General features: G+C 65.8%; 56 protein-coding genes and 1 tRNA gene (1 of these 57 only partly in view). 31 read left to right on the top strand and 26 right to left on the bottom strand.

What is annotated here, in order from left to right:
* Window positions 1-342 carry the beginning of a lauroyl acyltransferase gene (locus tag ACGFZ3_RS07655; protein ID WP_392918674.1) on the bottom strand. Its footprint begins 576 nt before the window's first position, so only the first 342 of its 918 coding nucleotides appear in the window; it begins with the start codon at window positions 340-342; its stop codon lies off the left edge, out of view.
* 71 nt (window positions 343-413) lie between these two features.
* On the opposite strand from ACGFZ3_RS07655, the gene dtd reads away from it, so the two are divergent.
* From dtd to ACGFZ3_RS07640, 3 genes are all read left to right on the top strand, one after another.
* Entirely contained in the window at window positions 414-854 is a 441-nt protein-coding gene (dtd, locus tag ACGFZ3_RS07650; protein WP_392918671.1) for a D-aminoacyl-tRNA deacylase, read from the top strand.
* An 89-nt stretch (window positions 855-943) separates the two neighbouring features.
* Window positions 944-2,794, top strand: coding sequence for an RNA polymerase sigma factor RpoD (rpoD, locus tag ACGFZ3_RS07645; RefSeq protein WP_392918668.1), 1,851 nt, complete (start codon window positions 944-946; stop codon window positions 2,792-2,794).
* Between the two features lie 395 nt (window positions 2,795-3,189).
* Window positions 3,190-3,265: transfer RNA gene (locus tag ACGFZ3_RS07640), tRNA-Ile, on the top strand.
* A 39-nt stretch (window positions 3,266-3,304) separates the two neighbouring features.
* Here ACGFZ3_RS07640 and ACGFZ3_RS07635 read toward each other — a convergent pair.
* The 8 genes from ACGFZ3_RS07635 to ACGFZ3_RS07600 all read right to left on the bottom strand — a co-directional run bounded on the left by ACGFZ3_RS07635 (window position 3,305) and on the right by ACGFZ3_RS07600 (window position 10,516).
* A complete protein-coding gene (locus ACGFZ3_RS07635) occupies window positions 3,305-4,000 on the bottom strand; it encodes a VIT family protein (RefSeq protein ID WP_392918900.1) in 696 nt (231 codons plus the stop codon).
* Between the two features lie 96 nt (window positions 4,001-4,096).
* Window positions 4,097-5,476: an ATP-binding protein gene (locus tag ACGFZ3_RS07630; protein WP_392918897.1), complete on the bottom strand. Its 1,380-nt coding sequence runs from the start codon at window positions 5,474-5,476 to the stop codon at window positions 4,097-4,099.
* A gap of 17 nt (window positions 5,477-5,493) precedes the next feature.
* Complete coding sequence (locus tag ACGFZ3_RS07625) at window positions 5,494-6,168, bottom strand: response regulator (RefSeq protein WP_392918666.1); 675 nt, start codon at window positions 6,166-6,168, stop codon at window positions 5,494-5,496.
* Window positions 6,169-6,192: 24 nt separating this feature from the next.
* The gene (locus ACGFZ3_RS07620; RefSeq protein ID WP_392918663.1) at window positions 6,193-6,837 is read right to left on the bottom strand and encodes a hypothetical protein; all 645 of its coding nucleotides are present in this window, start codon (window positions 6,835-6,837) and stop codon (window positions 6,193-6,195) included.
* Window positions 6,838-6,841: 4 nt separating this feature from the next.
* Window positions 6,842-7,678 (bottom strand): SDR family oxidoreductase, encoded by an 837-nt coding sequence (locus tag ACGFZ3_RS07615; RefSeq protein WP_392918660.1) that lies wholly within the window; start codon window positions 7,676-7,678, stop codon window positions 6,842-6,844.
* Window positions 7,678-8,352 (bottom strand): TenA family transcriptional regulator, encoded by a 675-nt coding sequence (locus ACGFZ3_RS07610; protein ID WP_392918657.1) that lies wholly within the window; start codon window positions 8,350-8,352, stop codon window positions 7,678-7,680. The genes ACGFZ3_RS07615 and ACGFZ3_RS07610 overlap by 1 nt, the downstream gene beginning before the upstream one ends.
* Entirely contained in the window at window positions 8,349-9,845 is a 1,497-nt protein-coding gene (locus ACGFZ3_RS07605; protein WP_392918655.1) for an AMP-binding protein, read from the bottom strand. Before ACGFZ3_RS07605 ends, ACGFZ3_RS07610 begins: the two co-directional genes overlap by 4 nt.
* Window positions 9,842-10,516: a thermostable hemolysin gene (locus tag ACGFZ3_RS07600; protein ID WP_392918652.1), complete on the bottom strand. Its 675-nt coding sequence runs from the start codon at window positions 10,514-10,516 to the stop codon at window positions 9,842-9,844. Before ACGFZ3_RS07600 ends, ACGFZ3_RS07605 begins: the two co-directional genes overlap by 4 nt.
* 235 nt (window positions 10,517-10,751) lie before the next feature.
* Between ACGFZ3_RS07600 and ACGFZ3_RS07595 the strand changes: the two genes are divergently transcribed.
* The gene (locus ACGFZ3_RS07595) at window positions 10,752-11,024 is read left to right on the top strand and encodes a DUF333 domain-containing protein (protein ID WP_392918650.1); all 273 of its coding nucleotides are present in this window, start codon (window positions 10,752-10,754) and stop codon (window positions 11,022-11,024) included.
* 134 nt (window positions 11,025-11,158) lie between these two features.
* Here the strand turns inward: ACGFZ3_RS07595 and ACGFZ3_RS07590 are convergent, their stop codons facing one another.
* From ACGFZ3_RS07590 to ACGFZ3_RS07580, 3 genes are all read right to left on the bottom strand, one after another.
* Window positions 11,159-11,938 (bottom strand): alpha/beta fold hydrolase, encoded by a 780-nt coding sequence (locus ACGFZ3_RS07590; protein ID WP_392918647.1) that lies wholly within the window; start codon window positions 11,936-11,938, stop codon window positions 11,159-11,161.
* A 137-nt stretch (window positions 11,939-12,075) separates the two neighbouring features.
* The gene (locus ACGFZ3_RS07585; RefSeq protein ID WP_392918644.1) at window positions 12,076-12,858 is read right to left on the bottom strand and encodes an SDR family oxidoreductase; all 783 of its coding nucleotides are present in this window, start codon (window positions 12,856-12,858) and stop codon (window positions 12,076-12,078) included.
* Window positions 12,855-13,184 (bottom strand): nuclear transport factor 2 family protein, encoded by a 330-nt coding sequence (locus ACGFZ3_RS07580; protein WP_392918641.1) that lies wholly within the window; start codon window positions 13,182-13,184, stop codon window positions 12,855-12,857. The genes ACGFZ3_RS07585 and ACGFZ3_RS07580 overlap by 4 nt, the downstream gene beginning before the upstream one ends.
* A gap of 96 nt (window positions 13,185-13,280) precedes the next feature.
* Here ACGFZ3_RS07580 and ACGFZ3_RS07575 point away from each other — a divergent pair, with 96 nt between their 5' ends.
* Complete coding sequence (locus ACGFZ3_RS07575; RefSeq protein WP_392918638.1) at window positions 13,281-14,222, top strand: LysR family transcriptional regulator; 942 nt, start codon at window positions 13,281-13,283, stop codon at window positions 14,220-14,222.
* Complete coding sequence (locus ACGFZ3_RS07570; protein WP_392918635.1) at window positions 14,219-15,157, top strand: hypothetical protein; 939 nt, start codon at window positions 14,219-14,221, stop codon at window positions 15,155-15,157. Before ACGFZ3_RS07575 ends, ACGFZ3_RS07570 begins: the two co-directional genes overlap by 4 nt.
* 26 nt (window positions 15,158-15,183) lie before the next feature.
* Here ACGFZ3_RS07570 and ACGFZ3_RS07565 read toward each other — a convergent pair whose 3' ends face one another.
* On the bottom strand, window positions 15,184-16,137 hold the full coding sequence (locus tag ACGFZ3_RS07565; RefSeq protein WP_392918632.1) for an alpha/beta fold hydrolase: 954 nt from the start codon (window positions 16,135-16,137) through the stop codon (window positions 15,184-15,186).
* 120 nt (window positions 16,138-16,257) lie between these two features.
* Window positions 16,258-17,178, bottom strand: a complete 921-nt coding sequence (locus tag ACGFZ3_RS07560) for an MBL fold metallo-hydrolase (RefSeq protein ID WP_392918628.1) — start codon at window positions 17,176-17,178, stop codon at window positions 16,258-16,260.
* Between the two features lie 517 nt (window positions 17,179-17,695).
* On the opposite strand from ACGFZ3_RS07560, the gene ACGFZ3_RS07555 reads away from it, so the two are divergent.
* From ACGFZ3_RS07555 to ACGFZ3_RS07545, 3 genes are read left to right on the top strand one after another with little or no spacing between them, the layout of a single operon-like run.
* Window positions 17,696-18,055: a BrnT family toxin gene (locus ACGFZ3_RS07555; protein WP_392918625.1), complete on the top strand. Its 360-nt coding sequence runs from the start codon at window positions 17,696-17,698 to the stop codon at window positions 18,053-18,055.
* A complete protein-coding gene (locus ACGFZ3_RS07550; protein WP_392918623.1) occupies window positions 18,024-18,302 on the top strand; it encodes a BrnA antitoxin family protein in 279 nt (92 codons plus the stop codon). The genes ACGFZ3_RS07555 and ACGFZ3_RS07550 overlap by 32 nt, the downstream gene beginning before the upstream one ends.
* Before the next feature lie 17 nt (window positions 18,303-18,319).
* Window positions 18,320-18,619: a hypothetical protein gene (locus ACGFZ3_RS07545; protein WP_392918620.1), complete on the top strand. Its 300-nt coding sequence runs from the start codon at window positions 18,320-18,322 to the stop codon at window positions 18,617-18,619.
* A gap of 31 nt (window positions 18,620-18,650) precedes the next feature.
* Here ACGFZ3_RS07545 and ACGFZ3_RS07540 read toward each other — a convergent pair whose 3' ends face one another.
* The 6 genes from ACGFZ3_RS07540 to ACGFZ3_RS07515 all read right to left on the bottom strand — a co-directional run bounded on the left by ACGFZ3_RS07540 (window position 18,651) and on the right by ACGFZ3_RS07515 (window position 27,112).
* Window positions 18,651-21,260: a TonB-dependent receptor plug domain-containing protein gene (locus tag ACGFZ3_RS07540; RefSeq protein WP_392918617.1), complete on the bottom strand. Its 2,610-nt coding sequence runs from the start codon at window positions 21,258-21,260 to the stop codon at window positions 18,651-18,653.
* Window positions 21,261-21,553: 293 nt separating this feature from the next.
* Entirely contained in the window at window positions 21,554-21,748 is a 195-nt protein-coding gene (locus tag ACGFZ3_RS07535; protein ID WP_392918614.1) for a hypothetical protein, read from the bottom strand.
* A gap of 15 nt (window positions 21,749-21,763) precedes the next feature.
* A complete protein-coding gene (locus tag ACGFZ3_RS07530; protein WP_392918611.1) occupies window positions 21,764-24,157 on the bottom strand; it encodes a PAS domain-containing protein in 2,394 nt (797 codons plus the stop codon).
* A complete protein-coding gene (locus ACGFZ3_RS07525) occupies window positions 24,150-24,623 on the bottom strand; it encodes a response regulator (protein WP_392918609.1) in 474 nt (157 codons plus the stop codon). The genes ACGFZ3_RS07530 and ACGFZ3_RS07525 overlap by 8 nt, the downstream gene beginning before the upstream one ends.
* Window positions 24,620-26,857, bottom strand: coding sequence for an ATP-binding protein (locus ACGFZ3_RS07520; protein WP_392918606.1), 2,238 nt, complete (start codon window positions 26,855-26,857; stop codon window positions 24,620-24,622). The genes ACGFZ3_RS07525 and ACGFZ3_RS07520 overlap by 4 nt, the downstream gene beginning before the upstream one ends.
* A gap of 90 nt (window positions 26,858-26,947) precedes the next feature.
* On the bottom strand, window positions 26,948-27,112 hold the full coding sequence (locus tag ACGFZ3_RS07515; protein ID WP_392918603.1) for a hypothetical protein: 165 nt from the start codon (window positions 27,110-27,112) through the stop codon (window positions 26,948-26,950).
* Between the two features lie 134 nt (window positions 27,113-27,246).
* Here ACGFZ3_RS07515 and ACGFZ3_RS07510 point away from each other — a divergent pair, with 134 nt between their 5' ends.
* From ACGFZ3_RS07510 to ACGFZ3_RS07460, 11 genes are all read left to right on the top strand, one after another.
* Window positions 27,247-28,209 carry an acyl-CoA dehydrogenase gene (locus ACGFZ3_RS07510; RefSeq protein WP_392918600.1) on the top strand — a complete coding sequence of 321 codons (963 nt, stop codon included), beginning with the start codon at window positions 27,247-27,249 and terminating at the stop codon, window positions 28,207-28,209.
* A complete protein-coding gene (locus tag ACGFZ3_RS07505; RefSeq protein WP_392918596.1) occupies window positions 28,197-28,955 on the top strand; it encodes a PIG-L deacetylase family protein in 759 nt (252 codons plus the stop codon). Before ACGFZ3_RS07510 ends, ACGFZ3_RS07505 begins: the two co-directional genes overlap by 13 nt.
* Window positions 28,952-29,539 carry a class I SAM-dependent DNA methyltransferase gene (locus tag ACGFZ3_RS07500; protein WP_392918593.1) on the top strand — a complete coding sequence of 196 codons (588 nt, stop codon included), beginning with the start codon at window positions 28,952-28,954 and terminating at the stop codon, window positions 29,537-29,539. Before ACGFZ3_RS07505 ends, ACGFZ3_RS07500 begins: the two co-directional genes overlap by 4 nt.
* On the top strand, window positions 29,536-30,237 hold the full coding sequence (locus tag ACGFZ3_RS07495) for a glycosyltransferase (protein WP_392918590.1): 702 nt from the start codon (window positions 29,536-29,538) through the stop codon (window positions 30,235-30,237). Before ACGFZ3_RS07500 ends, ACGFZ3_RS07495 begins: the two co-directional genes overlap by 4 nt.
* Complete coding sequence (locus tag ACGFZ3_RS07490; RefSeq protein ID WP_392918894.1) at window positions 30,237-30,527, top strand: PQ-loop repeat-containing protein; 291 nt, start codon at window positions 30,237-30,239, stop codon at window positions 30,525-30,527. Before ACGFZ3_RS07495 ends, ACGFZ3_RS07490 begins: the two co-directional genes overlap by 1 nt.
* A gap of 168 nt (window positions 30,528-30,695) precedes the next feature.
* Window positions 30,696-31,553 carry an STAS domain-containing protein gene (locus ACGFZ3_RS07485; protein WP_392918587.1) on the top strand — a complete coding sequence of 286 codons (858 nt, stop codon included), beginning with the start codon at window positions 30,696-30,698 and terminating at the stop codon, window positions 31,551-31,553.
* 1 nt (window position 31,554) lies between these two features.
* Window positions 31,555-31,935 carry an STAS domain-containing protein gene (locus ACGFZ3_RS07480; RefSeq protein ID WP_392918585.1) on the top strand — a complete coding sequence of 127 codons (381 nt, stop codon included), beginning with the start codon at window positions 31,555-31,557 and terminating at the stop codon, window positions 31,933-31,935.
* Window positions 31,932-32,333 carry an ATP-binding protein gene (locus ACGFZ3_RS07475; protein ID WP_392918582.1) on the top strand — a complete coding sequence of 134 codons (402 nt, stop codon included), beginning with the start codon at window positions 31,932-31,934 and terminating at the stop codon, window positions 32,331-32,333. The genes ACGFZ3_RS07480 and ACGFZ3_RS07475 overlap by 4 nt, the downstream gene beginning before the upstream one ends.
* The gene (locus ACGFZ3_RS07470) at window positions 32,324-33,340 is read left to right on the top strand and encodes an ATP-binding protein (protein ID WP_392918580.1); all 1,017 of its coding nucleotides are present in this window, start codon (window positions 32,324-32,326) and stop codon (window positions 33,338-33,340) included. Before ACGFZ3_RS07475 ends, ACGFZ3_RS07470 begins: the two co-directional genes overlap by 10 nt.
* Window positions 33,337-34,200: a sensor histidine kinase gene (locus ACGFZ3_RS07465; RefSeq protein WP_392918577.1), complete on the top strand. Its 864-nt coding sequence runs from the start codon at window positions 33,337-33,339 to the stop codon at window positions 34,198-34,200. Before ACGFZ3_RS07470 ends, ACGFZ3_RS07465 begins: the two co-directional genes overlap by 4 nt.
* The gene (locus ACGFZ3_RS07460) at window positions 34,187-36,136 is read left to right on the top strand and encodes a response regulator (RefSeq protein ID WP_392918574.1); all 1,950 of its coding nucleotides are present in this window, start codon (window positions 34,187-34,189) and stop codon (window positions 36,134-36,136) included. The genes ACGFZ3_RS07465 and ACGFZ3_RS07460 overlap by 14 nt, the downstream gene beginning before the upstream one ends.
* Here ACGFZ3_RS07460 and ACGFZ3_RS07455 read toward each other — a convergent pair.
* Window positions 36,130-36,414, bottom strand: coding sequence for a putative quinol monooxygenase (locus ACGFZ3_RS07455; RefSeq protein WP_392918571.1), 285 nt, complete (start codon window positions 36,412-36,414; stop codon window positions 36,130-36,132). The genes ACGFZ3_RS07460 and ACGFZ3_RS07455 overlap by 7 nt on opposite strands.
* A 245-nt stretch (window positions 36,415-36,659) precedes the next feature.
* Here ACGFZ3_RS07455 and ACGFZ3_RS07450 point away from each other — a divergent pair, with 245 nt between their 5' ends.
* On the top strand, window positions 36,660-39,257 hold the full coding sequence (locus ACGFZ3_RS07450) for a methyl-accepting chemotaxis protein (RefSeq protein ID WP_392918567.1): 2,598 nt from the start codon (window positions 36,660-36,662) through the stop codon (window positions 39,255-39,257).
* Between the two features lie 56 nt (window positions 39,258-39,313).
* On the opposite strand, the gene ACGFZ3_RS07445 is transcribed toward ACGFZ3_RS07450, so the two are convergent.
* Complete coding sequence (locus ACGFZ3_RS07445; protein WP_392918565.1) at window positions 39,314-39,703, bottom strand: DUF2628 domain-containing protein; 390 nt, start codon at window positions 39,701-39,703, stop codon at window positions 39,314-39,316.
* A 195-nt stretch (window positions 39,704-39,898) separates the two neighbouring features.
* On the opposite strand from ACGFZ3_RS07445, the gene ACGFZ3_RS07440 reads away from it, so the two are divergent.
* The 6 genes from ACGFZ3_RS07440 to hemC all read left to right on the top strand — a co-directional run bounded on the left by ACGFZ3_RS07440 (window position 39,899) and on the right by hemC (window position 45,914).
* A complete protein-coding gene (locus ACGFZ3_RS07440; RefSeq protein ID WP_392918562.1) occupies window positions 39,899-40,078 on the top strand; it encodes a hypothetical protein in 180 nt (59 codons plus the stop codon).
* Between the two features lie 444 nt (window positions 40,079-40,522).
* Complete coding sequence (gene mdoH, locus ACGFZ3_RS07435) at window positions 40,523-42,427, top strand: glucans biosynthesis glucosyltransferase MdoH (protein ID WP_392918559.1); 1,905 nt, start codon at window positions 40,523-40,525, stop codon at window positions 42,425-42,427.
* Between the two features lie 43 nt (window positions 42,428-42,470).
* Window positions 42,471-43,145, top strand: coding sequence for an alpha/beta hydrolase (locus tag ACGFZ3_RS07430; protein ID WP_392918557.1), 675 nt, complete (start codon window positions 42,471-42,473; stop codon window positions 43,143-43,145).
* Between the two features lie 3 nt (window positions 43,146-43,148).
* A complete protein-coding gene (locus ACGFZ3_RS07425; protein ID WP_392918555.1) occupies window positions 43,149-44,195 on the top strand; it encodes a sensor histidine kinase in 1,047 nt (348 codons plus the stop codon).
* A 10-nt stretch (window positions 44,196-44,205) separates the two neighbouring features.
* Window positions 44,206-44,934, top strand: coding sequence for a LytR/AlgR family response regulator transcription factor (locus ACGFZ3_RS07420; RefSeq protein ID WP_392918552.1), 729 nt, complete (start codon window positions 44,206-44,208; stop codon window positions 44,932-44,934).
* Between the two features lie 68 nt (window positions 44,935-45,002).
* Window positions 45,003-45,914, top strand: coding sequence for a hydroxymethylbilane synthase (hemC, locus tag ACGFZ3_RS07415; RefSeq protein WP_392918549.1), 912 nt, complete (start codon window positions 45,003-45,005; stop codon window positions 45,912-45,914).
* Window positions 45,915-45,993: 79 nt separating this feature from the next.
* Here the strand turns inward: hemC and ACGFZ3_RS07410 are convergent, their stop codons facing one another.
* On the bottom strand, window positions 45,994-46,770 hold the full coding sequence (locus tag ACGFZ3_RS07410; RefSeq protein ID WP_392918546.1) for a YdiY family protein: 777 nt from the start codon (window positions 46,768-46,770) through the stop codon (window positions 45,994-45,996).
* Between the two features lie 116 nt (window positions 46,771-46,886).
* Complete coding sequence (locus tag ACGFZ3_RS07405) at window positions 46,887-47,498, bottom strand: outer membrane lipoprotein carrier protein LolA (RefSeq protein WP_392918544.1); 612 nt, start codon at window positions 47,496-47,498, stop codon at window positions 46,887-46,889.
* An 89-nt stretch (window positions 47,499-47,587) separates the two neighbouring features.
* On the opposite strand from ACGFZ3_RS07405, the gene ACGFZ3_RS07400 reads away from it, so the two are divergent.
* Complete coding sequence (locus ACGFZ3_RS07400; RefSeq protein ID WP_392918541.1) at window positions 47,588-48,553, top strand: helix-turn-helix transcriptional regulator; 966 nt, start codon at window positions 47,588-47,590, stop codon at window positions 48,551-48,553.
* Window positions 48,554-48,646: 93 nt separating this feature from the next.
* Window positions 48,647-49,441, top strand: coding sequence for a MetQ/NlpA family ABC transporter substrate-binding protein (locus tag ACGFZ3_RS07395; protein ID WP_392918539.1), 795 nt, complete (start codon window positions 48,647-48,649; stop codon window positions 49,439-49,441).
* A 67-nt stretch (window positions 49,442-49,508) separates the two neighbouring features.
* Here ACGFZ3_RS07395 and glpK read toward each other — a convergent pair whose 3' ends face one another.
* Window positions 49,509-51,008, bottom strand: a complete 1,500-nt coding sequence (glpK, locus tag ACGFZ3_RS07390) for a glycerol kinase GlpK (protein ID WP_392918536.1) — start codon at window positions 51,006-51,008, stop codon at window positions 49,509-49,511.
* Between the two features lie 166 nt (window positions 51,009-51,174).
* A complete protein-coding gene (locus ACGFZ3_RS07385) occupies window positions 51,175-51,807 on the bottom strand; it encodes an OmpW family protein (protein ID WP_392918533.1) in 633 nt (210 codons plus the stop codon).
* A gap of 191 nt (window positions 51,808-51,998) precedes the next feature.
* On the opposite strand from ACGFZ3_RS07385, the gene ACGFZ3_RS07380 reads away from it, so the two are divergent.
* Both ACGFZ3_RS07380 and ACGFZ3_RS07375 read left to right on the top strand, forming a co-directional pair.
* On the top strand, window positions 51,999-52,523 hold the full coding sequence (locus ACGFZ3_RS07380; protein ID WP_392918529.1) for a DNA-deoxyinosine glycosylase: 525 nt from the start codon (window positions 51,999-52,001) through the stop codon (window positions 52,521-52,523).
* 179 nt (window positions 52,524-52,702) lie between these two features.
* The coding region (locus ACGFZ3_RS07375) for a dihydrolipoyllysine-residue acetyltransferase (protein ID WP_392918527.1) at window positions 52,703-54,196 on the top strand (1,494 nt) is incomplete at its 3' end.

The raw sequence follows: 54,196 nt of genomic DNA, 5'->3' as shown, positions 1-54,196 counted from the left end.
GCCTTTGCCGCTGGCCAGGGCGGCGTCGTACAGCGCCTCGCCATGGCGTTCGGTGAGCAGCGCCAGGTTCTGCTCGCGCGGGCGGGTCCACAGGCGCAAGGTTTCCACTGCCTGCAGCGCGGTCGAGCGCAGCACCGCCTTGTGGAGCGCGGCGCGGTCCTCGGCCGACAGCTCGGGGTAGGCCAGCTCCAGGTTGCGCCGGGTGACCCGGCTCTCGCGGGCGTCCAGGGCGATCCAGAGCCCGGCAAGGCCATGGGCAAAGCCGCGCAGCCACGACCAGGGCAGGCGGGTGAACAAAGCGGCGGCGCGGTAGGCCAGGCGGGCGGTGGTTTGCGGTTTCATCGGAGCAAAGTCTAGCCGGTGCGCGCACCCAACCCCTAAGGTAGGGCGCTTGTTCACTCTGGAATGCCCCCATGCTCGTCCTCATCCAGCGCGTTACCCAGGCCAGCGTCAGCGTGGACCAGGCCGTGGTCGGGCAGATTGGCCCCGGGCTGCTGGCCCTGGTAGGCATGGAGCCGGGCGATACCGAGGCCCAGATCCAGCGGATGGCCGATCGCCTGCTTGGTTACCGTGTGTTTGCAGATGAGAGCGGGAAAATGAACCGATCCCTGGGGGACACAGGGGGCGGCCTGCTGCTGGTGAGCCAGTTCACCCTCGCCGCGGACACGGCCAGCGGGATGCGTCCGGGCTTCAGTACCGCCGCGCCGCCTGACGAGGCTGAACGTGGATTCAACAGATTGGTGGCGATCTGTCGACAAAAGCACGTTTCAGGGGTGGAAACCGGTCAGTTTGGCGCCCATATGGTTGTCAGCCTGATCAACGACGGTCCGGTGACCTTCCTGCTCAGACCCTGACCCCGGGACCACCGCCCGGGCCTGAAGGGCGCTGGGCTGGTATAATGCTAGGTTCTATTCCCTATCCCTGCCGGTGGCGCGAGCACTACATGGCCAACGAACGTCCTGCCCAGCAAAACGACATCAAGCTTCTGATCAGCAAGGGCCTGGAACAGGGCTACCTGACCTACGCCGAAGTCAATGACCACCTGCCCGACGACATTGTCGACCCGGAGCAGATCGAAGACATCATCGGCATGATCAACGGCATGGGCATTGATGTCCATGAAGTGGCGCCCGATGCCGAAACCCTGCTGCTCAACGACGGCAACACCGGTAACCGCGAAGTCGATGACACCGCGGCCGAAGAAGCTGCCGCCGCGCTGAGCGCACTCGACACCGAAGGTGGCCGCACCACCGACCCGGTGCGCATGTACATGCGCGAAATGGGTACTGTCGAGCTGCTGACCCGCGAAGGCGAAATCGCCATCGCCAAGCGCATCGAGGAAGGTCTGGGCCAGGTCCAGGCGGCACTCGGCACCTTCCCGGTGTCGGTGGAATCGCTGCTGGCCGATTACGAAGCGCACAAGGAAGGCAAGAAGCGCCTGGCGGAAGTGATCGTCGGCTTCAACGACCTGGTGGAAGAAGTGCCCGCCCCGGTCGTGGCCGAAGACACCAGCGACGACGCCGATGCCGATGCCGACGAAGACGAAGACGACGGCGACGCCGTTGAAGAAGAAGCCGGTCCGACTGGTCCGGACCCGGAAGAAGTTGCCCGCCGCATGGCCGAGCTGGCGGCCGCCTACGCTGCCTTCAAGAAGGCAGCGACCAAGGCCGACCGCAAGCCGCTGACCAAGCTGCGCGACGACATGGCCGCCGTGTTCGTCACCCTGAAGCTGCCGTTGCCGCTGACCGACGTGCTGGTCAAGCAGCTGCGCGACGTGATGGCCGACATCAAGGGCCACGAGCGCCGCGTGCTGAACCTGGCCACCGTGACCGCCCGCATGCCGCGCAAGGATTTCATCCGTTCGTGGGAAGGCAACCAGACCAACCTGGAATGGGTGGAAGACGCACTCAAGCGCAAGCAGAAGTGGTCCTCGGCGCTGCGTGATGTCAAGGACCAGATCATTGCCGAACAGCAGGCCACCATCGACATCGAGAAGAACACCTCGCTGGAGCTGGAAGAGCTGAAGGAAATCAGCCGGGCCATGGCCTACGGCGAAGCCAAGGCGCGCAAGGCCAAGAAGGAAATGGTCGAAGCCAACCTGCGCCTGGTGATCTCCATTGCCAAGAAGTACACCAACCGCGGTCTGCAGTTCCTCGACCTGATCCAGGAAGGCAACATCGGCCTGATGAAGGCCGTGGACAAGTTCGAATACCGTCGCGGCTACAAGTTCTCCACGTATGCGACCTGGTGGATCCGCCAGGCCATCACCCGTTCGATCGCCGACCAGGCGCGCACCATCCGTATTCCGGTGCACATGATCGAAACGATCAACAAGTTGAACCGCATTTCCCGCCAGATGCTCCAGCAGTACGGCCGCGAGGCCACGCCGGAGGAGCTGGCCAAGGAAATGGACATGCCGGAAGACAAGATCCGCAAGGTGATGAAGATCGCCAAGGAGCCGATCTCGATGGAAACCCCGATCGGCGACGACGAGGATTCCCATCTGGGCGACTTCATCGAGGACACCAACGTGGAGTCCCCGATCGAGAACACCACCAACATCAACCTGTCGGAAACCGTGCGTGACGTGCTGGCTGGCCTCACCCCGAGGGAAGCCAAGGTGCTGCGCATGCGCTTCGGCATCGACATGAACACCGACCACACCCTCGAGGAAGTGGGCAAGCAGTTCGACGTCACCCGCGAGCGCATCCGCCAGATCGAAGCCAAGGCGCTGCGCAAGCTGCGCCACCCGAGCCGCTCCGAGCAGCTGCGCAGCTTCCTGGACATCGATTGATCTCCAGGCAGTCGCGTAAATGAAAAAACCCCGCTTCGGCGGGGTTTTTTCATGGGCTGCCGCCATCAATGGACGGAACGTGATCCCCGCATCGCGCCGGCGCGTCGGACGCGGGCACACAAGATGCAGGGGGGTAGGGTCGGTTCCCAAACGACCGCCGACCCCGCCCATCGGCGCGGTAACGCATGACCCCAACCGAAGATCGCTTTTGCCCAGTCCAGCCCGGTACCTTGCCGCGCCGATCGAGCCATTGGCGCCATTCCGGATTGGCGCCGTCAAGCGGGCCGAGGCCCAAGCGCTCGACCAAAGCGCTGGAGTGGGGCGTGGCGCGTCCTGCTTCCGCTCGACACAGTAGCAGCGCCCGCTTCGCCTCCACTACACTGTGCAACTGCGCAGGGCCTATAGCTCAACGGTTAGAGCAGAGGACTCATAATCCTTTGGTTCCAGGTTCGAATCCTGGTGGGCCCACCACAGTGTCGGCGAACATTACAGCCTGTGTGGGCGACAGCATCAGCTTGTGGTCAGCGTTTCGAACCACACGCCAATCGCGTACGTGCTTCCCATCGCGATGGCGCCCCAGATCATCACGCGCGCAGTCCCGCGCAATGGTGATGCACCGCCGAGCTTGGCTGCAATCGCGCCCAGGAAGCCCAAGATGACCAGGGTCAGGGCCACCACCGCCGCTGCCAGACTGCCGTGGGTCAGAAATGGCACTAAAAGGACGGGTGGGAGCGCTCCGAGCACGAACGAAGTTGCAGAGGCGGCTGCGGCTTGCAAGGGTCTGGCCTTGGTGAGCTCATGTATCCCAAGCTCATCTCTCAGGTGAGCCGACAAGGGATCATGCGCAGTCAGCGCGCGAGCCACCTGCGCGGCCAGCTGGTGGCCAAGTCCTCGCTTTTCGTAAATGGTGGTCAGTTCAAGCAACTCTGCATCGGGCTGGTTGGTCAACTCGCCGCGCTCTTTCTCTGTATCGGCGTTCTCCGCGTCTGCCTGCGAGCTGACTGATACATACTCGCCAGCCGCCATTGAAAGCGCGCCGGCAAGAAGTCCAGACAGTCCAGTGATGAGGACGGTGTGCGGGGCTGCCCCAGCGCCGACCATTGCGACGATCAAGCTGCTGGTCGAAAGAAGCCCGTCATTCGCACCCAGGACGCCGGCGCGCAACCACCCGCCGCGCTGGCTTCGGTGAAATTCTCTATGAATCATCACGTGTCCGATCATGAATGGCGGGAGGTTGAAGCATCGTTGTTTCGGGCGCCGATGATGGGGGCGAAGGTCATGCATCTGCAGGCTACACCCGGGCTACCTCGGCTGCCGTGCTCTGGAGGGTAGTTGAACCGTCACCTTCAGCCCGTCAAGGCACTGCGAAGTACCAAGCGTGATCGTTCCGTCATGTGCTTCCAATATCTCCTGGACGATCGACAGGCCTAATCCGCTTCCCTCCGCGCCGCTTCCGACCACCCGGTAGAAACGGTCGAAGACGCGGCCCTGCAGCTCATTGGGAATGCCGGGTCCAGAGTCTTCGACCGTAAGAACGCATTGCTCGCCCGTCTGTTCGGTAGACACCACTACGACCCCGTGCTCGGGGGTATAGCGGATGGCATTCTCGACAAGGTTGCGAACCAGCAAGGCCAGCGAGAACTCGTCGCCGAATACGTCCGCTTTGTCCAGAACGAGGTTCACGACCTGACTTTTGGAAGCTGCCAAGGCCCTGAGCTCCTCGACTTCGTTGCTCACCAGGGCGTCAAGGCTCAGTCTGTGAAGCGCATCCTTTCCGATGCCGCGCTCGGTTCGGCTCAACGACAGCAGCTGTGCTACCAGGCGCTCAACGCGTTCGACCCCTCGGGCAAGCAAACGTTGTGACTCTTGGCGTTCTTCATCAAGCGTGGCGAGGCGCGCGTTGTCTGCATGAACCTTCACTGCGCTGATCGGCGTGCGCAGTTCGTGGGCTGCATCTGCGATGAAGCGGCGCTCGCGTGCCAGCGCGAGATCAAGGCGCTGCAGAAGCTCGTTCACCGCGCGAACCAGGCCGTGGACTTCCTCCGGGAGCTTGGTGTCATCCAAAGGCGTCATTCGGTCGGGGGCACGCTCACCGATGTCAGTGGAGACTTGCCGCAACGAGCGCGTGGCCCACGCGACCGTCAGCCAGATGACCAAGACCATTACCGGAAGCGCGAACAACAGCGGCAACAGCGTGCCGATGGCGATGTCCTCGGCCAGTTCCCGGCGGATGTCCGAGCGCTCGGCGGACTGGAACCATCGACCCTGTGGCGAGCGCAACGTAAAGGTGCGCCACTGCGCCCCCTCTATGTCGACATCCGCGTAGCCCGGCGACAAACTCGCCATTGGCGCAGTGGGTGCACTGTCTGATCGAAGCAGCAGGCGACCCTCCGGCGTCCATATCTGAAAAGCCAGCTTGTTCTCGTAGGCATGTCCGTCCTTGAAGGCCAATTCCTCGCCCACGCCCTCAGCGCGACCGTGCCAGCCTCGCAGGACGATCGGGTCGCCGGGAAACGCGCTCAAATCGCTGAGCGGCTCGTCCACCAGGCTCAACAGCACCCGTGAGGACTGCACCAGCCGGGCGTCGAACATCTCCCCCGCCTCCTGCAACCCGGCCCGGTAGCTCAGACCGGCCGCCAGGAGCATGAGCAGGGAGAGCACCCCCAGCAACACGACCAGCAGGCGGCGACGGATGGACGTCATGCGGCCGCATCCGAGGGGTCGCCCAAGGCGTAGCCGATCCCCCTCACAGTGCGGATGATGCCTGGATCCAGCTTCCTGCGCAGTTGGTGGACGTGCACATCGACGGCATTGCTTGCCACGTCCTCATCCCAGCCATACAGGTGCTGTTGGATGGTCTCGCGCCCAAGCGGCCTGCCCTGTTGTTCCATGAGCAGTCTCAGCAGGGCGAACTCCCTGCGGGTCAGGTCCAGCGTGTGCCCTTTCCAGACAGCGGTCAGACGGGCCGGGTCCAGGCTCAGCGCACCCGCTTCCAACGTCGGTTTCGCACGGCCTGCGCTGCGGCGGAGCAGGGCGCGCACCCTGGCGAGCAGCTCGGGGGTGTCGAACGGCTTGCCCAGATAGTCGTCGGCACCCACGTCCAGTCCAAGGGTACGGTCAGACGCCCGCTCGCGGGCGCTGAGGACCAGAATGGGCACGTTTCCACCTGCTCCACGCACCTTGCGAATGACGTCGATCCCGTCCATCCGTGGCAGACCCAGGTCCAGCACGACCAGGTCGATGTCGCCGTCGCCGATGGCGGTCAGCGCAGAGGCGCCATCCTGCACCCAGTCCACGGCGTATGCCGCTCGGCGCAGGGCGGTCCGGATGCCTTCCCCCAGTGACGCGTCGTCTTCGGCGAGCAGGATGCGCATGCGGGCAGTCTCGTCGTCCCGGATTCACTTGGCAAGGTGGCTTCGGACCTCGTTGAGTTTGGCGGTCGCTTCAGCACGCCGGCCGGCATCGGCGACTTCCCGGCCGGGCCGGGCAGGTGCAGCTATCGCCTTCTCGAGCGCGGCCTGGGCGCCCTGCCAGTTCTTCTGGTCGCGCAGGAAATCGCCGTAGAAGTAGTTGGCATCGATACCGTTGGGGTCGATGGCCAAGCCCTTCTTGAGCATGGCCGCTGCGGTTTCGTCATTGCCGAATCCCAATGGCCACCCCGGCACCTGGTAGTACAGTGCGCCCAGGCTGGTGTACGCCGCACCCTGCAGTGCGTTGGGATCTATCTTCAGCGCGGCCTCGAAGTCGGCGCGGGCCTGTTTCACCAGGCTGAGCGCCCCCATGCCACCTTTCTCGCCGGCGAGGCTGGAGAGGACGATGCCCTCCCAGATCAGTGCGCCGGCATTACGTGGCTCGGTCTGGCGGGTCTTTGCGGCCTGGCTGGCCAAGGCCTCGAACGCGGTCTGTCGCTGCGACTTGCTGGTCTGGTAGTTGATCTGGGCCCAGCGGTCACGCAGCTGGGCCACCGTCATGGGCGTTCCTGGTTCGGCGGCACAGGCAATCCCGACCAACATGACCAGCGCGCTGATGAGCAGGATGAACATGGATTTACCGTGACGTTGCTTCATGGGAGGAGTCCTCTTGGATGGGCTGCGCTTTAGAGGCGTGGCGCCTGATGATGGGAAGCTGGGCACGCAGGCTGCGGTCGACCAGCGCGGGGAACATGCCGTTGATGCGGGCGAACAGCTTTTCCGGCCAGCCAAGCTGCCGGCGCCGATCGCCTTGTACGATGGCGTGTACAAGCGCACTGGCCACGGCCTCCGGGGCATCGCTGCCCACCTTGAGTTCGGCATTGAGCGCATCGACGGCAGGCGTATTGAAGGCGGTGCGCGTGGCGCGTGGAGAGAGATACTGGAAGCTCAGGCCGGTGCCATCATGCTCCCGGGAGAGCGCCTCCATCAGGCCGCGCAAGCCGAACTTGCTGGCGCTGTAGGTGGCGAAGCCGGCGAAGCCGATGCTGCCGAAGGTGGAGCCGATGGCAACCACGCTGGCCTGTTCATGGCGGCGCAGCATCGGCAACAGGGCGTGGATGAGCAGGGCAGAGCCGACCAGGTTGGTCTGCAGCAGGCGTTCGAGTTCATCGGGGTGCTGGTCCTCAAACAGGCCGAACGCGCTTTGGGCGTGGCCCAGCACCAGCACTGAGGGGGACACGTTGGCCTGGCGGATTGCGGCGATCAGGTGCGAGCGGCCCGGAGACGTGGACAGGTCGGCGACCACGATGTGCACGCGCCCGGCCGGTAGCGCCGCGGCAAGTGTGGTGAGCCGGCTGCGGTTGCGCCCGACGGCCATGATCGAGGCGCCCGCCTCGACCAACGCGTGGCACAGCGCCACGCCGATGCCGCCACTCGCGCCGGTGACGATGACGGTCCTGCCGGCGAGATTCATCACGCGGCCTCCGCCCAGCGCACGCCGTCCTGACGCAGCGTGCGGAAGATGTCGCCATACAGCACGTAGAAGCGCCGGGCGGCATGGATGACGGCCTGTTGATCCCCCGGATCGTCCAGGCGGTCCATCAGCCCTTCAAAGAAGCCGACATGCTCGATGTCCAAGTCGCCGTGGGACAACAGGTAGCTGAAGGCATTGCGCGGCAGGTCGAGCGAGGTCTGGATGGTGTTGGCCGCACGGGTGGCCAGCGCCACGCTGGTTCCCTCCAAGACCAGCACCATGCCGAAGAAGCCGACCGGGTTGCCGCGGTGGATGGTGTCGTAGGCGTAGCTCACCATCAGCTCGGTGGCCAGTGAGGGCAGGCTGGCGGCGGCTTCGGCGCGGTCGGCACCACAGGCCGCCAAGTCGTCCAGCACCCACTCCTGGTGGCCCATTTCTTCTTCGATGTATTCGCCGATGGCCGTGCGCAGCCATTCAAGCCGAGCCGGCAGACGCGCCCCACAGGCCATCAACAACGGGACGGTGTGCCTGACATGGTGGTACGCCTGCCCGAGAAATGCGACGTAGTCTTCGCGGGCGATCTGGCCTCCCAGCGCGGACTGGATGATCGGCACGGAGATCAGGGTGGCGCGTTCCTGCTGGGTCTGGGCGAGCAGTTCGGAATGGAAACTCATGCGGATACTCCCGTGGAAGGAACGGAGGCGGGACGGCGATAGCTCGCATCGACCTCGGCCTGAAAATGGGACAGGATGGCGTCGCGACGTAGGCGTCCGTTGGCGGTCAGCAGCCCGGTGCCGGCGGAGAACGGCGCCGGAGCGCGCACGATGCGCGAGACGCGTGCGTAGTCGGGCAGGCCTGCGTTGACCTCGGCTACGGCGCGGGCGAGGGCGGCGTCGTCCAGGTCGGCGCGACGCGGGACGAGTACGGCGACGTTGTCGGCCTGTGCTTCGCCCCACACCACCGCTTGGGCAAGGTCCGGATGGGAGAGCAGCTCGCTCTCCACCCACTCGGGTGACACATTGCGGCCAAACGCGGTGATGAAGACGTTCTTGCGGCGACCTGTGACGAAGACGAATCCGTCGCCGTCTACGCGGCCCAGATCACCCGTACGGATGGGGCCTTCGGGGAGTGGCTCTGCACCCAGGTAGCCCAGTGCGCGTGCCCCCTCGACCTGGATTTCATTATCGACAATGGCGATGCGAGCGTGCGGAAGCGCTTTGCCGACACTGCCGTCCCGGCTGGAGCCGGGTTGGTTGAGGCAGACCACCGAGGCACATTCGGTCAGCCCGTAGCCTTCGAAGACCGGCAGCCGCAGAGCGCGCGCCCGCGCAAGCAACGCCGGCCCCACGCGCCCACCGCCGACGGCTATATAACGCAGCGAGGTCGGCAGAGGAGCACCGCTTTCGGCGGCCATCACCACCGCCAGTAGCAGCTGGGGCACCAGAATGATGCTCTCCGGCTGATACCGGTGCAGGCACCGCAACAGCGTCGGCACGTCCAAGCCCGAGGCGCCGGTGTAACCGATCTCCGCCAACGAAGGGAGCGCGATCTGCGCGTCCGCCAGCAGCGTTGCGTACAACCCGGCAACGTTCTCCAACAGCGTCGAGAGAGGCATCAGGCAGAGGTGGCGGCGCGGTGCAATCGCCGATGACCCTTGCACCAGTGAACGGGCGACCGTAAGCAGCGTGTCGGCCGACAGGCACACGCCCTTGGGGCGGCCGGTCGTGCCGGAGGTGTAGGTCACGCATGCGGTGCCAGTGGGAAGGTCGACCGACGTCGCCGGATCGGTCCGCCACTGGGCGAGCATGCCGCCATCCAAGGTCCCCAGTGCGCCCCTGCTGCTCGTTGGCGCAGGCGCACCGCTGGCGGTGACAACGCATTGGGCGCCGCTGGACTCCAGGGCATGAGTGATCTGCTCGGAAGAGAAGAACGTCGGCAACGGGACATGCACCCCGCCGAGCTCGCGCACGGCAAGATCGAGAACCAGCCAATGAATGCCGTTGTCCAGCTGGCTTGCCACGCGGTCGATGCCTTGCTGCACCAGCCGACTGGCCAACCGCAATGCGCGCTGCCGGATCTGCTCATCGCCGATTTCCACACTGGAAGTGAGCACTCGTGCCTTCCGCCCACCGAGACCGTGGAGCAGGGAAGAGGTCGGCGCGTTCATTGCGCCCCCACCATGGCCTGCAGAGACGGATCAGGACCTGTCTCGGCGTGTGCATCGTGCTTTCTCGCTTGATGCAAGAGCGCGAGTCCAGCCGCGACATTCCCGCAGACCACCTTCGGCCGGGCCTGATAGTAGCTGCCCCATGGAGATGCATCGCCGGTGAGTCGCTCTGGGCTTGCTTCGCCAAGTTCCACCGTCACCAGATGCAGTCGGTCGAGGGTGTTCCGCAGCTGTTGGGTGGCCGCGAACAGGACCCAGCGCACGCGTGCGGCATGCAGCATGGCGGTCAAACGGACAATCAGCTCGCGTGCCACGCCGGGGGCGGTGGCGGCAAAGTTGCCGATCTCGGCGATGCGGTCGCGGCCTACGTTGGCAATTTCCCGGTGGGATAGCAGTGCCTGCACCGGTTCATCGAGATACTGCTCGACAAACAGCGGCCCCTCACTGCCCAAGCGCAGTCCGACGGCTGCCACCAGCTGCCCTTGTCCATCCCTGAACGCGAGCAGGTGAGGCAGGTACGCGTGCAGGGTGGCACCGTAGCGTTCACGATATACGTGGGCGATGAACTGCTCCACATCGCGGCGGCTGGGGTCTTGCGGGCCCACCACTACCTGCGACCGCGGCAGGAGGGACGGGAAGGTCACAGCGGAGGAAGTGGGGATCCAGGACATGGCGAGCATGCTGGCCGGGCTGGATTAAGGACGAATTAGCAGTTAGTTAAGCAGCCATTAGCTTTTGGGAAGGCTTTCGTTCAGATGGCCTTTTGACCAGGCAATCGGCATCGGCAGGCACTGACCTTCGTACCAGCGATCCCGGCGCTACCGGATAACCCGGCTGCTGCTACAGCGCGTTCACAACTCCGGTTCCACACTCCCTGCAGCCAATACGGCAGTCCAGGAGAAGCTCATGCGTCTGCGCATCAACGTCGCAGTGCTCGCTGCCTTCATAGCGGTGGCTGGAGCAGCGGGATGTTCCCAGCAGAATCAGGAAGCACGCGAGAATGGTGTTCCTGTTGGAATGGCCAACCCCGCGTCCGAGTACTGCGTGAAGCGCGGTGGCAAGGTCATGATCGAGAAGGACCGTGAAGGCAACGAGCGGGGAATCTGCCACTTGCCGGACGGCAAACGGATCGACGAGTGGGAACTCTTCCGGCGCGATGCTCCACAGAAGGCGAGCTGATGCCGGTCGGTTCCGACTCTTCAACCGAGGACGTTCGCATCACGGTCTGACCCATACCACAGCGCGCATCCTGCGCAGACGCCGGACCAACGGTCCGGCGCTGCCGCTACCTCATGTCCGATGAGGCAGGCACCTTACTTGTACTTCTTCCCGGCGTCTTTGGCCGCACGATCAATCGTATCGGCCACCACCTTCGGCTGGGTCATGAAGACCGCATGGCTCGCCGGCACCTTGGTGATGCGCGCCTTGATGCGCTCGGCCATGTGGATCAGCATCGCTTGATCAAACGCCTTGTCTTCAGTGGCGATCACCGCCCAGCTCGGCTTGGTGCGCCAGGCGGCGTGCGTCAGCGTGGTGCCAAATGCCGACATGTTGATCGGCACCTGCGAATCGCGCAGGAATGCCGCGTCCGCATCGGTGGTGTCATGCGCAAACCCAGCCTTGAACGTGTCGGGCTTGATGAAGCCGAAACCGTCGCTCCCGGTTTCGATCACGAACTCAGGCGTGGGTGCGAAACCGGTGTAAAGCTGCGCCGTGGTCTCGCCCGCATCCGGCGCCAGCGCTGACACGTAGACCAGCCCGGCCACCTTGTCGTGCACACCCGCTTCGGTGATCACCGTGCCGCCCCACGAATGCCCGACCAGGATGGCTGGCCCATCCTGGCGATCCAGCACGCGCTGGGTGGCCTTCACGTCGTCAGCAAGCGAAGTCAGCGGGTTCTGCACGATCGACACGTGGTAGCCACGCGCGGTCAGGTCGTCATACACCCCGCGCCAGCCGCTGCCATCGGCGAATGCGCCATGCACCAGCACGACGTTGTGCACCGGTTGGCCGCGTACGGCATCGCTGGCCTGGGCGGGGGAGAGGGCGGCCGCCAGGGCGACCGCGAACACTGCAGGGATGAGCTTGAACATGGACGACTCCTCGGGATGGTGGGATTGCGGGGGCGGCGTTGGCCGGCAGGGGCACTTTGCCGGGCCCAGCCGAACGATCGGTCGCATAAAGTCCTGATAAATTGATCAAGCGTCCAAATCGGCCGGACCTGTGTATCTCATACCGTCGGCACCGTCCCGCCGTCGATGGTGTACTCCGTGCCCGAAATCGACGCCGCCCGTGGCGAGACCAGGAACGCGATGAGGTCGGCCACTTCGCCCGGCTGCGCCGGTCGTCCCAGCGGAATGCCGCCCAGCCCGTCCATGACCCGTTTCCTGCCGCCTTCGTAATCAGTCTGCGCTTCCGCAGCGATGCGTTCGACGAAGGCGACGGCGGCGTCGGTTTCAATCCAGCCCGGCGCGACCCGCACCACCCGCACGCCCTTCGGGGTGACTTCCTTCGAGAGCGCTTTGCTGTAGGTGGACAGGGCGGCCTTCGCGGCGGCATAGGCGGTGGTCGCCTCCGGCAGCGGCAGGGTGCGCTGGATCGAGGTGACATGCATGATCACGCCGGATCCCTGCGCGATCATCGCCGGCAGCAGTGCGCGATCCAGCCGCACGGCGGACATCAGGTTGAGGTCCAACGCTCGGGCCCATTCGGCATCATCCAGCGCCGCGAACCCACCGGCAGGTGCCGATGAGCCACCCACCACATTGATCAGCACGTCGATACCGCCAAGGCGATGCAGCGTTGCATCGCCGGCCCGGAGGGCGCCTTCGGCGCTGGCAAGATCTGCTTCCATGTAATGCACCCCCTTGATGGGGGCCTGTGGCAAGGAACGCGCTGTTGCCACCACACGTGCGCCCAGCCTCGCCAGCAGCTCGACCACCGCCGCGCCAAGTCCGCGCGTGCCGCCGGTCACCAGCACGCGCTTCCCGGTCAGTTCCAGATCGAAGTTCATGCCCCGATCTCCAGCCGGGCGATCTTCCCGCGCTCGAGGGTGAAGGCGTAGCGCAGGTCCAGCGGGCTGCCGGGGAAGTCGCCCGACACGGTGCTGGTGACCAGGTAGCTGCGGCCATGGCGTTCCAGCGCGTGCGGCGTGGCCGTGTAGGTATATCGGGCGGATGCATCGGTCTTCCACGCCTCGATGGCCGCAGGCCCGGTATGGGTATGGCCCTCGTCCAGGACTACCCCGTCGCGGGTGAAGCAGCGGGCCACGGCCGCCGCGCCCTGGCTGTCGGCCTGGAAGTAGGCGGCTATCGGCTCGGGCAGGTTCAGGTCTTTCATGGCAATGCTCCAGTGGGTGTGGAGCAAGGTTGAGCTTTCCTCATAGAGAAGAGAATCGCCTATGATCGAATCAGGTCATGTAGAGAACGGTGCATAATGCGCGGCTCTGAATTTGCGGAACTCAAGGCCTTCGCGGCCGTGGTGGAGCGGTCCAGCTTCGCCCGCGCAGCCGATCACCTGGGGCTGTCGCCGTCCGCGCTCAGCCAGGTCATCCGCCAGCTCGAAGCGCGCTTGGGCGTTCGGCTGTTGAACCGCACCACCCGCAGCGTGTCGCCTACCGAACCCGGACGCCGCCTGCATGAGCGCATCGCGCCGATGCTGCGTGACATGGACGACGCGGTTGCGCAGGCCGTGGGTGCCAATGCGCGTGCGGCGGGCACGCTGCGGATCAACACGTTGAGCATGGCGGCGAAGAAGGTGATCGCGCCCCGCCTGGGTCGGTTCGCGCAGGCGCATCCCGAGGTGGTGCTCGACATCGTGATCGACGACGGCCTGAGTGATATCGCCGGCGAGGGATTCGACGCCGGCATCCGCGTGGGTGGCCGCCTGCAGAAGGACATGGTGGCCGTGCGGCTCACCCCGGACATCGAGCTGCTGGCGGTGGCATCACCCGGGTACCTGGCAAGGTTCGGTGAACCTGGAACGCCGGCGGACCTGAGCCAGCACGCCTGCATCAACTGGCGTTTCCCGGGCAGCGGAAAGCTCGCCGGTTGGGAATTCAGGAAGAAGGGAAAGACCGTCGAGTATTTCGGCGAGGGCACGGTGATCTCCAACCACCAGGACATCATCGTGCCCGCCGCGCTGCAGGGGCTTGGCATCCTGTATGCCTACAACGATGACGGCATCGCCGAGGCCTTGCAGGATGGACGGCTCAAGCGCGTGCTCGCTGACTGGTCACCAACCGTACCGGGGCTGTTCCTTTACTACTCCAGCAGGCGCTATCTTCTTCCCGCACTTCGCGCCTTCATTGATTGCCTGCTGGATCGTGATCTGGCCAGTGACGATCCTACCCTTACAGCCAGTACCGGAGTGCCATGAGCACCAGACGCGGTTTTTCCTCACGCACCCTCGCGCTGCTTGCGGTTGCCTCGCTCCTTCTCACGGCATGTGGGCGAACCAGCCGGGAGCCGGTGTTTTCATCGGGCCCGCTGAAGGTGGTGGCGGTGACGGAAAGTACGCTGGACATCAACAGCAGCCAGTACCGGCACCACACGACCTACGTGCTTTACCTCGACGGCGAAACGCTTTCCGACGCCGGGTTTGCCACCCTGTTGCGCGACGCGGATGCCGCCAACCAAACGTTCGTGCATACCGAGGCCATCGCCCTCGACCCGAACGCCGTGCTGCTCGCCTCCGCGACCCGGGACGGGAGGCAGTGCTGGTCGACCCGGATTGCAGTGAAGGGCGCGGCGGCCGCGCTGGAGACCATCAACAAGGGCAGCATTGACTGCAGCACACGAACAGCGCCCTCCGGCTGGCGGGCGCTGTATGACGAATCCAGCAACCTGCTGCTGATCCGCGACCACCCCTTCCATGCCTATCCAGTGGCGGGATATTGGTATCCGCTGTGGATAGAGGACGATGTCGTTGCGCTCTATCAGGAGCAGGAAGAAAAGGAGCGCCTGGTGGTGAAGCTCGCCCGGATCTCCTCTGGGCAGACGCTTGCCGAGCAGGCGTTGCCCATGGCGCAATTTGCCGAACCCGAGCTGCTCAACGCATCGGCGCAAGCGCGGCAGCAGTGGCTGTTCGACAACTTTTCCGTGGCTTTGGCGCCGCAGGCATCCATAACCCTTCGACCCGACAACCAGCTCAAGACGATAACGCCGGAGCGGTGGGCGGAGTACAAGGAAATCGAGCGCCAGAACCGGGAGGCGGATGCGAGAGCACGCGCGGCTGGTGAGGCATGGGACAGGGCACAGCGCGAGGCGCTGACGAGGAACGAGGCGGCGAGGCAGCGCCGCCCCGGTGACTGACGCCGGACGTACAGTCCGGCACCGGATCATTTCTGCTGCAGGAACGCCAACAGATCCTGGTTGACCTTGTCCTTGTGCGTTTCGGTCAGGCCGTGCGGCGCGCCGGGGTACACGATCAGCTTGGCACCCTTGATCAACCCGGACGACATACGGCCGCCGACACCGATCGGTACGATCTGGTCGTCGTCGCCATGGATCACCAGCGTCGGGACGTCGAACCGCTTCAGATCCTGGCGGAAGTCAGTGGCCGAGAACGCGGCAACCGAATCGTACGTGTTCTTGAGTCCTCCCAGCATGCCCTGCGCCCACCAGGAATCGATCAACGCCTGATTGGGCTTCGCTCCAGGGCGGTTGTAGCCGTAGAACGGACCGCTTGGAATGTCCTTGAACAGTTGCGCCCGGTTTTCCAACTGGCCCTTGCGCAGGCCATCGAACACGTCGATGGGGACGCCGCCGGGGTTGTCTGCGGTCTTCAGCATGAGAGGCGGCACGGCGCTGATCAGCACGACCTTCTTGACCCGACCGGTACCATGGCGCCCTACATAGCGCGCCACTTCACCGCCACCGGTGGAGAAGCCCACCAGGGTCACGTCCTTCAGATCGAGCGTGTTGATCACCGTGGCCAGGTCGTCGGCGTAGTGATCCATGTCGTTGCCGTCCCATGGCTGGCTGGAGCGGCCATGGCCGCGGCGGTCGTGCGCCACCACGCGGTAGCCGTGGTTGGCCAGGAACATCATCTGCGCGTCCCAGCTGTCCGAATCCAGCGGCCAGCCGTGGCTGAAGGTGACCACCGGGCCATCCTTCGGGCCCCAGTCCTTGTAGTACAGCTGCACGCCATCGGCGGTGGTGATGGTGCTGGGGGTGTGAGCAACGGCGGTGACCGCGGCTGGATTCACCGCTGCCGCCGCCTGTGCGGCGGCGCCGGACTGGATGGCCAGGGCCAACGCGGTGGCGGCCAGGGTGCGGGTAGGCATGTTCATGGGATGGTCTCCTGCAAAGGGAAAGGGATGCGACAGGCGCTAGATTGAACCCCTCGGCTGGACTCGGGATGGCTGAAAATCCTTGAAACTTTACCGAGGGTACAAACTGCGACGCAGGAGTCAGAAGTCCCAGAACACCGGCACCCAGCGGAAGACCTCGCCGTCGGCCGCAACGCGGCCGACCGACGGGAACGGCAAATGGGTGGCCACCAGCATCTCGCCGGTGCCGGCCAGTTCGTTGAGAAGGGTGATACGCACCTGCGCGGCACCTTCAGGATCGTGCTCAAACCCGTTGTGCCAGTTTGGCTGCTCGAAGCCGACCGCGAAGATGGCATCACCGGCAAAGGTCAGTGCATCGCCGTTCGAGTTCAGACGCACCACGCTGTGGCCGGGCGTGTGGCCGCCGGTGCGGTGCGCGCTCACGCCGGGCGCGATCTCGTGCACATCGTCAAAGGTGTGCACGTAGCGTCCGTACTCGTCGAGGAAGTGGGTAGCGGTGGCGCGCAGCGCATCCGGGAAGCCGGGCGGCATGTTGGTGCGGGTGAAGTCGGGCGCCTTCCAGAAGGCCACTTCGGCGGCGGCCACGTGGATGCGCAGCTCGGGATGCAGTTGCTCCTTTACGCCGTCCACCAGCAGGCCACCGATGTGGTCCATGTGCAGGTGGGTGATCACCACGTCGGTGATCTCCCCAAGGTTGATGCCCGAAGCGCCAAGACGGCGGATCAGCTGGCCAGCGCGCGGCAGGTTCAGGTCAGGGTCCATGCCCAGGCCGGCGTCGATCAGGATGTTGCGGTCGCCGCTGCGCACCACCATCACGTTCAGCGCCCAGTCCAGCGCATCCGGCGGCAGGTACATCTCTTTGAACCACGGCGCGCGCTCGGCGGCGGAGACGTTGTGGCCGAGCATCTGAGTGGGCAACGGCAACACGCCGTCGCTGACCACCAGCACGTCGATATCGCCGACCTTGAGCGCGTAACGTGAAGGAACCAGTTCGTCGAGCGCGGGCGGGTGCGGAGCTACGGTGTTTTCCAGGCTGAACATGAGGAAATCTCCTTGGCGGGATCCACGGCGGGGGCGCCGTGCAGGATCAGCCTGGGGGAGCGGCCGCGCGGCCGGTAGATCCGTGGGCGGGTACGCGGTGTTGTCCAACCGGCAGCAATGGAAGCGAGCGATTTCTGAAAGCCGCTTCCAGCGAATGACGCTCCAATACCTGCTCGCCGTGTGTGGCGAAAAACCCCGAATGCAGTCGTTGGCAACGGGTTATGGCTGTATGAAGCAGAGAGGATGCGTTGCGGACGCGGGTTCGATTCCCGCCAGCTCCACCACCTGTGCATCCGTCGTGGTGCCCAGCTGAAGGGGCTGCACTGGTTTCGACGTGGCGAGCAGTCAATGTGGACAGCCCGAGAGGCGACCGACGTAATCGGCGCAAAAACTGTAATCGCCAATGATGATTACATCGATCAGAACGAACAGGACACCCTGCTCGCAGCCTGATTCACGCAAGCGCACGTGATCACCAAACGCGCAGCCACCCCGCCGGCAACGGCGGGGTGGCACTTTGAGTTCCGAGGGCGGGAGGTACGCCTCAGCATGGACTTGCGCAGGAACATTTATTGTACATACAATAAATACATTCGAACTGACCTATGACGCTGCCAAAAGCGCTCGGAATGTAGTTCAGCGCGGTCTCTCTTTTGAGCTTGCGCGCACGTTCGATTTTCAAACGGCGTTGTTTACCGTGGACGAGCGAAAGGACTACGGAGAGGTGCGTCACCGTGGCTTGGGATGGGTTGGCAACCGTCTACACGTTCTGGTGTTCACCGAAACGTTGCACGGAATTCGGGTGATCAGTTTCCGCAAGGCCAACGAGCGAGAGGCGAGGCAGTATGAAAAGGCAGATGGGTGCCGAGGCCCCTGACCTGGAAAATCCGGAATGGTCTTCAGCCGATACCAGTCGCGCGGTAAAGTTTGATGGTCTGCCGGAGACGCTGCAGCGCAAGTTGCGTGGTCGTCCCAAGGCAGTACAGACCAAAGAGCGAATCACCATTCGGCTTTCGCCGGACGTATTGGAGGCGTTCCGTGGAACAGGCGCTGGCTGGCAGACCAGGATGGATTCGGTCCTGAGGGAGTGGGTGTTGGCCCATAAGGGAAAAAGCCGCGTATAGGCACGCGGAGGGTCCGCATGGATGACGTAGTCAGGAAGTATTGGAAATGGGGTGCGCTGCAGAGCGTGCTCGCCGTAGCAGTGTCTGCGCTTGTCTTCTGGCTGCAACGCCGTCAGTGGATGGCGGCGCCACCCGAACCTGGCACCGAGATCTACGCCCATGACTGGAGCTTCCAGTGGATGGTCTTCGCTGTGCTCTGGGCGCCATCGGTATTACTGGCGACCTATGTGCTGCTGGGCCTTGAGCTGCTGGCGCTCAGGATAATGCGGCCCAAGGCTTTCGAGCAGGGCAGGCAAAAAGCATGCGATGGACCATGACGGTGACCATCGCATGCCCAACTTGCCTGTATCAGAACTTCCAACCCACCCGCGCATAATAGAACCCGCCGTTGAAGCCATACGGCGAATGCACCGGGTACTCCGCGCCGGCCACGCCGGACCACGGGTTCTTGGCCGGGGTGCGGTCGAACAGGTTCTGTGCGCCCAGGTTGAAGTACAGGCCCGAATCGAACTTCCAGCCCACTTCGGCATCCACGATCAACGCACTGCCGCCGTAGATCGGCAGGCCGCCATCGGCCGCCGAGATCACGCCGCTGTCCAGGTGATCCTCATACCAGGAGCTGTAGTAGTTGAAGCGCAGGTTGGCGTTGAAGATCTGCCGCTGGTGGTGGACGCTGAAATAGCCCTTGGTCTTGGGCAGTGATTTCTCCAGCTTGTACACGCGCGCTTCGTCGATGAAGTCCGGATTGAAGCGGTCCACCTCGGTCTTGTTCCAGTTGGCCGCCAGTGAGTACGTGGTGGTGCCACCGAAGTGGTCGCTCTTGAAGCTGGTGACCAGATCCACGCCGGTGGTGGTGGTGTCGAACGCGTTGCCGAAATAGGTCACCTGCGAGATCGAGGCCGCTTCCGGGTTGCCGCCGGCCACCAGCGCCGCACGTTCTTCCGGGGTCACCGCGAAGCTGGTACTCAGCGCGATGCGGTCTTCCACCTTGATCTGGTAGCCATCCAGGGTGAGCAGCCAGTCGCCTTCGGTCCATACCGCACCCAACGAAAGGTTCTTGGACTCTTCCGGCGTCAGTGGCTTTGCGCCCTTGAGCTGCGCGATGGGATTGGTCGGCGGCAGGGTGGCGATGTCTTCCAGTGCGGTACCACCGAACACGGTGCTGATCTGGCTGATGTTGGCCTGGCCCGGCGTGGGCGCGCGGAAGCCGGTGTTGTACGCGCCGCGCAACGCAAAGTGCTCATTGAAGTCGAAGCGTGCGGTGACCTTGCCGTTGGTGGTGCTGCCAAACGAATCGTAGTCCTCGAATCGCACTGCGCCGGCCAGCAGCAGGCGTTCGGTGACCTGTGCTTCCAGGTCGGCATAAGCGGCCCAGTTGCGGCGGTCAAAGGTGCCCGCGGTGCGAGCGCTGAAGCCGTTGAAGCCGTTGGAGCCCAGTGCAAAGCCCTGCTCGGTGAGCGGACCGATGGCGGTGGAGGGGCCGTCGCCGGGACTGATCTTGAAGCTCTCTTCGCGCCACTCCGCACCGGCCGCCAGGCGCAGCGGCTGGGCAGTGAAGCTGGCCGCGATATCCCGCGTCACATCGACATTGAAGCTCTTCTCGGTCTGCGTGTTGCCACCGGGGCGGAAGTACAGCCCGTCAGGCTGATCCGGGCCGAGCGAAGCATTGACGGTGTTGTAGATGATGAACTCGATATCGTTGCGGCCCCAGGAACCGCTTACGTCCCAGTACCACTCGCCCAGGTTGCCCTTGGCACCGGCGAAGATCGAGCTGTCTTCCAGCTTGCCGCCGAAGCGGGGGGTGAAGCCGCCGGGCAGGCTGGAGAGGAACGTGTAGCAGTTGGCCGGCAGCGCAGCCACCGCCGCCCCCACCCCGCTGTAGGGCAGCAGGTTGCCGGCGCCATCGCGCAGCGCGATGGTGGGGCACGCGCCGACGCCGGTAAGGTTGCCTACCAGCAGCGTCTCGCCACCGTCGTTGGAGTACACACCTGAGCGTGCGGTGGGGTCGCGGAAGTAGAAGCCGCCGTCCACGTCGCGCTTGGCGTAATTGCCGAACAGATAGAAGTCCACCGCGTCGGTGGTGAGGCCAAGGTTGGCGACCAGCTTCAGGTCGTCATCGACCTTGGGCGAACCCCATACCTGCGCCGGGTCGCCCACGCCGGGGTACCCGGCGGCGATGGCGGCCGCCGCGTCATCGCGCTGCACGCTGCGCGAGGTATCGTCGGCCTTGCGCCACTCGGCCGTGAGGGTGGCGAAGCCGCGCTCGGTCAGCGGCAGGCCGATCTGCGCCGAGTACTGGGTGGTGAGGCCGTCGCCCTTGTAGTACTGGCCGGCGAACACTTCGGCGGTGCCACCTTCGCGCAGTTTCTTCAGGCCGAAGTTGATCACGCCGGCAATGGCGTCCGAACCGTATTGGGCGGCGGCGCCGTCGCGCAGCACGTCCACCTGTTCCAGGGCCAGCGAGGGAAACACGGAAAGGTCCGGGCCCTGTGCGCCGTCGGACAGACCATGGCCCAGGAAGGTGATGACCGCCGCGCGGTGGAAGCGCTTGCCGTTGATCAGCAGCAGGGTGTTGTCGGGAGGCAGGCCACGCAGGTTGGCCGGGCGGATCAGGCTGGCCGCGTCATCGATGGGAATGGTGCTGACGTTGAACGAAGGGACCAGCACTTTGAGCTGGTCAAGCGCATCGGTGGCGCCCTGGTTGCGGAATTCTTCGCCGCTGATGATGTCGATCGGGACGGCCGAGGAGGAAACGGTGCGGGGCTTGGTGCGGCTGCCCAGTACCGACACTGTATCCAGCGTGGTGGCCTGTTCGCCGGAACCCGATGTGCTGCTGTCCTGCGCCATGGCCACTGAACTGGTGACCAGCAGCGCGGCGGCCAGTGCCGCCTTTACCGCAGATGCCAACGGCGAAATTGCTTTCGGAGCGTGAACACACTTGCCAATGCGGTCGTTCATGCATGCACCTTGCAGTCTGATTGTGGGTAGGTCGTTCTCGTTACGTGCTCATCCGGTTGGTTCTCCTTGCGTGCCAGGGGGCTGGTGCGCTGCACAAATACTTAACAGAACGTAAACAGTACTGCAACGTATCTTTCGTTTTGACCTCATTCGTTCAAGCCAAGTGAGGCAAGCGGCGCCCGCTTTCGCCGCCGCGCGGGGGGCAAAACGGGGAAAAGTGTGAGTCTCATCCCGGACGAAATGAGATCTTCTGCGCGATTTCGGAGGGGGCTGGCGTCGCAACCCCTCTGGAATCAGGGCGCGTCCAGGGATGCCTGCAAGGCGGCCGCGAGGGCCGCATCGCCGCTGACCAGGTCCTCCCAGCGCAGATCGAGCCCCTTTCGGTGGCCTTTGCGCACCAGCTTCAGACCCTCGGGGTCGAGGGTCAGTGTGTAGGACTCATCGCCGATCTGGACTTCGCGGCGCAGGGGTTTGTCGAGCGGCGTCATGGACGTGGTCTGCCGTCATTCGTCCTGCAGCGATCCGCGGATCGATCGCGCCAGGTCACTGCGGGTAAACGGCTTGCCCAGGATCGCGATGTTGCGGCCAGCCGCGCCACTGGCGTCGATGTCGCGTGGGTAGCCGGAGGTGAACAGCACCCGCAGCGCGGGTTTCTGGGCCTGCGCCCGCTTGGCCAGTTCCCAGCCGGACATGCCGGGCATCACGATGTCCGAGAACAGCAGGTCGACGCTGACGTCGGTGCGCTCAAGCAGGCGTATCGCCGAGGGACCGTCGTGCGCTTCGAGCACGCGGTAGCCAAGCTGGCGCAGGGTGTCCACGGTGTACGCACGGACGTCATCGTTGTCTTCGGCGACCAGTACCGTGGCTTCGTCCTGCATTTCGTAGCCGCCCAGGCCACGCTGCTCGGTCTGGGCCGCTTCGGGCAGTTCGACCGCCGAGCGCGGGAACAGCAGGGTGATCGAAGTGCCGGCGCCGGGCACGGAATCGACCAGCACATGGCCACCGGACTGCTTGACGAATCCATACACCATGGACAGCCCAAGCCCGGTGCCGCGGCCGACCTCCTTGGTGGTGAAGAACGGCTCGAACACGCGGGTCAGGGTTTCGGCGGACATGCCGTGGCCGGTGTCCTTGACCCGCAGCATCGCGTACTGGCCCGGCGGCACGTCAGGGTTCTGCGCCGTGAAATCGTCGTCGAGGTGGGCGTTGTCCACCTCGATCACCAATCGGCCGCCCTCGGGCATCGCGTCGCGTGCGTTGACCGCCAGGTTGAGCACCGACGCTTCGAGCTGGCTGGGGTCCACTTCCACGCACCAGATGTCCGGGTGGTGCACGATCTCCAGCTGCACCAGCTCGCCCAGCGAACGGTGCAGCATGTCTTCCATGTCGCGCACCTGTGCGTTGAGGTCGACCGGCAGGCTGCGCAACGGCTGTCGGCGTGAGAAAGCGAGCAGGCGCTGGGTTACGTTGGCCGCGCGCATCACGCCCTTGAGCGCGTTGTCCAGTGCGCGCGCTGAGCCCTCGGCGGCATCACCGAGGCGATCGGTAAGCAGCTTGGCGTACTCCACGTTGCCGGCAATCACCGTCAGGATATTGTTGAAATCGTGCGCGATGCCGCCGGTGAGCTGGCCCACGGCTTCGATCTTCTGGCTCTGTCGCAGCGCTTCCTCGGCCTGTCGGCGCGCAGTGGTTTCCACTGCCTCGGAGACCACCGCCGTGATGGACCCCTGGTGGTCAAGCAGCGGCCGGAAGGAGAACTCGAAGGTGCGCTTGCCCGTGGGCAGGCGCAGGTCCAGTTCGTGGCGCGAGGCACTGCCGGCAGCGGCCTCGAGCACGGCCTGGCAGACGATGGCCGGCACACCCTCGGTATCGGCAAACCAGGCGGCCTCGCAGTACAACGCACCGCGAACCTCCTCCTTGGTGGCCAGGATTGCGGCCAGCGAGGCGGAGTTGGTATCGATGATGTGCCCATCCAGGGTCAGCAGGTTCTGGTGCTGGAAGCTGGATTCGAACAGCGCCTGCAGGCGGCTCTCGCTGCGGTGCAGGGCCGAGGTGCGCTCGCTGACCTGCCGCTCGAGCGATTCATTGCTGGCCGTCAGCAGCGCCTGGGCCTGCTTGAGCTCACTGATGTCGCGGGCCATGGCGTAGTAGCCCAGTACCCCGCCTTCGGCATCCAGCTCGGGAACGAAGTCCACCTGCGCATGGCGCGCGGGACCGACGCGGCGGTGGGCAAGGGTTTCAAAACTGACCCGCTCGCCCCGCAGCACCCTGTCCAGGTGTTCCTGCAGCCCGGCGAATCCGTCGTCACCGACCATCTCGCGGGCATGCCGGCCGACCATCTCTTCAGGGGCCAGACCGTGCCATTCCATGTAGGCCCGGTTGGCGAAACGGTAGTGATGGTCGCGGTCGAGGTAGGCGATCAGTGCCGGCAATGAGTCGGTGATCAGGCGCAGCCGCTGGTGGCTTTCGCGCAGCGCATGCTCTACCTGCAGCAACCGGCGTCGCTCCTTGGCTTCGTTTATCGCGCGCAGGATCGCGTCGGGCAGGCGTTGCAGGCGCGACTTGACCACGTAATCGCGGGCGCCGCGCTTCAGCGCTTCGACCGCCAGTTCTTCGCTGAGGGTGCCGGAGACGAAGATGAAGGGCACCTCCGGTGCCAGCGCGCAGGCCAGCTCCAGCGCCAGATCACCGCTGAAGCCAGGCAGCACGTGGTCGGCCAGGATCACATCGAAGTCGTGCGCTGCCAGCGCGTCTCGCATGCCCTGGTCGGACCAGGTGCGCTCGAAGGTGAACGGCAGGCCGGCGCGCCGAAGCTGCAGGGTGATCAACTCCGCGTCGAGCGCGCTGTCCTCCACCATCAGGATGCGGATCGGTGTGGCGGGCAGATCGTCAGCCATCTTTGCGGCTCTTGGCGCCAAAGAGCGTGCCGTGCGGCGGCGGCTGGTTGGTGATGCCCCAGAACATGCCCAGGCCCTGGATTGCCTCAAGGAACTCCTTGAAGTCCACCGGCTTGACCACGAACGCGTTGACGCCCAGCTCGTAGCTGAGGATGAGGTCCTGTTCTTCGCGCGAGGAGGTCAGCATCACCACCGGGGTGCTGCTTAGCGCCGCATCGGTACGGATTTCCTTCAGCACTTCCAGTCCATTGAGCTTGGGCAGCTTCAGGTCCAGCAGCACCACCACCGGGCCGCCGTGCATGGCGCCCTCGTAGCGGCCTTCGCTGCGCAGGTACTGCAGCGCTTCCACGCCGTCCCGCACATGGGTGACTTCGTTCAGCAGCTGGCAGCGCGCAAGTGCAGCCAGCGTCAGCTCAGCGTCCTTCGGATTGTCCTCCACGAGCAGAATCGGCCGCAGGTCTCTCATACTTTGTCTCCAGTAGCAAAGGGAATGGTGAAGAAGAATTTGGCGCCCACTCCCAACTGGCCTTCGGCCCACGTCCTGCCGCCGTGACGGGTGATGATGCGGTTCACGTTGGCAAGGCCAATGCCAGTGCCTTCGTATTCGTCGGAATGATGCAGGCGCTGGAAAACGCCGAACAGCTTGTCCACGTAGCGCATGTCGAAACCGCAGCCATTGTCCTGGACGAAGAACACGTGCTCGGTATCGGTGCGGTAGTGACCCACTTCAATGACCGGGTGCGCGGTGTCCCGGGTGAACTTTATCGCGTTGGACAGCAGGTTCTGCCAGACCAGGCGCAGCATGCCAGGGTCGGCCTGCACGCGCGGAAGGCTGGGCACCCTCCAGGCGATGGTGCGACCTTCGTACTCCATGTCCAGTTTGTGTCGTACATCCTGTACCAACGCTGTCATGTCCATCGAGATCTGACCCATCGTGGACCTGCCCATCTGCGAGAAACTGAGCAGGTCGTCCACCAGTGTTCCGGCAGATTGTGCGGATTCGACGATGGTATCGAGGTATCTCTTTTCTGAATCGTTCAACCTTTCGCCTGCAGCTGCCCACAGGAGTTCCGAATAGCCCACGATATGGCGGAACGGTGCGCGCAGGTCATGGCTGACCGAGTAGGAGAACGCCTCAAGTTCCTTGTTGCTGCGCAACAGCTGCTCGTTGAGCGCGGCCATCTCTTCTGCCTTGCGCAGCACGATGTCGACGATGGCGGTGCGCAGCTCCATTGCAGCATCGCGGTCGACCTCGTTCCATGGCAGCGACTGCTTGCGCACCGTTTCCTTCCAGCCCTCGAACGAGGTGCGCGGCGACAGCGGCAGGCCGGTATCCTCCTTGCGCGGGTCGCCGCCCCAACGCACGGTCCGCACCACTTCCGGCCGGAACCACAACACGAAGCTGTCGTGGATCTGGGAAATGGAAATGGCGAGCACGCCGCTGGCCACGTCCGAGAAGGCATCGGCGGGGTCCCACTCCAGCGGCAGGCGATCGGTGCAGATCAGGTCGCCTTCCTCCTGCCGGGCGGTCAGCCACTGCACCAGCTGCATCACCTGGCTCTGGCTGGGACATTCACCGTGCAGGATGCATTCGCCCCGGTGCACAATCGCCGCGCCAGCAGACTGGGTGAGCGCCAGCAGGTTCTGCTGGTCGCGGCCCAGTGCGGCCATGAAATCCTGATCGCCGGCCATTCGTCCGAGCAGGCGCACCTGGATGGCGCGGCGCGCGATGCGCTCTTCCACCATTGCAGCGCGTTCCTTCAGCGAAATCTGCAGGGACAGGATCTGCCCGATGAATTCGCAGGCCGTGCGCACGTGGTACGGCACCCGCTTGGGCGCCTTGTTGTGGCAGGAAATCAGGCCCCACAGTTCGCCTTCGCGCAGCAGCGAGATCGACATCGAGGCACCGGTGCCCATGTTGCGCATGTACTGCAGGTGCACCGGGGAGACGCTCCGCAGCATCGCCGGGCCCAGGTCGGTCGGCGGCGCTGAGGTGACATCGGCCGCGCGGACCAGGGGCACCGGCTGATAGTCATTGTCGGCGATCAGCCGCACCCGGTTCCGCCGGTACAGCTCACGGGCCTGGGCGGGAATGTCCGATTCGGGAAAGCGCAGGTCCAGGTAGCTTGGTAGCACGCCGTTGCCGTTCTCGGCCACCACCGCGCCATTCCAATCCGTGTCGAACTGGTAGACCAGCGTGCGGTCGAAGCCGGTCAGCGCGCGGATCTGCAAGGCCGCCAGTTCGCACAGCTCGCGGGTGCCCGGTACCCGCTCGATCTCCACCATGAAGGCACGGATGGCGGGGTACAGGTCTTCCAGCGAACCCGGTTCGCCCGGTACGGGCTCTTCGAGCTCCACGATCAGATCGTCGGCCAGGCGGTGCGCAAGGGTGTGATGCCCGCCATGGCCACCGACAGGGTGCGCACCAAGAAACTGGGTCGAACCCGGCGCAAGCGCTTCCAGCGCCGGTCGACAGCTCGCCAGTGCGCCACCCAGCACCGTATCAATGGTCTGGCCCAGCGGGTCGCCCAGCGTCTCCATCAGATCCGCTCGCGCGAGGGCACGGGCTTTGACGGTCAGCGTCCGGGGGTCCAGGACGAGGACCAGGCCGTAGGGTTGAATGGCTCCTGGAGTACGGATCGGTTCCCTGGCACAGCTGTTGAGATCCAGGGCGTTGTGTTTCGAGTTCCAGGACGACATTCGTTCAATCCCCCAAGGGGTGCGTGCTAACGCCCATAGCTTCGCATATCCCCACCTCCGTCTCTGTGAGGAGGCCGGGTGTGAGGCGCGCTACGGCCTGGGTGGGCGTTCATAGTCGTCGGGGGTGGCGGTGTGCTCCTGCTCAGGCATGTCCTTGTCCTTCCACCGGGCATCGTCATTGCGAAGCTTGTCCGGGGTATGTGCCTTCTGCTGGTCGTCCTCGCCTTCCAGCGGATTGGAAGAGGGCGCGTTCATAGGCAGGACTCCGATGTTCATGGGATTGAGACAAGCTTGCGGGCGTGCAGGTGAGCGCGGCGTCCGTGCCGGGTGCACGACATCCACACGCCGGGCTCACCCCCCAGCCACAGGGGGCGCGGTATCCCTTGGGCATGGACCAGATTTCCGAACATGCCGCGCCGGCGCTTGAAGCAGCCGCGCGTGAGGTGCTTGAGCGCCAATCCTCGTTGCCGCTCCCTGGCCGGGGGCACACTCTGGAGCGTTGGCGTGCGTTGGCCGCCATCGCCGGACGCGACCTGTGCGTTGCCAAGGTGATGGAAGCACACTACGACGCACAGGCCATCCTGGCCGATCTGCATGCGCCCGCATTGGCCGAGGGCCTGCTGGCGGCGGTGTGGGCGGCCGAGGGACCGCAGGCGACGCTGCGGTTCGATGAAGAAACCAGCACCGTGAGTGGCGCCAAGCCCTGGTGCTCCGGCGCCGGCCTGGTCGATGTCGCCCTGGTCACCGCGCACTGTGGCCAGGGTTCGCGCCTGGTCTGTCTGCGCACCGATGCCCCCGGCATACTGCTGCAGCCGCAGAGCTGGCATGCGACCGGGATGGCAGGCATTCCCAGTGGGACGGTGCAGTTTGACCGCGTGCACGTCGAGGCCGTCGGCGCCAGGGGCGCCTACCTGGCCCGGCCGGGCTTCTGGCACGGCGGCGCCGGTATTGCAGCCTGCTGGTATGGCGCGGCGGTAGCGTTGGCGTCGCCCCTGCAGCGCTCACCGCGCGTGGACAACGACGCACAGACCGCTGCGTTGCTGGGCCAGGCCGACATGGCACTGGAGTCCTCGGCCGCACTCCTGCGCGAGCTGGCTGCCTGGATTGATGCGATGCCCGCCCAGCCTCATCAGTCCGACGTTATAAGGGTGCGCAGCGTTGTGGAGCGCAGCTGCATGCAGGTGCTGGACATCGTAGGCCGTGCGCTTGGGCCGGGGCCGATGTGTCTGGAGCCGGACCATGCCCGGCGCTGGGCCGATCTCACGGTGTTCATCCGGCAAAGCCATGCCGACCGCGACTGGGCCGCACTGGGTCGGGCCATCAAGGGTCAGGAGCAGCCATGGACGCTGTAGCCGTCCGGATCGAAGGACAGGGCACGCCGGAGTCGGCGTGGCAAGGCTGTGCGTGGTTGGAGGCATTGCCCTCGGTGGAAGCCGACACCGTTCTGCTGGGGGCGCGACGGCTCATCGTGGTGTCCCCCCATCCGGACGATGAGGTGCTCGGTTGTGGCGGCCTGATGCAGGCCGCCGCCGCCCAGGGCTGCGCGGTGCAGGTGATCTCGGTGACCGATGGCGAAGCCTGCTATCCCGACCATCCGCGCCTGACACCGGCACGCCTGCGTGACGCGCGTCGCCGCGAGCTGGCCGTGGCCCTGCAGGCCTTGGGCATGGACGCCACGCATGTGACCTCGCTGGGGCTGCCCGATGGCGCCGTGGCGCGCCACGAAACCGACCTGGCCGCACACCTCGGCGCACGCTTGTCGGCAGGGGATGTCGTGCTGGCACCCTGGATCCATGACGCGCATCCTGACCACGAAGCGGCAGGGCGCGCGGCGCGTGCCGCGGCAGCCAGCTGCGGTGCCAGGAGCCTGCAGTATCCGGTCTGGGCGTGGCACTGGCTGGATGCCCAGGCACCTGCCGGCCCCTGGACGGCCGCGCAGCGCATTGCCCTCTGCCCGGCGGCACGCGCCCGCAAGCGAGAGGCAATCGCGGCGTTCGCTACGCAGACCGGGGAAGGGGAGGCGCTCGGCTGCGAGCCGATCCTTCCCGAGCACGTGCTGGACCGGTTCCGGCGCTCTTTCGAGGTGCTGATCGGATGAACACCCGCGCCTACTTCGAGCAGATTTACCAACAGCCCGATCCCTTCCAGTACCGCAGCCGCTGGTACGAGGCGCGCAAGCGCGCGCTGACGCTGGCGTGCCTGCCCCGCCAGCGGTACCGCAACGCATGGGAACTGGGGTGCTCCAATGGCGTGCTGAGTGCGGAGCTGGCAACGCGCTGCGACGCGCTGCTGGCGACCGACCTCAGTGAGGCGGCCCTGCAGGACGCGGCCGGCTCGACCCGGCACCTGTCGAACGTCCGCCTGGAGCAGGCCCGCCATCCGGAACAATGGCCTGACGGGCGCTTTGACCTGATCGTGGTCAGCGAGGTCGGCTATTACCTGGCGCCGCAGGCCGTGGTGGCGATGGCGGAAAAACTGCGCGCCAGCCTTGCCGATGACGGCCTGCTGCTGGCGTGCCACTGGGTACATCCATTCGATGAGGCGCTCAGCTCAGCCCAGCAGGTGCACCGCGCGTTTGCCCGGGGCCTGGATGAGGCCTTCTGTTACCAGGACGCTGACCTGCTCATGCAGGCGTGGAGTCGCGAGCCGACCAGCGTTGCCCGCTGGGAAGGCCTGCGATGATCGGCGTGATCGTGCCCGCACACAATGAAGCGCATGCCATCGGTCGCTGCCTGGCGTCGATCGCCGTGGCTGCCGGACATCCCGGTCTGCGCTGCGAGCCGGTGCGGGTGGTGGTTGCGCTGGACGCATGCAGCGATGCCACGGCGGCGGTATGTGCCGAGCACGGGGCGCTCACCGTGGTGGTGGACGCCCAGTGCGTCGGCACTGCGCGGGCAGCGGCGGCCAGCCACGCATTGGCGCAGGGCGCGCGCTGGATCGCCAGTACCGACGCCGACACCGCCGTGCCACCGGACTGGCTGTGGCGGCAGAGTCGATGCGGCGCCGATGCGTTCTGCGGCGTGGTTGAAGTGGCCGACTGGCTCGACTATCCAGAAGGCGTGCGCAGGGCATTCTCCGAGCGGGAAATCGTGCAGGACGGACACCGGCACATCCACGGAGCCAATCTGGGGATGAGCGCGGCGGCTTACCTGGCGGTGGGCGGCTTCAAGGCCCTCCGCACGGGAGAAGACGTTGCACTGGTTGAAGCACTGGCCGGCAACGGCGCCCACATTGCCTGGCTGGCCCGGCCCGCCGTGGTGACAAGTGCCCGGCGCACGGCGCGTGCGCCGCACGGCTTCAGCGGCTTCCTTCGCGCGCTGGAACGGGAGGTGGTAAGCGCCGGGACCTCGCTGCTGCCCGCACGCATGGTGCCCGAATGATGGAGCAGCCCGCCGACCTGCTGGGTTGGGCCGCCACGGCCGTGTTGATCGCCACGCTGGCGCGGCAGATCTACAAGCAGCACCAGGCCGGGTCGGTGGAAGGCGTCTCCACCTGGTTGTTCGTCGGTCAGATCACGGCCTCGCTGCTGTTCATTGCTTACAGCGCGCTGCTCGGCTCTACGGTGTTCGTGGTGACCAACAGCCTGATCCTGATCACGGCAGTGGTCGGGCAGGTGCTCGCGATACGCCGGCGCAAGGTGTCGAAGCGGCCAGTCGGGCATGGGCAGTGAGCGGCAGGGTCCCCGGATTCTGAATAATTCAGGCATGTGCGCGCGACCTCCAGGTGTCAATGGTTGCCGTCATGGTCCACGTAGCTGAATTCATTTAAGCTCAGTCTCATTCCAGGCCCCGGCGCGTCGCGTGCCGGGGCCTTCCCCCTTCCTACCCGGGATCTCCTCATGGCGGCCATGCAGCAGCGCACCATCGACCTTCTTCGTACCCGCCAGGACTTCGTGTTGGAGCAGTGGGTCGACCATCTGGCCGCTTCCGGCCAGAGCCAGGATGCCCGCCTCAGCGCGCGTGAGCTGGACGCACAGGTACGCGAATTCTGGCGCCTGTTCCAGGCGGCGCTGTCCCCTGCCGGCAATGGCGTCGCCGGCAGCGAGTGGCAGGAAACCCGCCAGTTCCTGGAACAGCTCTCGCGCGACCGCGTGCTCAAAGGCTTCAGTTCCTCGGAAACCGCCAGCTTTCTGTTCTCGCTCAAGCGCCCGCTGTTCGAGCTGGTCCAGCAGAACTTCGCCGACGATCCCAAGGCGGTCGGTGAACAGCTGTGGGCGATCTCCGAGCTGATCGACGGTCTTGGCCTGCACAGCGTCAACGTCTACCAGAAAACCCGCGAGGATGTGATCCAGCGCCAGCAGGAAGAAATGCTGGAACTGTCCACCCCGGTGGTGAAACTGTGGGAGGGCGTGCTGGCGCTGCCGATGATCGGCACGCTCGATTCGCAGCGCACCCAGGTGGTGATGGAATCGCTGCTGCAGCGGATCGTCGACACCGGTTCGGAAATCGCCATCATTGACATTACTGGCGTGCCCACCGTGGACACGCTGGTGGCCCAGCACCTGCTCAAGACCGTCACCGCCATCCGCCTGATGGGCGCCGACGCGATCATCAGCGGCGTCCGGCCGCAGATCGCACAGACGATCGTGCACCTGGGCCTGGACCTGCAGGGCATCGTCACCAAGGCCAACCTGGCCGATGCATTGGCACTGGCGCTCAAGCGCACGGGCCAGACGGTGACCAAGGCGGCCCGCTGAAATGGACCGCATTCCGATCCTGCAGATGGGCGATCTGCTGCTGGTGACCATCCAGGTCGACATGCATGACCAGCTCGCGCTGACCCTCCAGGATGACCTGACCGAACGGATCCAGAAGATCTCCGCGCGCGGCGTATTGATCGACATCTCGGCGCTGGACATCGTGGATTCGTTCATCGGCCGCATGATCTCCACCATTTCGTCGTTGGCGCGGATCATGGATGCCACCACGGTCGTGGTGGGCATGCAGCCCGCCGTGGCGATCACGCTGGTGGAGCTGGGCCTGACCCTGACCGGTGTACGCACCGCGCTGAATGTCGAACGTGGCATGGATCTGCTGCGCATGGACCTGATGCGGCAACCTGACGAAGAGGCGCCATGACGGCGGTCAGTGGATCCTTGCCGATCCGCGTCGAACAGGACGTCGTGCTGGCCCGCCAGGCCGCCCGCCAGGCGGCCGTGGCGTGCAGGATGCGGCTGATCGACCAGACCAAGCTGGTCACCGCGGCCAGCGAGCTGGCCCGCAACGCCGTGATCTACGGCGGGGGTGGCAGCATGGAGTGGGACGTGGTGGACAGCGGTCTGCGGCGTGGCCTGCGCCTGGTGTTCTCCGACAACGGGCCCGGTATTCCCGATATTGCCCAGGCGCTGACCGATGGCTGGACCTCCGGCAGCGGCATGGGCCTGGGCCTGTCCGGCTCGCGCCGGCTGGTGGACCAGTTCCAGCTTGAGAGCGAGCCTGGCAGGGGCACCCGGGTTTCCATCACAAAATGGATCTGAACTTCTCTGGCCGGGTGACACGGGTCGTGGTGGTGGAAGAGGTCACGCAGGTAGGGCAGGCCCGGCGCGAAGCGCTGGCCATGGCCGACGCCATCGGCTTCGATGAAGTGGATGCCGGCCGCGTGGCCCTGGCCGCCACCGAGCTGGCCACCAATGTGATCAAGCACGGACGCGGCGGGCGCATGTACCTGTCGGTGGTGTGCGGTCGCGGGGGGGAGGGTATCGAGCTGTGCACGCTCGATGCCGGGCCGGGCTTCTCGCTCGCGCAGTCGCTGCCTGACGGCTATTCCACCGGCGGCACCCAGGGCCTGGGGCTCGGCGCGATCCAGCGCCAGGCGACCGTCCTGGACGCCTGGTCCGACGACAAGGGCAGCGTGATGGTGGCGCGGATCTATGCCAGCCTGGCCGCCCGCAACGTGGACGTGCCCTACGGCGCGCTGCGCCTGGCCATGCACCATGAGGTGGCCTGCGGCGACGCTTGGCACCTGCATGCCGATGCCCAGGCGGTGGTCGTGACGTTGATCGACGGACTGGGGCACGGGCTGCCCGCGGCCGATGCCGCCCACGCCGGCGTATCGGCTGCGGCCGCGTGCGGCGTTGCTGCGCCGGCGGACGTGATCGCAGCGATGCACGCCGGCATGTCGGGAACCCGGGGCGGCGCAGTGGCGGTCGCCCGTGTGGAGGTCGCCAGCGGCGCGCTCCAGTTCGCCGGCATCGGCAACATCTCGGCAGGCCTCCACCAGGCGACCACGACGCGCGGCATGGCCTCGCATCCCGGTATCGTCGGGGTCCAGTTCCGCAAAGCGCAACCATTCCATTTTCACGCGACCGCAGGCACGCTTCTGCTCATGCACAGTGATGGATTGCAGGCCCGTTGGAGCCTGCGCGACTACCCCGGCCTGTTCCATCGCCACCCGGCCCTCATAGTGGCGGTGCTGCAGCGCGATTTCGATCGTGGCCGCGACGACACCGGCCTCATCGCCCTGCGGCTTGGAGACCTGCATTGAACGCGCTTTCGCCCGAACAGGAAATCGTCCGGCTCCGCGCGCAGGCCGACGCACTGCGCGCGGAGCTGGAAGAAACCAACCAGGGCGTACTGGCCCTGTACGCCGAACTGGACCAGCAGGCCGAGCAGCTGCGCGAGGTCTCCGAACTCAAGAGCCGGTTCCTGTCCTACATGAGCCACGAGTTCCGCACCCCGCTGGGCTCCATCCTGAGCATGACCCGGCTGCTGGAAGACGGCATGGACGGCCCGCTGACCGACGAGCAGCGCCGCCAGGTGCGGTTCATCAGCGGCTCGGCGACCGAGTTGCGCGAAATGGTCGACGACCTGCTGGACCTGGCCAAGATCGAAGCAGGCCGGATCACCATCTCGCCGGCCTGGTTCGACCTGATGGACCTGTTTGCGGCGCTGCGCGGCATGTTCCGGCCACTGATTGAAGAAAACCGGGTGGACCTGGTGTTCGAAGATCCGCCGGCGTTGCCCCTGCTGTACACCGATGACAAGAAGCTGGCGCAGATCCTGCGCAACTTCATCTCCAACGCGCTGAAGTTCACGCCCAATGGCCAGGTGGTGGTATCGGCGACGCTGCTGGACGAGCACTCGGTGTGTTTCAGCGTGCGTGACACCGGCATCGGCATCCCGCAGGACCTGCTGCCTACGTTGTTCGAGGATTTCGTGCAGGTGGACACCCCGCTGCAGAAGCGTCTGCGCGGCACTGGGCTGGGTTTGTCGTTGTGCAAGCGCTTTGCCGAACTGCTGGGCGGCCAGGTCGGCGTGACCAGCGAACTGGGCGTCGGTTCGGAGTTCCATGTGAAGCTGCCGCTCAAACTGGCTGCCGCGGAGGCCGCCGATGCCGACGCGTGACCGGATCCTGATCGTCGATGACAACGCGGCCACCCGCTATTCGGTGCGTCGGGTGCTGGAACACCACGGGTTCCGCGTGGAGGAAGCCGGTACCGGCAGCGACGGCCTGGCGCAGCTGAACGCGCAGGATTTCGGTGCTCTGGTGCTGGACGTCAACCTGCCCGACATGAGCGGTTTCGACGTCGTTCGCCAGTTGCGCGAAGACCCGCGCATGCAGCTGCTGCCGGTCGTGCATGTGTCGGCCGCCTCGATCGCCACGGGGGACCTCATCACCGGCCTCAACGCCGGCGCTGACGCCTACCTGGTGCATCCGGTGGATCCGGACGTGCTGCTGGCTACCCTGCGCAGCCTGCTGCGTGCGCGCCGCGCTGAAGATGCCCTGCGCGAGGCCGAAGCGCGCTTTGGGGAGATCTTCCGCCAGGTCAACGCGCCGATCGGCGTGCTGGATGCGCACCTGCAGGTGCATGAAGCCAACGACGCCTTCAAGCGGCTGCTCGGTGGCAATCTGGAGCCTGGACGCATCGAGGCATTGTTGGGCCACCAGTTCGGGCCGATGAGCGCGCTGAAGGTGGCGGTGGGTGAAGGCGAGCGCTGGCAGGGCACCTTTGCACTGCAGGTGCAGGGCAGCCGGCGCGTGACCGAATGGCGGGTGACGCCCTACAGTGCGCCCGGCCTGGGCCTGGTGCTGGTCGAAGACATCACCGAGCGGCACGTGCGCGAACTGGAGCAGCGCCAGGAACTGGAAAGCGCCAACAGCGAGCTGGCGTTCCAGATCGCCGAGCGCGAGCGCACGGAAATGGAGCTGATGCAGGCCCAGAAGATGGATTCGCTGGGCCAGCTGACCGGCGGCATCGCGCACGATTTCAACAATCTGCTGACCACCATCATCTCCGGCCTGGACATGATCGAGATGGCGGCCAGCAGCGGCAAGTGGGACAAGGCCAGCCGCTATGTGGACATTGCCACCGCCTCGGCGCACCGCGCGGCCGCACTGACCCAGCGCATGCTGGCGTTTGCCCGCAAGCAGCCGCTGGACCCGCAGACGTTCGACGTGGTGGCCCGGGTGCGATCGCTGGAAGACATGCTGCGGCGCTCGATTGGGGAGAATATCGAACTGGAGCTGGAGCTGGGCACCGAACCGCTGATGGCCATGGCCGATCCCAACCAGTTCGAGAACGTCATGCTCAACCTGGTCATCAACGCGCGCGATGCGCTGGCCGGCCAGGGCCTGATCCGCATCCGCGCAGGCCGTGCGACCGTCGAACGCGATCACGAGCTGTCGCCGGGCAGTTACATCAGCGTCAAGGTGATCGACAACGGCACCGGCATTCCGCTGGACCTGATCAACAAGGTGTTCGAGCCATTCTTCACCACCAAGCCGCAGGGCGAAGGTACCGGCCTGGGTCTGTCGATGACCTATGGGTTCGCACGTCAGTCGGGCGGCAGCGCCCGTATTGCCAGCGAGCAGGGTGAAGGTGCCGAGATCGAACTGCTGTTGCCCGAGGGCCAGCAACAGGTCGAGCTGCAGGCCGAATCAGCAGCGGAGATGGATGTTCAGCGGGGACATGCCGAACGCATCCTGCTGGTGGACGACACCGATTCGGTACGGATGATGGTGCGCGAAATGCTGGTCGAGGTCGGCTACCAGGTCGTGGAGGCCACCAACTCGCAGCAGGCATTGCTGGAACTGCATTCGACCCGTGCCGTGGACCTGTTGCTGTCCGACGTCGGCCTGCCCGGCATGAACGGTCGCGACCTGGCCGATGCGGCGCGCGCGCTGCGTCCGGCCCTGCCGGTGCTGTTCATCACCGGCTATACGGAAAGTGCGGCGGTGCGCAACGAGTTCCTGGGCGAGGGCATGTCGTTGCTGCCCAAGCCGTTCAGCGTGCACGAGCTGCTGCACAGCGTTGGCACGATGTTCCGCACGCGTCAGTAACCGCCTACCGGTTGGGTCTCGAACCGCTCGCCGAAGCCGGTGATGTGCGGGCGTGCCCGGGCAATGGCCTGCTGTACGCCCGGCAGGGCCAGCGAGGCGTGGTGGAGCTCAATGCTGTCCCAGACCTCCGTGATCCAGATCGCGTCGGCATTGGCCGGATCCTTGGCCACCACGTAGCTGCGGCACCCGGGCATGGCCTGGGTGCCCTCCAGCAGGATCGCGATGACCGCGTCGCGCTCGCCGGGAGCAATGTTCATCCTGCCGATCAATCCGTACATGGGCGTGTGCCTGAGAGAAGGACCGGTCAGGGTGCGCTGCGCTACCTGGCGTCGTCAATGCGCTACCGCCCTCACTGAACAGGGTCAGGATCCGGCGCTCAACATCTCCAGCACAGCGCCGTTACCAGCGTATGACCCGGATCCGGCGTGCGTTGCACCCTGCCGGCCGGTCCGCAATGGACTGCGTGACGTAGTAGCGGCGCCCACCGGCGCGCGCTGTTCTGTACTCCTGCCTGGAACACTTCATGTCCGCGTCCCGCTCGTCCGCTTCCAAGCGCCCCGGCAGCATCGCCAACCGGCTGATGCTGGGTACCGCGCTGATCGCCATGCTCTGCTTTGGCGTGACCGCCGCCCTCAGTTATCGCGAAGCCAGCCAGGCGCTGCTCGAGTCCTCGCGGCGGACGATGCAAAGCCAGGCCGAGGCCGAATCGAACCGGGTCGGCGCAGATCTGGCCATCGCATTTGCCACCAGCCAGGCACTGGCTGACAGCCTGGTCGTGCAGCACCGCGCTGCCACCCTGTCGCGTGCGACCGCCGCACAGGTGCTGCAACAGCAGCTGCAGGCTCACCCGGAATGGGTGGGCCTGGGCACGTTGTGGGAACCGCAGGCCTTTGATGGCAGGGACGCCGACTTCGTCGGCGCCGAGGCCCACGACGCCACCGGGCGCTTCATGAGCTATTGGGCCTGGCAGGATGGCGCGCCGGTGCAGGATGCACTCAAGGGCTATGACGTCCCCGGCGAAGGCGACTGGTACCTGCGCCCGCGTGAACTCAAGCGGCAGGCCGTCAGCGAACCGTACCGTTACGAGATCGGCGGCAGGCAGGTACTGATGACCACGCTGTCGACCCCGGTGCTCGACAACGGCCAGTTCCTGGGCGCGGTCACCGTGGACTTCGGCCTGGCCGCGCTCCAGGAGCGCCTGGCGGCGCTGCGCCCGATGGGGCAGGGCCACGTTGAACTGATTTCACCCGGCGGCATCGTGCTGGCCGCGCAGGATGCCAGGCAGATCGGCCAGCGCCGCGACGATCCCGTCACTGCCCAGGTCCTTGCAGCCGTGGCCCGCGACCAGCGCTTCGAGGCGTTCACGCCCGATGCCGCGGGCAACGTGAAGGCGTACGTGCCGCTGCGCATCGGTGCCAGTGAAGAACGCTTCGCGCTGGGCGTGATCGTGCCGTACGCATTGATCACCGAACAGGCGCGGTCGCTGCTGTGGATCATCCTTGGCGTTGGCCTGGGCGCGGCGCTGGTGCTCAGCGCCAGCGTGTACGTGCTGCTGCGCCGGCAGGCAATCCGCCCGCTCGCCGACGCCGTGCGGCTCTCGGCCGAGGTCGCCGAAGGCCGCCTGGACACTCCGCTGCCGCCGCCACGCGACGACGAAGTAGGCCGCCTGCTCGACGCCATGCAGCGCATGCGAGGCCAGCTGCGCGCCGTGATGGCCGCCCAGGCCGAGATGGCGCAGCGCCATTCGGCAGGCGAACTCGGTTTCCGGATGGATGCGCAGGCCTTCCCGGGCGAGTACGGGCGCATGGTCGAAGACACCAACCAGCTGGTGGGCGCCAACATCGCCGTCACCCGTCGACTGGTCGAGGTGATGCAGCGTTATGCAGTGGGTGACCTGTCGCAGGACATGGACCGCCTGCCCGGCGAGCAGGCCGTGTTCACCGACGCCATGGATACCACCAAGGCCAACCTGCGCGCGATCAACACCCAGATCCGCGACCTGGCGGGGGCCGCCGCGCGCGGCGATTTCAGCCAGCGCGGCGATGGCCTGCGCTTCGACCATGACTTCCGCGCCATGGTCGAAAACCTCAATACGATGATGCAGGTCAGTGACGATAACCTGCAGCAGATCTCTGCGCTGCTGCGCGCGATCGCCGCCGGCGACCTCACCGCGCGCATGCATGGCCAGTTCCACGGCGTGTTCGCACAGATGCGCGACGATGCCGATACCACCGTGACCCAGCTGACCGACATCGTCGGCCGTATCCAGCAGGCCACAGACAGCATCAACCTGGCGGCTGGCGAGATCGCTTCGGGCAACAGCGACCTGTCGCGCCGCACCGAACAGCAGGCCGCCAGCCTCGAGGAGACCGCCGCGTCGATGGAGGAACTGACGTCCACCGTGCGCCAGAACGCCGACCACGCCGTGCAGGCCAACCAACTGGCGGCCGGTGCGGCCAACGTAGCCGAACAGGGCGGGAAGGTGGTAGGCCAGGTAGTGACCACCATGGCCGGGATAGAGGCCGCGTCAAAGCGTATTGCCGAGATCATCTCGGTGATTGATGGAATTGCCTTCCAGACCAACATCCTGGCGCTCAACGCCGCCGTGGAAGCGGCGCGTGCCGGCGAGCAGGGTCGTGGTTTTGCGGTGGTGGCCTCGGAAGTCCGCGCGCTGGCCCAGCGCTCGGCCGGGGCGGCCAAGGAGATCAAGCACCTGATCGACGATTCGGTGGAGCAGGTGGCCGAAGGCGCGGCGCTGGTGCATACGGCCGGGCGTACGATGGAAGAGATCGTGACCGGCGTGCGTCGGGTCAATGACATCATGGCTGAGATTTCCGCCGCCTCGAAGGAACAATCCGCCGGCATCGAGCAGGTCAACCAGACCATCACCCAGATGGACGAAACCACCCAGCAGAATGCGGCGTTGGTGGAAGAAGCCACTGCCGCGGCGCGTGCGATGGAAGAGCAGGCCCAGCAGCTGGGCACCGCCGTGGCGATCTTCCGCACGGCGACGGGTGCCCCGGCGGCAGCCCCCGCAGCACCGCGCAGGGTCGTCGGGCAGACGCGGGGGCCGGTGCGTGCTGGAGCGCCAGCCGTCGAGGCCGAACCGGAAATTTCCTGAGCAACGAAAAAAGCCCGGTCATGGACCGGGCTTTTCAGGCATGCGAGCTGCGTGGCTTACCAGCGCATGCCCTGGAAGGGGTTCCAGCTGGTGTCGCCCTTCACCTTTTCCAGGTAGTAGTTGTAATTGGTGGTGAGCGCGATGAACAGCGTCCACGCAATCGCGATGCCACGGCCGATCGGGTCGGGCAGGAATGCCAGTACCACGCCGAGCACCAGGGTCAGTCCCAGGATGGTCAGGGCCTTGCGCCACATCCCTAGAATGAAGAGATAGATGCAGCCGAAGAACAGGGCGAAGAAGTTGAAGTTCACCTTGAGCTTCTGTCCGAACGGCAGCGCCTTGTAAGCGGCCTTGAAAGCCGGCGAGTTCGGCGCTCCATAGGTGTTGAAGAAGTCGAACCGGAACTGCCACTTCGGGCTGAACGATGAAGCGATGTTGGAATCCATATCCACTTTCTGAGGTTGAAAACGGTTACATGATAGTCGGTGACTATCAAACGACGCCAGTTTTCGGACCTGGTGCGGTGTTGACCCGGCGCTGCCTGGGCGGCGTCACACATTCGTCCACGAATTCATATAGGGTTCGCATTCCCCGCGGCATGGGAGCCGTGCGGAGCATTGGAAAGGATCGAGAACCAGAACATGTCGAGTGTAGTGATGTCCCCTGAGCGCCCTGAAGCCGGCCCGCGGATCCTGCCGTGCCCGGTTGCCACCCAGGCCCAGCATCTGCTTGCACAGCTGCAGTTTTCCCACGTCGGCTCCCGTGCCCTGGCGCACATGCCGGTGGAGAGCGATGTCGCCGTGGAAACCACCCCGGTCTGAGCGGTCGCCCGGCAGGGCGCACACCGCCAGCTGATCGACATCGTTGCCGTCCTGCTTGGCCTGGCGGCGGCTTGCCTGCGCAGATCCGGACCCGGTGCGTCTGTCGCCGACCGACCCGCACTGGAAGCGCCGGCGTCCACCAACGACGGGATTGACTGAATCCTGAATAGGGCAGGCCTTGCAGCGCAAGGCTTGCGCCGGTTTGTGGCACGCTGCTGCGGCTGGGGCAGTCCGGGGTTTGCTGAATGGGGAGAAATGCCCAGACGCCCCTTCGCGCCCGGCTTACATTTGGCCCCCTATGCTGAGCCGCATTTTTCGCCTCAGTGCCGTTGGAGAGTTCGTGGGTTCCGGTAGTCACAGACATCAGCAGGGCGCCGGCCATGGCCACGCCGCTGCACGGCACAGCAGCAGTGCCCGGTGCAACCGCACGCAGGGTAGCCACGCATGAGTGTGCAGGCCGTCAACGCCGTGATGGATGCCGGTCGCTCGGTGCTGCCCGCTGAAACCCCGATGGGGATGCCCGAACAGACGTTCACCCAGGGCCGCCTGCGCACCCCGCGCCAGCGCACCGCGCCGCGGATGATCGCGCTGCGCCGCTTCTATATCTTTGGCGGCACAGCGGCAATGACCGTGGCCGCCACCCACATGATGTGGAAGGTGCTGGCCACCAACGGCATCACGGTGCTGGAAGGCTGCCTGCTGGTGCTGTTCGTGGCGTTGTTTGCCTGGATCGCGCTGTCTTTCGCCGGCGCGCTGGCCGGGTTCCTGACCGCGGTGTTCGACCGGGGCTACAAACTGGGCATCGACCCGGACCAGCCGCTGCCGCAGGTGCACACCCGCACCGCACTGCTGATGCCCACCTACAACGAAGATCCGCGGCGGCTGCTGGCCGGCCTGCAGGCCATCTACGAATCGGTGGCCAGTACCGGTCAACTGGAGCAGTTCGATTTCTTCGTGCTCAGCGATACCCGCCGCGAGGACATTGGCGCGGCCGAGGAGCAGGCGTTCGCCGAGCTGTGCGATGCGGTAGGCGGGCATGAGCGCCTTTTCTACCGGCGCCGGGGCGACAACAGCGGGCGAAAGGCCGGCAACATCGCCGACTGGGTGCGCCGCTTTGGCGGCGGCTACCCGCAGATGTTGATCCTGGATGCCGACAGCCTGATGACCGGCGATACCATCGTGCGCCTGGTGGCCGGGATGGAACTCAATCCAGACGTGGGCCTGATCCAGACCCTGCCGGCGGTGATCGGCGGGCGCACGCTGTTTGCGCGCATGCAGCAGTTTGGCGGACGTGTGTACGGCCCGGTGATCGGGCGCGGCGTGGCATGGTGGCACGGCGCGGAGAGCAATTATTGGGGCCACAATGCGGTGATCCGTACCGAGGCCTTCGCCGAGAACGCAGGGCTGCCGCCGCTGCCAGGCCGGCAGCCGTTCGGCGGCCATGTGCTGAGCCACGATTTCGTCGAAGCGGCGTTGATGCGCCGCGGCGGTTGGGCAACCCACATGGTGCCCTACCTCAAGGGCAGCTATGAGGAAGGTCCACCCACGTTGACCGACATGCTGGTGCGCGACCGCCGCTGGTGCCAGGGCAACCTGCAGCACGCCAAGGTGGTGGGTTCGCGGGGCCTGCACTGGGTCAGCCGCACGCACATGATGATCGGCATCGGCCATTACTTCACGGCGCCGATGTGGGCGATGCTGATGCTGATCGGCATTGCCATCCCGCTGTTCCAGGGTGGCATCGACTTCAGCGAAGTGCTGCATCTGTCGCCGGGTGTGTACTGGCGACAGCAGGATGAAACCCAGGTGATCCGCATGTTCGCCATCACCATGGCGGTGCTGCTGCTGCCCAAGGTGCTGGGTTACATCGCGATGTTGATCGACCCCGCCGAGCGCCGCGGCTGTGGTGGTGGCATCCGCGCATTCGTGTCGATGCTGCTGGAAACGGTGCTGGCCGCGCTGATGGCGCCAGTGGTGATGTACGTGCAGTCACGCGGCGTGGCCGAAGTGCTGGCGGGCAAGGATTCGGGCTGGGATGCACAGCAGCGCGACGACGGTGGCATTTCCTGGCCGGCGCTGATCAAAGGTTACGGCGGCCTGAGCGTGTTCGGGTTGTTCATGGGCGCGCTGGCCTATGCGGTATCGCCGGCCCTTGCGGCGTGGATGGCGCCGGTGGTGGTGGGCATGGTGCTGGCCATTCCGGTGGTTGCGTTGACCTCCGGACGCCGCGCCGGCGACCTGCTGCACCGCCTGCGCCTGATGGAAATCCCCGAAGAAACCACGCCGCCGATCATCCTGCAGCGCGCCGCCGAACTGCGCCGCGCCGCCGCCCAGCGTGCCGCGCCCTGACATCTGGCCCCATAATGCGGCCAGAACGTACTGGAGCCGCACGATGTCGCACGCGTTGGAAACCGTAGTCAACGAAACCGCCGCCAACCCGCAATGGGCCGTGCTCTGGCTGCACGGGCTGGGCGCGGACGGGCATGATTTCGCCCCGATCGTGCCGGAGCTGCTGCGTCCGCACTGGCCGGCGATCCGCTTCGTGTTTCCGCACGCCCCGGTCCAGCCGATCACGATCAACAACGGCGTGCCCATGCGCGCCTGGTATGACATCGTCAGCATGGACTTCCGATCCCGCGCCGACGCCGCCGGCGTGGACGCCTCGGTGCGTGCGCTGGATGCCCTGATCGACGCCGAAGTCGCGCGCGGTATTGCCGTCGAGCGCATCCTGCTTGCCGGCTTCTCACAGGGCGGGGCGATCATCCTCAGCGCTGCATTGCGTTCGACCCGGCCCCTTGCCGGTCTGATCGCGCTGTCCACCTACCTGCCGGACCCGCAGGCGGCGGTGGACGCGGCGGTGCCCAACGGTGCGCGGCCACCGGTGTTCATGGCCCATGGCGCGCAGGATCCGGTGATCCCCCAGGCGATCGCGGCCGACACCGCCCAGCGGCTCACGGCCGCCGGCTTCCCGCTGCAGTGGCATTCCTATTCCATGGCCCACCAGGTCTGCGCCGAAGAACTGCAGGCGCTGGGCGACTGGCTGGACGAGCGCTTCGCCACGGCCTGAGCCATGAACGACCCCCGCCAGCAGCTGTGGTTGCCCGAGCTGTGCCGCCTGCCGCGGCTGGGCGCAATGCTCGGTCTGGCCGAGCTGGTGGTGGTCGTGGTGGCACTGGCACCCGATGGCAGCCGCCAATGGAGCGTGTCCGACTTCCTGGCGGCCAGCGGCCTGGCCCTGTGGCTGGCGCTGGCGGTCACCGTAAGCCTGTGCGCGGCACGCGCGACCTTGTCGACGTTGCCCGAAGCGCTGGGTTCGGCCGTGGCAGTGGGGATGACCGCGATGATAGCGGCGGTGTGCACGGGCATCGTGCATGCCCTGTATGCGGCGCTGGGTACACAGAACTTTGCAGGGGACGTGGGGTTCTGGCGCTTTACCCTGGGCTGCGCCACCGTCACGGCGCTGATCGTGGCGCTGGCCTTGCGTTACTTCTACGTAAGCGACCGCTGGAGCGCGCAGACCGTGGCCAACGCGCGCGCGCAGGCCGACGCACTGCAGGCGCGGATCCGCCCGCATTTCCTGTTCAACAGCATGAACCTCATCGCCAGCCTGGTGCGGCGCGATCCGGAGGTGGCCGAGCGCGCCGTGCTCGATCTGTCTGACCTGTTCCGTGCTGCATTGGGTGCGGGCGAGGGAGACTCCACCCTGCAGGCCGAGTGCGAGCTGGCAGAAGCCTATCTGTCGATCGAATCGCTGCGGCTGGGGGAGCGCCTGCAGGTGGAATGGCACCGCGCAGAGACCTTGCCATGGACCCTGCCGATGCCCCGCCTGGTGCTGCAGCCGCTGGTGGAGAACGCGGTGCTGCACGGCATCTCGCGGCTGCCCGGGGGCGGCACCATCGTCATCGCGCTGTCCTGCGAAGGCGCGCAACTGCACATCCGCATCCAGAACCCTGCGCCCGATCCGGATGCGCGTGCGCTGCCGTTGATGCAGGGCGCCGGGCATGCGCAGCGCAACATCGCGCACCGGCTGGCGTGGCGCTTCGGTCCGGGCGCACGGATGACGGGAGCATGGAACGACGGCTACTATGCCTGCGACATCTTCGTCCCTGTTCCGTGAGGAAGCCTGCTTGAGAGTTGTCATCGCCGACGACGAGCCGCTCGCCCGCGAGCGCCTGCGCAGCCTGCTGGCCGAACAGGCAGGGGTCGAGGTGGTGGCCGAAGCAGAGAATGGCGAGCAGGCGCTGCATGCCTGCGCCGAGCTGCAGCCGGATCTGGTGCTGCTGGATATCGCCATGCCCGGCCTGGATGGCCTCGAGGCTGCGCGCCACCTGGCCACGTTCGACCCGCGCCCGGCGGTGGTGTTCTGCACTGCTTACGATGCACACGCGCTGTCGGCCTTCGAGGCGGCGGCCATCGATTACCTGATGAAGCCGGTGCGCAGCGAGCGGCTGGTCGCCGCGCTGGAGCGTGCACGGACCTTCCTGGCGGGCCGCAATGGGCAGCCCAGCGTACCCAGCCAGCAGGCGCGCACGCTGTTGTGCGCGCGCCTGCGCGGCAGCCTGCGGCTGATCCCGATCGATGACATCCACTACCTGCAGGCCGAGGAAAAGTACGTGGTGGTGCACCATGCGCGCGGTGAGGACCTGATCGAGGAATCGCTGAAATCGCTGGAAGAGGAATTTGCCAGCCGTTTCGTGCGCATCCACCGCAACTGTCTGGTGGCCCGCCACGAACTGGTCGAGCTGCGACGAAACGCCGCAGGCCAGGTCCAGGCCGTGCTGCGCCATGGCAAGGCCCCGCTGGAAGTCAGCCGGCGCTGCGTGGCCAGCCTGAAACAGGATTTGAAGCACCTGTGAAGCGGTCACGGCGCACCAGTAGGTAGCGTCCGTTGGTCGATATGCCTCCCGCCGGCGATAATGCGCGCATGACCACCCTGCGCATCGCCACCCGAAAGAGCCCGCTTGCCCTCTGGCAGAGCGAACATGTCGCTGACTGCCTGCGCCGGGCCCATCCGGGCCTGGACGTGGTGCTGGTACCGATGAGCACCCGGGGCGACGAAGTGCTGGACCGCTCGCTGGCTGCGATCGGCGGCAAGGGTCTGTTCCTGAAGGAGCTGGAACTGGCCATGCTGCGCGGCGATGCGGATTGCGCGGTGCACTCGCTCAAGGACGTGCCGATGGAGCTGGACGCGCCATTCGCGTTGCCGGCAATGCTGACCCGGCACGATCCGGCCGACGGCTTCATTTCCAACCTGTACGCCTCGGTGGACGCGCTGCCGATCGGTGCGCGGGTTGGCACCTCCTCGCTGCGCCGCCAGGCCCAGCTGCGCGCGCTGCGTCCGGACCTGGAACTGCTGGACCTGCGCGGCAACGTCAACACGCGCCTGGCCAAGCTCGACAACGGCGGTTACGACGCTATCGTGCTGGCCGTGGCCGGCCTGGAACGACTGGGGCTGGGCGGGCGCATCGTGGCGCGGCTGCGGGCACCGGAGTGGTTGCCGGCGCCGGCGCAGGGCGCGGTCACGGTGGAATGCAACGGTGGCGATGCGCGGGTGATGGCGCTGTTCGCCCCGCTCGACGATGCACGCACGCGTGTCTGCGTGGAAGCCGAGCGCGCCATGAACCGTGCGTTGCACGGAAGCTGCCACGTTCCGGTCGCCGGCTACGCGCAGTGGGAAGGTGAAAACCTGTTCCTGCAGGGCCTGGTGGGTGGCGTGGCGGATGGCCGCCTGATCCGCGCCGAAGCGCGCGGCCCGGGCAATGACCCGGATGCGCTCGGAAAGGCCGTGGCCCTGGGCCTGCTGGAGGGCGGCGCCGGCGAATTGCTCGCCGTTTGAGGCGTGCCGACCAACGGTCGACAGCTACCGCGGGCGTCACCGGTGGGTACCGACCGGTGGTCGGTACCTACTGGGGGGATCATTTGAATTTGTAAACCACGTTCATCGTGGTCAGGGTATCGGTCTTGCGCTTGTCTTCGGCTACGTCGCTGTTGTAGCGCGCCTGCCAGGCCGCCTTCAGCGCCAGGTGCTCGTTCATGCTCACCGACACGCCCAGATCATTCTGGCCGAAGGTGTTGTACGAACCCGACTCCACCAGCAGGGTGTTGACCAGGTCGGTATTGGGAGTCAGCGAATACTTCACGTCGAACAGCCCGCGGCCGATCAGGCCGGTACGGGTTTCGTCGTCTTCGGTGTTGTGCGTGCGGCGCACACCGGGGCCGATCTGCGCATCCATGTAGAAGCGGTCACCTTCCACCAGCCGGGTGCCGTAACCCAGGCCGAATGAGCTCTGGCGGTCGTAGGTGGCGAAGTCGTCGCGCTCGTAGCGCACCGTGGCAGTGATCTGGCGGTGCTCGCCCAGCTGCAGCGCGCTGCCGGCGCTGCCGGTGTAGCGGTTGGCGGTGGTGTTGCTGCGCTTGGTGACCGTGCCGTCGTCGGCGGTTTCGGTGTATTCCGAACGCGAGCGCAGGCCGAACAGGTCCATGCTGTGCACCCAGTCGTCATCGGTGTAGCGCAGGCGCAGGCGGCCGTTGGCGCTTTCGGTGTTGCTGTTGCCCCGTGCGGAGGCAAAGCCGAGTTCACCGCCACTGCCGCTCCAGGGCGAGGTCATCGCGGCCAGGTCGGTGGTGTCCTGGGCAAAGGCGGCCGGGGCACTGAGCAGCAGGGAAGCAAGCAACGTCACGCGCAGGGACATCAACGGTTCTCCGGATCAACAGGGGGGAGGAGCAACACGTGATGATACTTGATGCCTTCACGCCGTTTTTCCTTTTCCGGCCCGTGCTTTAGGAGGGGTTTGGACTTGTCGCCTGTTCAGGGCACCGCGATCTGCAACGTCGGGTCGTCAAAACGGCTGTAATCCACCGTGACCTTGAAGGGCTTGCCCTGGGTCTGCCCCTGGCGTTCGATCCGCACCGGAAGGCCGGCAGCGTTGATCCAGTACAACATGCCGTCAGGTGCGGCGCTGGCATGGCGCACGCGGTAGCGGCGGGCGGGCTGCCCATCCACGCGTTCCTCGCCCAGTGCCTCTACCTGCAGGTCGGCGGCGGTGGCATCGGCCGGCAGCGGGCTTCGCCATTGCGCCAGCAGGCCCGGAGGCACCGGTACCTGGCGGACTTCGCCGGCGCGCTGCAGGAAGAATGTGTCGCCGATGATGGTCTGCACGCCCTCGTCGGTCTGCAGCCGGTACCGGTCCGGTGCCACGAATTCCATGCGGGCGTCCAGCGTGCGCGGCCCCTGCATGTGCAGGTTGGCGTGGAAGCTGCGCAGCTGCCCGAAGCGCTGGCTGGCGGCCAGTACCGCCTGCGCGGGCTCGCTGGCGACCGGTACGGGCGGCGTGGCGGCTGCAGGCGCGGCGGGCGCAGGTGCCTGCCCGCAGGCAGACAGCAGCAGGGACAGCACGGCAACGGCAGGCAGCAGGCGCATGGCGGGGTTCGGGCGGACAGGGGGCCCCACGATAGCCGAAGTTCGGATCCGGGCCGCCACAACGACGGCGACTCGGACATAATCGGGTCATGGACCGATATGAACGCATCAACGCCCTGCATCGTCTGCTGAAGTCCGCCCGCTATCCGGTCACGGTGGCGACTCTGCAGGAAAAACTGGCATGTTCGCGCGCCACCGTCTATCGCGACCTGGCCTTCCTGCGCGATGCGCTGATGGCGCCGGTGGAGGGCGATGGCGAGGCCGGTTTCCGCTACCAGGACAACGAGAGCGAGCGGTTCGAGTTGCCCGGGCTGTGGCTCAGCTCGGAAGAGCTGCACGCCCTGCTGGCCTCGCAGCACCTGCTGGCGCGCACCGGCGGCGGTGTTCTTTCGTCGGTGCTGGCACCGCTGCAGCAGCGCATCGAAGGGTTGCTGGCCGCGCAGGCCGGCGTGTCGACCTGGCCGGTGGACCGGGTGCGGGTCATCCCGCACCGCGGCCGCAAGTTCGACGAGGCGAGCTTCCGCGCCGTGGCATCGGCGGTGCTGGAGCGCAAGCAGCTGGCCTTCGAGTACCGGGCCCGTTCCACCGACGAGGCGACCAAGCGCACCGTGTCGCCGCAGCGCATGACCCACTATCGCGACAACTGGTACCTGGACGCCTGGGATCATGGCCGCGAAGGGCTGCGCAGCTTTGCGGTGGATCGCATCTACAAGGCCCGCGTGGTCGACACGCTCGCGCGCGACGTGGACGACACCGAGCTGGACGAGCAGCTGGGCGCCAGCTACGGCATCTTCTCCGGCCCGCCCAAGGGCTGGGCGACCATCGTGTTCAGCGCCAAGGCTGCACGCTGGGTCGCCGACGAGCATTGGCATTCCAAACAGCAGGGCCGGTTCCTGGCCGACGGCCGCTATGAGCTCAAGGTGCCCTACAGCGTCTCGCGCGAGCTGCTGATGGACGTGCTGCACTACGGTTCGGATGCGGAGATCATCGAGCCGACCGTGCTGCGCGAGCAGGCCAAGGCGCTGCTGATGATGGCGCTGAGCAATTACGAATAACGTTCATGCCTCCCGGTCATATGGCCGGGATACCCGGCTGGCCGGGGCTTGGGGTATGGTTGGCTGCTACGCAGCCCCCCGGATTCCGTCCCCATGAAAAAGACCCTGTTGCTCCCGTTGCTGGCCGCCACGCTGGCCTTGGCCGCCTGCGGCAAGCCTGCCGCCGATTCCAGCAGACTGGTGGTCGCGGCCACAGCGGTGCCGCACGCCGAGATCCTGGGAGTGGTCAAGCCGATCCTGCAGAAGGAAGGCCTGGAGCTGGACGTGAAGGTCTTCAACGACTACGTGCAGCCCAACGACCAGCTGGTGCAGAAGCAGGTGGACGTGAACTACTTCCAGACCGAGCCCTACCTGGACGCCTACAACCGCGACCGCAAGACCGACCTGACCAAGGTCATCGGCGTGCACATCGAACCGTTCGGCGCCTATTCGCGCCGCTTCAAGTCGCTGGCCGATCTGCCGGTGGGTGCCGACGTGGTGATTCCCAACGACCCGAGCAACAACAGCCGCGCGCTGATCCTGCTGCACAAGGCTGGCGTGATCACGCTCAAGGACCCGAGCAACGCACTGGCCACCCAGCGCGACATCATCGCCAACCCGAAGCAGCTCACCTTCCGTGAACTGGACTCGGCCATGTTGCCGCGCGTGCTCGACCAGGTGGACCTGGCCCTGATCAACACCAACTATGCGCTGGACGCGGGCCTCAACCCGACCGAGGACGCGCTCGCGATTGAAAGCAAGGATTCGCCGTACGTGAACTTCCTGGTCGCTCGCCCGGACAACAAGGACGATCCGCGCGTGCAGCAGCTGGCCAAGGCGCTGACCAGCCCCGAGGTGAAGGCCTTCATTGCCGAAAAATACAAGGGCGCAGTGCTGCCGGCGTTCTGATCGGGCGCGAGCCGACCAACGGTCGGCTCCTGCCCGGGGGTGGACCGACCGGCGGCCGGTCCGCCGGTCAACCTACCCGGAACCCCATCGTCGCTTCCACCGCCTGGACCCATCCGGCGTACAACGCCTCGCGTTCGGCCGCCGCCATCTGCGGCACGAACCGGCGATCCAGCGCCCACTGCTCGGCGATCTCCGCGCGGCTGCTCCAGAACCCGGTCGCCAGGCCGGCCAGGCAGGCCGCTCCCAGCGCGGTGGTTTCGGCCACCTTCGGGCGCAGCACCGGCACGCCCAGCAGGTCGCTCTGGAACTGTGCCATGAAGTCATTGGCGATCGCGCCCCCATCGGCGCGCAGTTCCTTCAGTTCAATGCCTGCATCGGCCTGCATCGCGGCCAGCACGTCGCGGGTCTGGTAGGCCATTGATTCCACCGCCGCGCGGATGAAGTGTTCCTTGGTGGTGCCCCGGCTCAGGCCGAACACCGCCCCGCGCACATCACTGCGCCAATACTGCGCGCCGAGGCCAACGAAGGCCGGCACCATGTAGACCCCGCCGTTGTCGGCCGCGCGTTCAGCATAGGCCTGGCAGTCGCTGGACTTGCCGAACATGCGCAGCCCGTCGCGGAGCCATTGCACGACGGAGCCGGCCACGAAGATGGACCCTTCCAGTGCGTATTCCACCTGGCCGTCGATGCCCCAGGCCAGCGTGGTGAGCAGCCCATTGCGGGAGGCCACCGCACGCGCACCGGTATGCATCAGCATGAAACAACCGGTGCCATAGGTGTTCTTGACCATGCCCGGTTCGAAGCACGCCTGGCCGAACAGCGCGGCCTGCTGGTCGCCGGCGATGCCGGCGATCGGAATGTGCTGGTCGAAGAAGAACTGCGCGCGGGTGGTGCCATACACTTCGCTGGAGCTGCGTACCTCCGGCAGCATCGCGCGCGGGATGTCCAGCAGGGCCAGGAGTGCGTCATCCCAGGCCAGGGTGTGGATGTTGAACAGCAGCGTTCGGGACGCATTGCTGTAGTCGGTGACGTGCACCGTGCCGCCGGTAAGGTTCCACACCAGCCAGCTGTCGATGGTGCCGAACAGCAGCTCACCGCGTTCGGCACGGGCCTGCGCGCCGTCGACATGATCGAGGATCCAGCGGATCTTGGTCGCCGAAAAATACGCATCCACCAGCAGGCCGGTGCGCTCACGGATCAGGGGTTCGTGGCCGCCCGCCTTAAGGCGCTCGCAGATATCGTTGCTCTGTCTGGACTGCCAGACGATCGCGTTGTGGATGGGCTGGCCGGTAGCCTTGTCCCACACCACGGTTGTTTCGCGCTGGTTGGTGATGCCGATCGCAGCGATCTGGCGTGGATCGACCTGCTCGCGGTTGAGCAGCTCGGTCAGGGTGGTATAGACACTGGTCAGGATCTCGCGCGGATCGTGTTCCACCCAGCCAGGCTGTGGAAACACCTGGGTGAACTCGCGCTGCGCCACCCCGGCCATCCGGCCGGCGCGGTCGAACAGCATCGCCCGCGAGCTGGTGGTGCCCTGGTCGATGGCGATTACGTAGCGTTTGTCCATACGGGATCCCCGGGTTGCAGCCGGCACCATGCAGGGCCGATGGTAACGCCGGTGGTGCCATCGATGCGCGCTGTCCCTACGGCGCGTTGCCGGCTACGTGGCAGGCTGAAACAACAACGGGCCCGCGAGGGGCCCGTTGTACTGCTACTACATTCAGCGGAGACGCTTAGAAGCGCGCACCGATACCAAAGCCCACGGTCCACGGATCCAGCTTGGCTTCGTCGCCGGTGCCGTTGCCGTTGACGGTCAGCTCCGGGCGCGAATGCATGTAGCGGGCATCGGCACGGGCGAACCAGGTGCTGTTGATGTTCATGTCAACGCCGACAGTGCCGATGGCGCCCTTGGCGGTTTCCAGGCCGATGTGGCCGGCATCGCTGGCCAGCTCCTCGTTGCTGAAGTTCGACTCGTAGTAACCGACGCCCACGAACGGACGGAACACGTTGTCGGCCTGGCCGAAGTGGTACTGCCCGCTCAGCGCGATCGGCTGCTGCTCAACCGTGCCCAGCTTGGCATTGTTGGCACCGCGCACGCGGTGGTCGAACTTGTCGGCTGCGCCCCACAGTTCCACGGCCCAGTTGTCGTTGATGTAATAGCTGAAGCTCAGCGTCGGCGCCGGACCGCCATCGACCTTGTCGATGCCTTCCAGCGGATCGTTCTTTGGCTGCAACAGCGCAACGCCGCCGACAACGGCGAAATGCTTGCCCGACGCGGTGTCGGTGGCGCTGTCCTGCGCGAAGGCGGCAGGTGCGAAGGCAAGGGCAGTCAGGGTAGCCAGGGTCAGGGTGCGGATGGAGCGCATGGGGGAATCTCCTCAGGTGTTTTTTTGTTCTGGGCCCCCTTTGCAGCGGGGCGAAGCAAACGTAGTCCCCGCAACATGAATCGAATCCGACGCGCGTTAAAATTTAGTTTGTTCTGTTCAGCCAGCAGCGCGGAATCCCTGCGCTGGCGCGCGATCATGCCGTGCGGGACATTCATGCATCTGGAGACACTGTGACGAACCCAAGCCTGTGTATTGGCCTGCCTGCGCAGGTTCGGGCGGATTGCCGCGTGCTTGTGCTGGGCTCGATGCCGGGTGCGGCGTCGCTGCATGCCGCGCAGTACTACGCGCATCCACGCAATCGATTCTGGCCCTTGATGTCCGCACTGACCGGGATCGACGCGCGCCTGCCTTACCTCGACCGGCTGCGGGCGTTGCAATCGGCCGGTATTGGACTGTGGGACGTGATCGGGGAGTGCGAGCGGCGTGGCAGCCTGGATACCGCCATCGTGCGCGGCAGTGAAGTGCCCAATGCAGTGGTCCAGCTGGTTGACCGGCTGCCCTCGCTGGCGGCAATCGCCTGCAACGGCGGCACTGCACACGCCGCTTTCATGCGTTACATCCAGCCCGTGCTGGGCGAACGTTCGACGTCACTTGCCGTGTGGTCGCTGCCCTCGACCAGCCCGGCCAATGCGGCATGGCCGCTGCCGCGCCTGCAGGTGGCGTGGCAGCCCGTGGCCGATGTCCTGGCCGGCTGAGCCGGACCACCGCGGGACAATACGGTACCGACTGGAATACCCGCCGCGGCAGTGTCCATCCCTGCTGCAACAGGCTGTCCCGGGACAGAGTCAGTGAAAATTGCCCAAGCTGGTTGGCGCTGAAGCCTCATGCCCCCACAATAGGCGATTCCCTACACCAGATTGCCGGAGTTATCCCCATGGCCGAAATCAAGGAAGCACTTGTCCCCGATATCGGTGACTACAGCGATATCCCGGTAATCGAGGTGCTCGTCGCCGTTGGTGACACCGTCAAGAAGGATCAGGGCCTGGTCACGCTCGAGTCGGACAAGGCGACGATGGAAGTGCCGTCCTCGGTCGCTGGCGTGGTCAAGGAAATCAAGGTCAAGGTTGGCGACAACCTGTCCGAGGGCAAGGTCGTGGCGCTGATCGAAGTCGCCGACGCCGCCGCCGCGCCTGCCCCGGTAGCGGCGCCTGCAGCCGCGCCGGCCAAAGCGGCTGCCGCCGCGGCCCCGGCCCCGGCCACCCAGAGCGCGCCCGCTGCTGCACCGGCTGCTGCCGGCGCTGGCCCGGTTGAAGCGCTTGTGCCCGACATCGGCGATTACACCGACATTCCGGTCATCGAAGTGCTGGTCGCCGTCGGCGACACGGTCAAGAAGGATCAGGGTCTGGTGACCCTGGAATCGGACAAGGCCACGATGGAAGTGCCCTCGTCGGTTGCCGGCGTGGTCAAGGAAATCAAGGTCAAGGTCGGCGACACCCTCTCACAGGGCAAGGTGGTGGCCATCATCGACGCCGACGGCGCTGCCGCACCGGCCCCGAGCCAGGCCGCCGCGGCGGCCGCCCCGGCCGCTGCCGAAACCGGCACCAAGGTGGAGCCGGTCGCCGTGCCGGCCCAGCCGGACAAGCTGGCCGCGCGCGAAATCGCCAGCGCCCCCTCGGCCGGTGCGCCGAGCAGCCCGCCGGTGCAGTTCAACGCCGACAGCGTGCTGCCGTCCAAGGTGCCGTACGCCACTCCGGCGGTGCGCGTGTTCGCCCGCGAGCTGGGCGTGGACCTCAACCAGCTGACCGGCACCGAAAAGGGCGGCCGCATCACCAAGGCCGACGTGCAGAAGTTCGTCAAGTCGGCGCTCACCGGCGCGGGCGCCCCTGTTGCCGGTGGCACGGTCGCCACCGGTGGTGGGCTCAACCTGCTGCCGTGGCCGAAGGTCGACTTCAGCAAGTTCGGCGAGGTGGAAACCCAGCCGCTGTCGCGCATCAAGAAGATTTCCGGTGCCAACCTGGCGCGCAACTGGGCGATGATCCCGCACGTCACCCAGTTCGAGCAGGCCGACATCACCGATCTGGAAGGCCTGCGCGTGGCGCTGAACAAGGAAAACGAGAAGGCCGGCATCAAGCTGACCATGCTCGCCTTCCTGATCAAGGCCAGCGCTGCGGCGCTCAAGCAGTTCCCGGAATTCAACGCCTCGCTGGATGCGGCCGGTGAGAACCTCACCCTGAAGAAGTACTTCAACATCGGCTTCGCCGCGGATACCCCGAACGGCCTGGTCGTTCCGGTGATCCGCGACGTCGACAAGAAGGGCGTGGTGCAGATCGCGCAGGAAACCGGCGAGCTGGCCAGGAAGGCGCGCGACGGCAAGCTGGGCCCGGCCGACATGAGCGGCGGCTGCTTCGCGTGCAGCTCGCTGGGCGGC

It is taken from the genome of Stenotrophomonas sp. NPDC047960 (assembly GCF_043204395.1).
Lineage (GTDB): Bacteria > Pseudomonadota > Gammaproteobacteria > Xanthomonadales > Xanthomonadaceae > Stenotrophomonas.
The sequence above is the reverse complement of the archived record's forward strand: the minus strand, read 5'-3'. Positions and strand labels throughout refer to the sequence as shown.

What these genes read in the sequence shown, in the direction of transcription:
- ACGFZ3_RS07540 (WP_392918617.1), bottom strand. Translation starts at nt 21,260, where the DNA reads ATGAACGACCGCATTGGCAAGTGTGTTCACGCTCCGAAAGCAATTTCG.
- ACGFZ3_RS07560 (WP_392918628.1), bottom strand. Translation starts at nt 17,178, where the DNA reads ATGTTCAGCCTGGAAAACACCGTAGCTCCGCACCCGCCCGCGCTCGAC.
- ACGFZ3_RS07635 (WP_392918900.1), bottom strand. Translation starts at nt 4,000, where the DNA reads ATGATTCATAGAGAATTTCACCGAAGCCAGCGCGGCGGGTGGTTGCGC.
- ACGFZ3_RS07430 (WP_392918557.1), top strand. Translation starts at nt 42,471, where the DNA reads ATGTCGCACGCGTTGGAAACCGTAGTCAACGAAACCGCCGCCAACCCG.
- ACGFZ3_RS07620 (WP_392918663.1), bottom strand. Translation starts at nt 6,837, where the DNA reads ATGTTCATCCTGCTCATCAGCGCGCTGGTCATGTTGGTCGGGATTGCC.
- ACGFZ3_RS07575 (WP_392918638.1), top strand. Translation starts at nt 13,281, where the DNA reads ATGCGCGGCTCTGAATTTGCGGAACTCAAGGCCTTCGCGGCCGTGGTG.
- ACGFZ3_RS07400 (WP_392918541.1), top strand. Translation starts at nt 47,588, where the DNA reads ATGGACCGATATGAACGCATCAACGCCCTGCATCGTCTGCTGAAGTCC.
- ACGFZ3_RS07405 (WP_392918544.1), bottom strand. Translation starts at nt 47,498, where the DNA reads ATGCGCCTGCTGCCTGCCGTTGCCGTGCTGTCCCTGCTGCTGTCTGCC.
- hemC (WP_392918549.1), top strand. Translation starts at nt 45,003, where the DNA reads ATGACCACCCTGCGCATCGCCACCCGAAAGAGCCCGCTTGCCCTCTGG.
- ACGFZ3_RS07445 (WP_392918565.1), bottom strand. Translation starts at nt 39,703, where the DNA reads ATGGATTCCAACATCGCTTCATCGTTCAGCCCGAAGTGGCAGTTCCGG.
- ACGFZ3_RS07480 (WP_392918585.1), top strand. Translation starts at nt 31,555, where the DNA reads ATGGACCGCATTCCGATCCTGCAGATGGGCGATCTGCTGCTGGTGACC.
- ACGFZ3_RS07605 (WP_392918655.1), bottom strand. Translation starts at nt 9,845, where the DNA reads ATGAACGCGCCGACCTCTTCCCTGCTCCACGGTCTCGGTGGGCGGAAG.
- ACGFZ3_RS07530 (WP_392918611.1), bottom strand. Translation starts at nt 24,157, where the DNA reads ATGGCTGACGATCTGCCCGCCACACCGATCCGCATCCTGATGGTGGAG.
- ACGFZ3_RS07515 (WP_392918603.1), bottom strand. Translation starts at nt 27,112, where the DNA reads ATGAACGCGCCCTCTTCCAATCCGCTGGAAGGCGAGGACGACCAGCAG.
- ACGFZ3_RS07595 (WP_392918650.1), top strand. Translation starts at nt 10,752, where the DNA reads ATGCGTCTGCGCATCAACGTCGCAGTGCTCGCTGCCTTCATAGCGGTG.
- glpK (WP_392918536.1), bottom strand. Translation starts at nt 51,008, where the DNA reads ATGGACAAACGCTACGTAATCGCCATCGACCAGGGCACCACCAGCTCG.
- rpoD (WP_392918668.1), top strand. Translation starts at nt 944, where the DNA reads ATGGCCAACGAACGTCCTGCCCAGCAAAACGACATCAAGCTTCTGATC.
- ACGFZ3_RS07585 (WP_392918644.1), bottom strand. Translation starts at nt 12,858, where the DNA reads ATGAACTTCGATCTGGAACTGACCGGGAAGCGCGTGCTGGTGACCGGC.
- ACGFZ3_RS07440 (WP_392918562.1), top strand. Translation starts at nt 39,899, where the DNA reads ATGTCGAGTGTAGTGATGTCCCCTGAGCGCCCTGAAGCCGGCCCGCGG.
- mdoH (WP_392918559.1), top strand. Translation starts at nt 40,523, where the DNA reads ATGAGTGTGCAGGCCGTCAACGCCGTGATGGATGCCGGTCGCTCGGTG.
- ACGFZ3_RS07550 (WP_392918623.1), top strand. Translation starts at nt 18,024, where the DNA reads ATGAAAAGGCAGATGGGTGCCGAGGCCCCTGACCTGGAAAATCCGGAA.
- ACGFZ3_RS07525 (WP_392918609.1), bottom strand. Translation starts at nt 24,623, where the DNA reads ATGAGAGACCTGCGGCCGATTCTGCTCGTGGAGGACAATCCGAAGGAC.
- ACGFZ3_RS07425 (WP_392918555.1), top strand. Translation starts at nt 43,149, where the DNA reads ATGAACGACCCCCGCCAGCAGCTGTGGTTGCCCGAGCTGTGCCGCCTG.
- ACGFZ3_RS07570 (WP_392918635.1), top strand. Translation starts at nt 14,219, where the DNA reads ATGAGCACCAGACGCGGTTTTTCCTCACGCACCCTCGCGCTGCTTGCG.
- ACGFZ3_RS07500 (WP_392918593.1), top strand. Translation starts at nt 28,952, where the DNA reads ATGAACACCCGCGCCTACTTCGAGCAGATTTACCAACAGCCCGATCCC.
- ACGFZ3_RS07610 (WP_392918657.1), bottom strand. Translation starts at nt 8,352, where the DNA reads ATGAGTTTCCATTCCGAACTGCTCGCCCAGACCCAGCAGGAACGCGCC.
- ACGFZ3_RS07545 (WP_392918620.1), top strand. Translation starts at nt 18,320, where the DNA reads ATGGATGACGTAGTCAGGAAGTATTGGAAATGGGGTGCGCTGCAGAGC.
- ACGFZ3_RS07520 (WP_392918606.1), bottom strand. Translation starts at nt 26,857, where the DNA reads ATGTCGTCCTGGAACTCGAAACACAACGCCCTGGATCTCAACAGCTGT.
- ACGFZ3_RS07455 (WP_392918571.1), bottom strand. Translation starts at nt 36,414, where the DNA reads ATGTACGGATTGATCGGCAGGATGAACATTGCTCCCGGCGAGCGCGAC.
- ACGFZ3_RS07385 (WP_392918533.1), bottom strand. Translation starts at nt 51,807, where the DNA reads ATGCGCTCCATCCGCACCCTGACCCTGGCTACCCTGACTGCCCTTGCC.
- ACGFZ3_RS07410 (WP_392918546.1), bottom strand. Translation starts at nt 46,770, where the DNA reads ATGTCCCTGCGCGTGACGTTGCTTGCTTCCCTGCTGCTCAGTGCCCCG.
- ACGFZ3_RS07535 (WP_392918614.1), bottom strand. Translation starts at nt 21,748, where the DNA reads ATGACGCCGCTCGACAAACCCCTGCGCCGCGAAGTCCAGATCGGCGAT.
- ACGFZ3_RS07485 (WP_392918587.1), top strand. Translation starts at nt 30,696, where the DNA reads ATGGCGGCCATGCAGCAGCGCACCATCGACCTTCTTCGTACCCGCCAG.
- ACGFZ3_RS07615 (WP_392918660.1), bottom strand. Translation starts at nt 7,678, where the DNA reads ATGAATCTCGCCGGCAGGACCGTCATCGTCACCGGCGCGAGTGGCGGC.
- ACGFZ3_RS07475 (WP_392918582.1), top strand. Translation starts at nt 31,932, where the DNA reads ATGACGGCGGTCAGTGGATCCTTGCCGATCCGCGTCGAACAGGACGTC.
- dtd (WP_392918671.1), top strand. Translation starts at nt 414, where the DNA reads ATGCTCGTCCTCATCCAGCGCGTTACCCAGGCCAGCGTCAGCGTGGAC.
- ACGFZ3_RS07565 (WP_392918632.1), bottom strand. Translation starts at nt 16,137, where the DNA reads ATGAACATGCCTACCCGCACCCTGGCCGCCACCGCGTTGGCCCTGGCC.
- ACGFZ3_RS07590 (WP_392918647.1), bottom strand. Translation starts at nt 11,938, where the DNA reads ATGTTCAAGCTCATCCCTGCAGTGTTCGCGGTCGCCCTGGCGGCCGCC.
- ACGFZ3_RS07505 (WP_392918596.1), top strand. Translation starts at nt 28,197, where the DNA reads ATGGACGCTGTAGCCGTCCGGATCGAAGGACAGGGCACGCCGGAGTCG.
- ACGFZ3_RS07495 (WP_392918590.1), top strand. Translation starts at nt 29,536, where the DNA reads ATGATCGGCGTGATCGTGCCCGCACACAATGAAGCGCATGCCATCGGT.
- ACGFZ3_RS07395 (WP_392918539.1), top strand. Translation starts at nt 48,647, where the DNA reads ATGAAAAAGACCCTGTTGCTCCCGTTGCTGGCCGCCACGCTGGCCTTG.
- ACGFZ3_RS07450 (WP_392918567.1), top strand. Translation starts at nt 36,660, where the DNA reads ATGTCCGCGTCCCGCTCGTCCGCTTCCAAGCGCCCCGGCAGCATCGCC.
- ACGFZ3_RS07510 (WP_392918600.1), top strand. Translation starts at nt 27,247, where the DNA reads ATGGACCAGATTTCCGAACATGCCGCGCCGGCGCTTGAAGCAGCCGCG.
- ACGFZ3_RS07580 (WP_392918641.1), bottom strand. Translation starts at nt 13,184, where the DNA reads ATGAAAGACCTGAACCTGCCCGAGCCGATAGCCGCCTACTTCCAGGCC.
- ACGFZ3_RS07625 (WP_392918666.1), bottom strand. Translation starts at nt 6,168, where the DNA reads ATGCGCATCCTGCTCGCCGAAGACGACGCGTCACTGGGGGAAGGCATC.
- ACGFZ3_RS07600 (WP_392918652.1), bottom strand. Translation starts at nt 10,516, where the DNA reads ATGTCCTGGATCCCCACTTCCTCCGCTGTGACCTTCCCGTCCCTCCTG.
- ACGFZ3_RS07470 (WP_392918580.1), top strand. Translation starts at nt 32,324, where the DNA reads ATGGATCTGAACTTCTCTGGCCGGGTGACACGGGTCGTGGTGGTGGAA.
- ACGFZ3_RS07460 (WP_392918574.1), top strand. Translation starts at nt 34,187, where the DNA reads ATGCCGACGCGTGACCGGATCCTGATCGTCGATGACAACGCGGCCACC.
- ACGFZ3_RS07490 (WP_392918894.1), top strand. Translation starts at nt 30,237, where the DNA reads ATGGAGCAGCCCGCCGACCTGCTGGGTTGGGCCGCCACGGCCGTGTTG.